37 protein-coding genes and 1 pseudogene (1 of these 38 cut by a window edge) are annotated in these 44,412 nt (G+C 67.1%); 11 read left to right on the top strand and 27 right to left on the bottom strand.

Annotated elements, in window-relative coordinates; genetic code table 11:
- The 8 genes and pseudogenes from eno to VD964_RS20120 all read right to left on the bottom strand — a co-directional run.
- A pseudogene (gene eno / locus VD964_RS20155) lies at positions 1–512 on the bottom strand (phosphopyruvate hydratase); the annotation flags it as partial.
- 207 nt (positions 513–719) lie between these two features.
- Positions 720–1,601 carry a formate/nitrite transporter family protein gene (locus tag VD964_RS20150; protein ID WP_324870291.1) on the bottom strand — a complete coding sequence of 294 codons (882 nt, stop codon included), beginning with the start codon at positions 1,599–1,601 and terminating at the stop codon, positions 720–722.
- Positions 1,602–1,875: 274 nt separating this feature from the next.
- The gene (locus VD964_RS20145; protein WP_324870290.1) at positions 1,876–3,270 is read right to left on the bottom strand and encodes a diguanylate cyclase domain-containing protein; all 1,395 of its coding nucleotides are present in this window, start codon (positions 3,268–3,270) and stop codon (positions 1,876–1,878) included.
- A 464-nt stretch (positions 3,271–3,734) separates the two neighbouring features.
- Positions 3,735–5,036, bottom strand: a complete 1,302-nt coding sequence (locus tag VD964_RS20140) for a four-carbon acid sugar kinase family protein (RefSeq protein ID WP_324870289.1) — start codon at positions 5,034–5,036, stop codon at positions 3,735–3,737.
- 5 nt (positions 5,037–5,041) lie between these two features.
- Positions 5,042–6,322 (bottom strand): ribulose-bisphosphate carboxylase large subunit family protein, encoded by a 1,281-nt coding sequence (locus tag VD964_RS20135; RefSeq protein WP_324870288.1) that lies wholly within the window; start codon positions 6,320–6,322, stop codon positions 5,042–5,044.
- A gap of 172 nt (positions 6,323–6,494) precedes the next feature.
- A complete protein-coding gene (locus tag VD964_RS20130; protein ID WP_324870287.1) occupies positions 6,495–7,034 on the bottom strand; it encodes a VOC family protein in 540 nt (179 codons plus the stop codon).
- Between the two features lie 45 nt (positions 7,035–7,079).
- Positions 7,080–8,978, bottom strand: a complete 1,899-nt coding sequence (locus VD964_RS20125) for a TRAP transporter large permease subunit (RefSeq protein ID WP_324870286.1) — start codon at positions 8,976–8,978, stop codon at positions 7,080–7,082.
- Positions 8,979–9,029: 51 nt separating this feature from the next.
- Positions 9,030–10,070 carry a TRAP transporter substrate-binding protein gene (locus VD964_RS20120; RefSeq protein ID WP_324870285.1) on the bottom strand — a complete coding sequence of 347 codons (1,041 nt, stop codon included), beginning with the start codon at positions 10,068–10,070 and terminating at the stop codon, positions 9,030–9,032.
- 155 nt (positions 10,071–10,225) lie between these two features.
- On the opposite strand from VD964_RS20120, the gene VD964_RS20115 reads away from it, so the two are divergent.
- The 3 genes from VD964_RS20115 (at position 10,226) to VD964_RS20105 (ending at position 13,148) form a co-directional block, all read left to right on the top strand.
- The gene (locus VD964_RS20115; RefSeq protein ID WP_324870284.1) at positions 10,226–11,302 is read left to right on the top strand and encodes a LacI family DNA-binding transcriptional regulator; all 1,077 of its coding nucleotides are present in this window, start codon (positions 10,226–10,228) and stop codon (positions 11,300–11,302) included.
- A gap of 161 nt (positions 11,303–11,463) precedes the next feature.
- Positions 11,464–12,390 (top strand): ABC transporter ATP-binding protein, encoded by a 927-nt coding sequence (locus tag VD964_RS20110; RefSeq protein WP_324870283.1) that lies wholly within the window; start codon positions 11,464–11,466, stop codon positions 12,388–12,390.
- Complete coding sequence (locus VD964_RS20105; protein WP_149224227.1) at positions 12,387–13,148, top strand: ABC transporter permease; 762 nt, start codon at positions 12,387–12,389, stop codon at positions 13,146–13,148. The genes VD964_RS20110 and VD964_RS20105 overlap by 4 nt, the downstream gene beginning before the upstream one ends.
- Before the next feature lie 48 nt (positions 13,149–13,196).
- Here VD964_RS20105 and VD964_RS20100 read toward each other — a convergent pair whose 3' ends face one another.
- The 9 genes from VD964_RS20100 to VD964_RS20060 form a co-directional block, all read right to left on the bottom strand.
- Complete coding sequence (locus VD964_RS20100) at positions 13,197–13,781, bottom strand: gamma carbonic anhydrase family protein (protein WP_324870282.1); 585 nt, start codon at positions 13,779–13,781, stop codon at positions 13,197–13,199.
- 23 nt (positions 13,782–13,804) lie between these two features.
- Positions 13,805–15,043, bottom strand: coding sequence for a CaiB/BaiF CoA-transferase family protein (locus VD964_RS20095; RefSeq protein ID WP_324870281.1), 1,239 nt, complete (start codon positions 15,041–15,043; stop codon positions 13,805–13,807).
- On the bottom strand, positions 15,036–15,968 hold the full coding sequence (locus VD964_RS20090) for a hydroxymethylglutaryl-CoA lyase (RefSeq protein ID WP_324870280.1): 933 nt from the start codon (positions 15,966–15,968) through the stop codon (positions 15,036–15,038). Before VD964_RS20090 ends, VD964_RS20095 begins: the two co-directional genes overlap by 8 nt.
- Positions 15,969–16,077: 109 nt before the next feature.
- Positions 16,078–17,361 (bottom strand): TRAP transporter large permease subunit, encoded by a 1,284-nt coding sequence (locus VD964_RS20085; RefSeq protein WP_324870279.1) that lies wholly within the window; start codon positions 17,359–17,361, stop codon positions 16,078–16,080.
- Complete coding sequence (locus tag VD964_RS20080) at positions 17,361–17,936, bottom strand: TRAP transporter small permease (RefSeq protein WP_324870278.1); 576 nt, start codon at positions 17,934–17,936, stop codon at positions 17,361–17,363. Before VD964_RS20080 ends, VD964_RS20085 begins: the two co-directional genes overlap by 1 nt.
- Before the next feature lie 14 nt (positions 17,937–17,950).
- A complete protein-coding gene (dctP, locus tag VD964_RS20075; RefSeq protein WP_324870277.1) occupies positions 17,951–18,988 on the bottom strand; it encodes a TRAP transporter substrate-binding protein DctP in 1,038 nt (345 codons plus the stop codon).
- A 159-nt stretch (positions 18,989–19,147) separates the two neighbouring features.
- The gene (locus tag VD964_RS20070; protein WP_324870276.1) at positions 19,148–20,101 is read right to left on the bottom strand and encodes a LysR family transcriptional regulator; all 954 of its coding nucleotides are present in this window, start codon (positions 20,099–20,101) and stop codon (positions 19,148–19,150) included.
- 48 nt (positions 20,102–20,149) lie between these two features.
- Positions 20,150–20,554, bottom strand: coding sequence for a response regulator (locus tag VD964_RS20065; protein ID WP_324870275.1), 405 nt, complete (start codon positions 20,552–20,554; stop codon positions 20,150–20,152).
- 4 nt (positions 20,555–20,558) lie between these two features.
- Complete coding sequence (locus VD964_RS20060; RefSeq protein ID WP_414637219.1) at positions 20,559–22,664, bottom strand: ATP-binding protein; 2,106 nt, start codon at positions 22,662–22,664, stop codon at positions 20,559–20,561.
- 1,076 nt (positions 22,665–23,740) lie between these two features.
- Here VD964_RS20060 and VD964_RS20055 point away from each other — a divergent pair.
- Entirely contained in the window at positions 23,741–24,286 is a 546-nt protein-coding gene (locus VD964_RS20055) for a hypothetical protein (RefSeq protein WP_324870273.1), read from the top strand.
- Between the two features lie 123 nt (positions 24,287–24,409).
- Positions 24,410–25,930 (top strand): AMP-binding protein, encoded by a 1,521-nt coding sequence (locus tag VD964_RS20050; RefSeq protein WP_324870272.1) that lies wholly within the window; start codon positions 24,410–24,412, stop codon positions 25,928–25,930.
- A gap of 18 nt (positions 25,931–25,948) precedes the next feature.
- On the opposite strand, the gene VD964_RS20045 is transcribed toward VD964_RS20050, so the two are convergent.
- Together VD964_RS20045 and VD964_RS20040 are read right to left on the bottom strand one after the other, a co-directional pair.
- Positions 25,949–26,377 (bottom strand): PAS domain S-box protein, encoded by a 429-nt coding sequence (locus VD964_RS20045; protein WP_324870271.1) that lies wholly within the window; start codon positions 26,375–26,377, stop codon positions 25,949–25,951.
- Positions 26,378–26,410: 33 nt separating this feature from the next.
- A complete protein-coding gene (locus VD964_RS20040) occupies positions 26,411–27,406 on the bottom strand; it encodes a PDR/VanB family oxidoreductase (RefSeq protein ID WP_324870270.1) in 996 nt (331 codons plus the stop codon).
- A 198-nt stretch (positions 27,407–27,604) separates the two neighbouring features.
- Here VD964_RS20040 and VD964_RS20035 point away from each other — a divergent pair, with 198 nt between their 5' ends.
- A complete protein-coding gene (locus VD964_RS20035) occupies positions 27,605–28,240 on the top strand; it encodes an SH3 domain-containing protein (RefSeq protein WP_324870269.1) in 636 nt (211 codons plus the stop codon).
- Between the two features lie 128 nt (positions 28,241–28,368).
- On the opposite strand, the gene VD964_RS20030 is transcribed toward VD964_RS20035, so the two are convergent.
- From VD964_RS20030 to VD964_RS20010, 5 genes are all read right to left on the bottom strand, one after another.
- Positions 28,369–29,088, bottom strand: a complete 720-nt coding sequence (locus tag VD964_RS20030; protein WP_324870268.1) for a metallophosphoesterase family protein — start codon at positions 29,086–29,088, stop codon at positions 28,369–28,371.
- Positions 29,081–29,866 (bottom strand): nucleotidyltransferase, encoded by a 786-nt coding sequence (locus VD964_RS20025; RefSeq protein ID WP_310115866.1) that lies wholly within the window; start codon positions 29,864–29,866, stop codon positions 29,081–29,083. The genes VD964_RS20030 and VD964_RS20025 overlap by 8 nt, the downstream gene beginning before the upstream one ends.
- Before the next feature lie 92 nt (positions 29,867–29,958).
- Positions 29,959–32,457 (bottom strand): PAS domain-containing protein, encoded by a 2,499-nt coding sequence (locus VD964_RS20020; RefSeq protein WP_324870267.1) that lies wholly within the window; start codon positions 32,455–32,457, stop codon positions 29,959–29,961.
- Positions 32,458–32,792: 335 nt separating this feature from the next.
- Positions 32,793–34,007 (bottom strand): alpha-hydroxy acid oxidase, encoded by a 1,215-nt coding sequence (locus VD964_RS20015; RefSeq protein WP_324870266.1) that lies wholly within the window; start codon positions 34,005–34,007, stop codon positions 32,793–32,795.
- A gap of 114 nt (positions 34,008–34,121) precedes the next feature.
- Positions 34,122–34,295, bottom strand: coding sequence for a hypothetical protein (locus tag VD964_RS20010; protein ID WP_324870265.1), 174 nt, complete (start codon positions 34,293–34,295; stop codon positions 34,122–34,124).
- A 259-nt stretch (positions 34,296–34,554) separates the two neighbouring features.
- Here VD964_RS20010 and VD964_RS20005 point away from each other — a divergent pair, with 259 nt between their 5' ends.
- Complete coding sequence (locus tag VD964_RS20005; RefSeq protein ID WP_324870264.1) at positions 34,555–35,883, top strand: nitrate- and nitrite sensing domain-containing protein; 1,329 nt, start codon at positions 34,555–34,557, stop codon at positions 35,881–35,883.
- 13 nt (positions 35,884–35,896) lie between these two features.
- Here VD964_RS20005 and VD964_RS20000 read toward each other — a convergent pair whose 3' ends face one another.
- From VD964_RS20000 to galE, 3 genes are read right to left on the bottom strand one after another with little or no spacing between them, the layout of a single operon-like run.
- Entirely contained in the window at positions 35,897–37,114 is a 1,218-nt protein-coding gene (locus tag VD964_RS20000; protein WP_324870263.1) for a DUF2336 domain-containing protein, read from the bottom strand.
- Positions 37,115–37,149: 35 nt separating this feature from the next.
- Positions 37,150–37,719: a winged helix DNA-binding protein gene (locus VD964_RS19995; RefSeq protein WP_324870262.1), complete on the bottom strand. Its 570-nt coding sequence runs from the start codon at positions 37,717–37,719 to the stop codon at positions 37,150–37,152.
- Positions 37,720–37,761: 42 nt separating this feature from the next.
- Positions 37,762–38,775: a UDP-glucose 4-epimerase GalE gene (galE, locus tag VD964_RS19990; RefSeq protein WP_324870261.1), complete on the bottom strand. Its 1,014-nt coding sequence runs from the start codon at positions 38,773–38,775 to the stop codon at positions 37,762–37,764.
- 550 nt (positions 38,776–39,325) lie between these two features.
- Here galE and VD964_RS19985 point away from each other — a divergent pair.
- From VD964_RS19985 to VD964_RS19970, 4 genes are all read left to right on the top strand, one after another.
- Entirely contained in the window at positions 39,326–41,050 is a 1,725-nt protein-coding gene (locus VD964_RS19985; protein ID WP_324870260.1) for a type I secretion system permease/ATPase, read from the top strand.
- The gene (locus VD964_RS19980) at positions 41,047–42,402 is read left to right on the top strand and encodes an HlyD family type I secretion periplasmic adaptor subunit (RefSeq protein ID WP_324870259.1); all 1,356 of its coding nucleotides are present in this window, start codon (positions 41,047–41,049) and stop codon (positions 42,400–42,402) included. The genes VD964_RS19985 and VD964_RS19980 overlap by 4 nt, the downstream gene beginning before the upstream one ends.
- A 642-nt stretch (positions 42,403–43,044) precedes the next feature.
- Positions 43,045–43,866: a calcium-binding protein gene (locus VD964_RS19975; RefSeq protein WP_324870258.1), complete on the top strand. Its 822-nt coding sequence runs from the start codon at positions 43,045–43,047 to the stop codon at positions 43,864–43,866.
- Positions 43,867–44,020: 154 nt separating this feature from the next.
- Positions 44,021–44,412, top strand: partial view of a glycosyltransferase gene (locus VD964_RS19970; protein WP_324870257.1) — the 5' portion only. 1,900 nt of this gene lie beyond the right edge of the window; only the first 392 of its 2,292 coding nucleotides appear in the window; its start codon is at positions 44,021–44,023; its stop codon lies beyond the right edge, outside the window.

Here is a 44,412-nt window from a genome sequence, read left to right as displayed (position 1 = left end):
CCCACCGGCATGATCATGAATTCCTGGATGTCGATCGGGTTGTCGGCATGGGCGCCGCCGTTGATGATGTTCATCATCGGCACCGGCAGCAGCGAGGCGAAGGCGCCGCCGACATAGCGGTAGAGCGGCAGGCCGGCATCCTCGGCGGCGGCGCGGGCGACCGCCAGCGACACGCCCAGCAGGGCGTTGGCGCCCAGGCGGCCCTTGTTCTCGGTGCCGTCGATCTCGATCATGGTCATGTCGAGCACGCGCTGGTCGGCGGCATCCATGCCGATCAGGGCCTTGGCGAGTTCGCCGTTGACCGACTGCACGGCCTTCAGCACGCCCTTGCCGCCGAAGCGGTTCTTCTCGCCGTCGCGCAGTTCGACCGCTTCATGGGCGCCGGTGGAGGCGCCCGACGGCACCGCGGCGCGGCCGAAGGCACCGGTCTCGAGGGTGACGTCGACCTCGACGGTGGGGTTGCCGCGGCTGTCCAGGATTTCGCGGGCGCGGATTTCGGTGATGGCGCTCATGGGAAGGGATGTCCCGTATCTTGAAGGGTTGTTCGATCAGGCCGATGGCCGCTTTGGGATGGCCGCTTTGATTTGGACCGTCATTCCCGCGGAAGGCGGGACTCCAGGGCATGCGGAGGGAAGCCGGCGAGGCGGCCTGGATCCCCGCTTTCGCGGGGATGACGGATGGGAGAAAGGCGTGGGTTGGGAGAGGACGTACGCCGCCGCTCAGCGCAGCTTGGGGCGGCGGTAGATGAACCAGTAGACCGCACCCACCATGACCGCACCGCCGATCCAGTTGCCGATGGTGACCGCGGCGAGGTTGACCAGATAATGGCCGACCGGGATGGAGGGGGCGGAGCGGCCGAGGTCGGCCCAGAAGCTGTCCGGCGCACCCCATTCGATCAGAAGGCCGAGCGGGACGAAGTACATGTTGGCGACGCAGTGCTCGAAGCCGGCGGCGACGAAGGCGGCGACCGGGAAGGTGATCGCCAGGATCTTGTCGCCGACGCTGCGCGCGCCCAAGGCCAGCCAGACGGCGAGGCAGACCAGCACGTTGCAGAGGATGCCGAGGAAGAAGGCCTGGCTTGTCGGCAGCGAGCTTTTGGCCACCGCGAAATACAGCGCCGATGCGCCGACCGCGCCGTGCCCGAAGGTATATTGCCCCGACAGGAAGACCAGCAGCGCCGTGCCGGCGGCGCCGACGAAGTTGCCGATCCACACCGTGGTCCACACCCGCAGCATCTCGCGGGCATGCAACCGGCCGCTGGCCCAGGCCATCACCATCAGCGCGTCGCCGGTGAACAGCTGCGCGCCGCCGACGATCACCAGGATCAGGCCCATGGAGAAGACCAGCCCGCCCAGCAGCCGCGTCACGCCGTAGGGCATCATGCCTTCCGCCCCCGACATGGTGACGGTGGCGAACAGGCCGCCCAGCGCGATGAAGGCGCCGGCCAGCACCGCCAGGGCGAACAGGGTGGGGGTATCGTAATGTGCCTTCTTGACGCCGAGATTCTCGGCGGCGAGAGCGATGGCGTCGGGCATCAGTGCGTCGAGAGTCTGCGGAGTCGGCTGGCTCCAGCCCCCCACGTCCTTGCTGTCCATGTTCATCGGTCGATGTCCTTGCTGCCGCGCATCGGTGCAGGCCCGTCGGTGGGAAACAGTTCCAGCCCCTGCCGGTTTCCGCCCCCGCCTTGTAGCTTTACTACATACTCCTGTCGGGGCAGCCCGTGCAAGCACGCCCCCTGGGTAATTCCGTCGCAGGGGGCGCACAGGCGGGAGATTGGAAAACAAGGGTTTTCCAGGGAAAATGGTCGATGCGTGCTTCGGTTGCGGTTCTGTAGTGTTGCTACATCATGCCTGGAGGACGGCCGGCGCACGCGGTTCAGAGCCGCGGATCGCAGACGGCATAGCGGCCCCGGCCGGCATGCTTGGCACGGTAGAGCGCGTCGTCCGCCGCCTTCACGAGGGACCGGGCGTCGTCGGCATCCCGCGGGTACAGCGCGATGCCGATGCTGGCACCGACCGACACGCGCTCGCTGCCGAGCGTGATCTCCGCAGACAGGGCGCGGATCAGCTTGCCGGCGATCCGCTCCGCATCGGCAGGCGAGCCGATTCCCTCCAGCAGGACGGTGAACTCATCACCGCCGATGCGTGCGACGAGATCGGAACCGCGCAGGCATCCCGACAGCCGCTCCGCCGTCACGCGCAGCACCTGGTCGCCCGCGCCGTGGCCTAGACGGTCGTTCACCGGCTTGAAGCCGTCGAGATCGATGAACAGCAAGGCCAGCGGCTGGCCGATGCGGCACGACCGTTCGAGTTCCGCGTCAGTGCGGGCGAAGAACAGCCGGCGGTTCGGCAGGCCGGTCAGCGGATCGTGGTTGGCGAGATGGTCCTTTTCCGCTTCGCTGCGCCGAAGCATTTCCTCCATGGCGCGCCGATCGGTGACGTCGCGGGAAATGCCGACGACGCCAAGAACGGTCCCTTCGCGGTCGCGACAGACGGTCTTGACTGTTTCCATCAACCGCTGCCGGCCGTCGGGGTAGACGAACCATTCCTCGTTGCGCGCCATCCCCAGTTCCATCGCGCGCAGATCCCCCCGCCGACGGCGCTCCGCCGTTTCGGCGTCGACCAGATCGGCATCGCGCAGCCGATCGTCGGGATGCGGCCGCCAGCCGACATAGTCCAGGGCCGCAAGATTGTAGTTGAGGTAGACGCCGTCCCGGTCCTTGAAGAAGACGATGTCCGGCATCGAATCGATCAGGCTTTGCAGAACCGCGCGCTCGTGGTGCAGAGCCTCCAGCGTGGCGCGATGATCGGTCACATCCTCCATCAGCCAGACCTCGCCGCCCCGGGTCAGATAGGCGAAGAAGCGGATCCAGCGGCGGTTGCCGTTTTTGCAGGTGATCTCAAGGTCAGTCAGGACCGAGGCTTCAGCCAGCCGTGCCGCGTCGTACCGGCTGCGGATCTCGCGGTCATGGCCGGGGTAAGCGGTGGAGAACCATGCGTCCATGCCGGGCAGGTCTTCCTGCCGGTAGCCGGTCAGCCGTTCCGCCGCCTTGTTGATGAAGATCCGCTCGTCCTCGACATAGGCCGCCGCCATCGGCAGATGTTCCACCATCCGCGACAGGTGCAGCGCGGAGGACGGCGCCGATTCGGCCGGATGCGGCCTGCCATGGACGAGCATCGCCGTCCGACCGTCCGCCAGACGGATGCCGGAGCAGTGGCAGGACAGGGAGGCCGGGCCGCATGCAGCCGCAACGATCCAGCGCTCGCTCACGCTGGCGCCGTCCGAAAGCAGCAGGGCGTATTCGGGAAGCCGCTGCCGGACCGTTGCCGGCAGGATGCAATCGGCGTCCGAGGGGAGTTCATTCGGCGACTGCAATCCCCAGAGGGCGCAAGCCGCGCCGTTCGCCCAAAGGGCGTGGCCCGTCCGCAGATCGGCGACCCAGACCGGATCGGCGATCAGGGTAAGTGCTGCAAAATCATTCGTTGACCAATGTTGGCCGGACGTATGGTTGATGCAGGCTGCCGCGCCCATGTCGGAGTACGTCCAAGATGATAATTGTGAGCATTTTATCAGACAGAAACGTTAATTTCATACGAACGCAACACGGCGGACTCTCCGAATTGCGCGGAGAGGTTGGGCGCTTCATTTGGACGCTTAAGTATTTTTATGCTGCGTTTCAGGAAACGGGAGATTGCCTGGAGTACGGTTTTAATGCTCATACAACTGGGCATTGGTCAGCCAAGCAGCCGTTCGAACAGGTCGTCGCCGCCCATCTGGCCGCCCTTCAGCATCAGCTCCAACCCGTCCGCCGCGGGATCGTCGGCATGGGTGCGGCTTACGGTGACGCCGGGCGCCATGGTGCAGCGGTAGGACAGTCCCCAGCAGCCGAGCGCCCGTACTGCGAGACTCGACGTGTCGCCGCCGGCGATGCCGACCCGGCGCAGGGGCACGGCGCGCAGCACCGCTGCGACGAATGCCGCCGTGGCCGCCGCGACCCGACCGGCGCGGGTGGTGTCGGCGGTCCCCGGCTCGGCCGGGGCGGTCCAGACCAGCGTGTGGCGTCCGGCGCGCAAGGAGGCGGCAACCTCCGCCAGCAGGCGTTCGCCATAGGCAGGGTCGTCGCACAGGGCGGCGGCATCGGCCTGGATACGGCAATAGGAGTGTGCCGCCTCGATCTGCCGGCGGGTTACCGGCGACAGGCTGCCGGCCATCAGGAAGACCGGTGCTGACGCGGTGGCGAGCGGCGTCTCCTCGATGAGCGCGGTCAGGGATTGAGCGTCCCAATGGGCGGTCAGGGCCTGGGCGACGCTGCTCGGCCCCACCGCCAGCAGCGGCTGGCGTAGTGCATGGTTCCAGATCAGCCGACCGACGGCGGCGAGATCGGCGCTGCGGGATACGTCCAGCAGGACGGCGGGGGGATGCTGCGCCAGCAGGCGTTCCAGCCGGATGTCGAGCGCTGCGTCGTCAAGGCAATAATCGGGGTAGTGCAGAGCCGCCATCCCGTCCAGCCCCTGCGCGGCGAGGTGGCGGCGCAGGTCGGCCTCCGCCATCGGGGTGACGGGGTGGACGCTCATGGTCGGATGGCGGTCGATGCGGTGGACCGCGCCGCCGGTACCGGCTGCGGCGAACAGGGTACTGAACAGGCAATAGCGGCCGATGTTCGGCTGACCGCCCACCACCGGGCGGAATCGATTGGGGAAATGGGGCGCAATGCTGCGCACCGCCTCTCCGATGCTGCCGACCGTGGGGGCGCTGTCGAAGGTCGAGCAGCATTTGTAATGCATCACCGGCACGCCCAGCGCGGCGAAGAAGCGGCCAACCGGCTCCAGCTCCGCCCGCATGGCGTCGGGCGGCATGCTGCGCGCGGCGCCGGCGATGCCGACCGCGTCGAGAGGGCCGGCGGTTCCCAGCCGGGCGACATCCGGCACGTCGAGGAACAGCAGCGCCCGCCGCCCGGCCTTCGCCAGCGCGGCCAGCGTGTCGGTCGCCCCGGTGAAGTCGTCGCCGTACCAGCCGAGCTTCGGGATCGCCGGCATGGTGATCAGCCCTTCTTTCCGAAGAAGTCCAGCGACCGGCGCAGTTCCGGCAGGCCCACCGCCGCGTCGTCGAGGGTGCGCCCGGCGCGGACGGCGTCCCAGGCCTGCCGGATGCTCAGCACGCCGGCTGCCGGCCCGTCGGGGTGGGCCATGATGCCGCCGCCGGACATGAACAGCAGGTCGGCCGTGCCCACCGCCTCCCAGGTGACGGGAACCGTGCCGGCCCATTGGCCGGAGGAGAAGGCGGGCATGACGGCGTCGGCGGCATTGGGTGCGTCAGCCGCAAGCGGCGCAAGGCACGCCCGTGCGCCGTCGATCACCTCGGCATCGGGCTGGGCGAACTTGCCGTTCAGCCCGTGCACATGCATGTGGTCCACACCGGCCAGCCGCCACAGCGCCTGATAGGCGTCGAAGCCGATGCCCAGTAGCGGATGGCGCGACAAGGCGCCGAAGCCGTTGCGGTGGCCGTGCAACACAAGACCGCTGTGCCGGCGCAGGGTCTGGACCGCCGAATAGCCGCACCAGTTCAGGCTGACCATGACGCAGGACCCGCCTTCGCGCTCCACCAGATCGGCGTGGCGGCGCATGGCGTCGGTCTCGTCGGTGATGTTGAAGGCGACCATCACATGCTTGCCGGTACGGTCCTGGTGGCGGCGCACCCTGTCCATCACCGCGGGAATGCGCCGGGCCAGCGGCGCATGGGCCGGGTCGGCGCAGATCTCGTCGTCCTTGATGAAGTCCAGCCCGGCGGCGCATAGGGTGCCGACCAGCTCGCCGGTTTCCTCGGCCGACATCCCGACATTCGGCTTGATGATGGAGCCGACCAGCGGCCCGTCCGCCACGCCGGTCAGCCTGCGCGTGCCGGCGACGCCGTGGCGGGGCAGGTCGAACTGCGCGCGATAGGCCTGCGGAATACGGAGGGACTCCAGGCGGAGGCCGGTCACCTCGCCGAGGTCGTAGAGGTTGCCGGCCACCGTGGCGGCCAGTGTGGGCAGGTTGGCGCCGATGTTGGCGGTGGGGAAGGAGATGGTGATGCGGGCTCGCTGCCAGGGCCCTTGTGTGCGCTGCCGCTCTGCCCAAGTGTTGGGGAGGGCAGGGGTGTCGGCGGTGTCGAGCTTCTCCACCGATTCGACGATGGCGCGGGCGCGGGCGCGCAGGTCGTCGGTCTCGCCATGGACACGGGTGAAGGTGCCGCAGGACTGCTCGCCCGCCATCACCTCCGCCACCTTGGCCGGGGAGAGGGGGGTTTCGATCAGGTATGTGGCTTCGATGCGGTCGGCGTGCATGGGGTGGCCTTGTGGTGGCGTGAGGTGCTGATACTGATTGCCCCCTCCCCATCCCTCCCCCGCTTCGCGGGAGAGGGGGTAGGACGCTTGGTGGCGTGACGTAAATGTCGAAGCGGCGGAGTTCCCTCTCCCTCGAAGAGGGGGAGGGTTAGGGAGGGGGCCAAACGCCCCCTTACAGCTTGCTCAAATCCGGAAACGACCGCACCGGATCGGACCCGTCCCAGCCCATCGACGCCTCGCGGATCAGGTCGAACATCCTGCCCTTCGGCCCGGCGACCTCCGACAACTCGATCACCGTGCCGGGGTGGTACTCGGTATCGAAATAGACGAAGCGGCCCTTCTCGCCGACCTCGCCGCTCATCACCGGCTTGAAGCCCTGGCCGAGCAGCCGCTCCAGATCCGCGTCGTAATCCTCGGTCCAATAGGCAACATGCTGCAGGCCCGTGTTTCCGGCCTGGAGGAAGTCGCGGTACATCGACGGCGCGTCGTTGCGGGTCTGGATCAGTTCCATCTGCAGCGGGCCGGAGTTCGCCAGCGCCACCGAATTGTGAACCTCGTAGGATTCGCCGCGGTAGGTGTAGTTCCGGATCGGAACCCGTTCGTTGTAGAACCAGGGGCCGATGCCGAGCGTGCGGCTCCAATAGTCCATGGCGGCCTCGATGTCGCGCACGACGTAGCCAGCCTGACGGATCTGGCCGAAGAATCGGCTCATTGAAAGCACTCCGGATAAGAGGGGATCTGAGGAAACCGGCGGCTCTCAGCGAGCCAGGAAACCGGTCGAAATCCAGGGGATGGCGGCGACGATCACCAGACCGACCAGCAGCGCGCCGACATAGCCCCAGATGTGCTTCAGGCCTTCGTCGGGATTCACCTTGCTGATGGCGCAGGCGCCGTAGTAGCCGACGCCGAAGGGCGGGGCGAACAGGCCGATGCCCATGGCGAAGATGACGACCATCGCGTAATGGACCTCGTGCACACCGGCGGCCCGGGCGATGGGGAACAGCAGCGGGCCGAACAGGACGATGGCGGGGATGCCCTCCAGAACGCTGCCCAGGATGATGAAGGCGACGATGGAGATGGCGAGGAAGCCATAGGCGCCGCCGGGGATGCCGGCCATGAAGCGGGCGAGATCGGACGAGAAGCCGGACTGGGTCAGGCCCCAGGCCATGGAGGTGGCACAGCCGACGATGAAGATGATGGCCCCGGTCAGCGATGCCGTTTCGATCAGCATCGGCTTCAGCCGGCCCCAGTCGAACTGGCGGTAGATCAGCAGCCCGACGATGGTGGAATAGGCGATGCCGATGGTCGACACCTCGGTCGCCGTCGCAATGCCCTCGACCACCGCGGCGCGGATGACGAAGGGCAGCAGGATGGCGGGCAGCGCCACCATGGCGAGCCGGGCGATCTCGCGGCCGGGGGTGCGCTCGACATGGCTCAGGTCCTCATGGCGGTAGCGCCGCCAGACGACGAAGCACAGGCAGGCGCCCAGAACCACGCCCGGCAGCATGCCGCCGGTGAAGAGGGCTGCGATCGACACGCCGGTGACCGACCCGATGGTGATCAGCACGATGCTGGGCGGAATGGTCTCGGTCTGCGCGCCGGTGGCGGACAGCAGCGCCACCAGATCGCCCGGAGGGGCGCCGCGCTTCTTCATTTCCGGGAACAGCACCGGCGCGATGGCCGCCATGTCGGCGATCTTCGAGCCGGAGATGCCCGACACCAGATACATCGCGCCGATCAGCACATAGGACAGGCCGCCGCGCACATGGCCGAGCAGGCTGGCCAGGAACTGGATCATGGCGCGGGCCATGCCGGTCATCTCGATCAGCAAGCCGAGGAAGACGAACAGCGGCACCGCCAGCAGGATCAAGTGGCTCATCCCCTCGTCCAGCCGGCCGACCATCACCAGCAGCGGCGTGGAGGTGGTCAGCGCCAGATAGGCGAAGGTGGCGAGCGCGAAGGAGAAGGCGATGGGCACGCCGGCGAAGACGTTGGCGGCGACCAGCCCGACGAAGAAGATGATGAGGTTCAACTGTCCCAGCGGCTTCAGCACCGGACCGGCGACCCAGAAGCCGGCGACGATGGCGCCCGTCACCAGCGCCGCCGCCAGCACGGTCAGCGGCCGGGCGACCCGCAGCAGGCGGAACAGCGCCGCCACCAGCATCAGCCCCAGCCCGACCGGCAGGGCCGAGGCGCGCCAGGCGTTGGACACCTCCATCGCCGGGGTGGTGATGAACTGCTCCTCGATCGCGTAATCGACCGCGTGGTAGAGCACCAGCGCCAGGAAGGCGATGGGGGCGGTGATGGCGATGCATTCCAGCAGGCTGCGCGCCTGCGGGCCGACGCGGCTGACCAGACCGGTCATCCGCATATGCTCGCCCCGGCGCAGCGCCACCACGGCCCCAAGCATCGACAGCCAGAGGAACAGGATCGAGGCCAGTTCGTCCGACCAGACCAGCGGGGTGTGGAACAGGTAGCGGGCGACGACGCCGGCCAGCAGGACGACGATCTCGACCAGCACCAGAAGTCCCGCCGCCATCTCCACCCCGACCGACAGGCCGTGGTCGATCTTGCGGACCAGCGAAGAGGCACCGCCGGTGCCGAGGCTGCCGGGTGCCTCCGCGAAGCCGTGGACCGGTTCGGACAGGTGGGACATGACGGGGGGTTCCTTCATGGGGGGAAGACCGGACGGGGCAGGGGTGGCGGATCAGGCGAGCTTGCCGACCGCTTCCTCCAGCAGGCCCCAGGCCTCGTCCCCGAAACGGCCCTTCCATTCGCCGTAGAAGCCGGATTCGCGCAGCTTTGCGCGGAAGCTGTCGGGCGACGGCTGGTTGAAGGCCAGTCCCTTCGATTCCAGATCCGTCTTCACCGACTGGTTCAGCGCCTTGATGTCGCCGCGCTGTGCCATGCCGGCGTCGTTGATGGCGTTGGCGACGATGGTCTGCATGTCCGCCGGCAGGCCCTTCCAGGCGCGGCCGTTGGCGATGAACCAGAAGCCGTCCCAGATGTGGTTCGACAGGGAGCAGTATTTCTGCACCTCGTACAGCTTGGCGACCTGGATGATCGGCAGCGGATTCTCCTGCGCGTCGACGATCCGGGTCTGCAGCGACGAATAGACCTCGCTGAACTGCAGGCTGGTGGGAGCGGCGCCCAGGCCCTTGAACATGGCGATGCTGAGCGGGCTGACCGGAACGCGGATCTTCAGGCCGCCCATGTCGGCGGCCGAGCCGATGGCCTTGTCGCCGCTGGTCATCTGGCGGAAGCCGTTGTCCCACATCTTATCGAAGGCGTAGAGGCCGACCTTGGAAATGGCGTTGCGGACATGGGCGCCCAGCTTGCCGTCCATCGCCTTCCACACCTGATCATAGTCGGAGAAGGCGAAGCCGACCGCGTTGATGGCGGCGACCGGAACCAGCGTGGCGATGACCAGGGCCGACGGCGTGAAGAAGGTCAGACCGCCGCTGCGCACCTGGCTCAGCATGTCGGTGTCGCCGCCCAGCTGGTTGTTGGGGAAAATCTTGACCTCGACCCGGCCGTTCGACTCCTTGGCGATCCGCTCCGCCGCCTCGTGGGCGCGGACGTTCAGCGGATGGGTCAGCGGCAGGTTGTTGCCGTACTTCAGCTCGAATTCCGCGGCGCGGGCAATGTGCGGCATGCCGATGACGGCACCGGCGGCCCCGATGGCGGGAAGGGCGGCGGGGGCGGTGGCGAAGGCCTTCAGCATGGTGCGGCGGGTCAGACTGGTCATGTTCGATCCTCCCATAAGGTTCCGGCCGACATTGCTGCTTCCGGCCTTGCGTTTCTGATGTGATCTGATGTCAATTGATGATTGTTGGGTGGACGGTAGGTCCAGGGTCGACAAGTGTCAAACGCGAATGATGATGGTTTTTGATGGTTTCCCCAATGGATGATGCGGACACCAAGGGACTCCAGCGCGGACTGCCGCGGGTGGTCGACATCGCGCAGGCCGCGGGCGTGTCGACCGCAACGGTCGACCGCGTGCTGAACCACCGGCCGGGCGTACGCGCCGCCACGGTGCAGCGGGTGCTGAAGGCCGCGGCGGAACTGGACTATCTGCCGGAATCCGAACTGCATGCGGCGGCGGCGCAGAAGCCGATGCGGCTGTCCTTCCTGCTGCCGGCCGGCAACAACCGGTTCCTGACCGGACTGGGCGAGATGATTCGCCGGGCCGACGTCATGCTGGCCCCGCATGGGGTGAAGGCGCAGGTCGAGTTCATCAAGAGCTTCAATCCGGAACTGCTGGCCCGCTGCCTGTTCCAGCATGGCCGCAAGGCCGACGGCGTCGCCTTCATGGCGCTGGAGCATCCGGCGGTGCGCGAGGCGGTGGATGCGCTGGCGGAGCGCAACGTGCCCGCGGTGACGCTGATCTCCGACATCCTGAACTGCCGCCGGGCCGGCTATGTCGGGCTGGACAACCGGGCGGCGGGGCGGACCGCCGGCTACCTGATCGCGCGGTTCCTGGGCAAGCGGCCGGCGAAGGTGGCGATGATCGCCGGCAGCCTCAGCTACCGCGCCCATGAGGACCGCGAGATGGGGTTCCTGCATGTCCTGAAGGAGATCGCTCCCGACATCGAGGTGGTCGGCCTGCGCGAGGGCCATGACGACGAGGGCAAGAGCTACCGCCAGACCCGGATGCTGCTGGGGCTGCACCCCGACCTTGCCGGCGTCTACAACATCGGCGGCGGGGCGGAGGGTGTGGCCCGCGCGCTGAAGGAGACGCGGCGGGAGCGGGAGATGGTCTGCATCGGCCACGGCCTGACCAACGAGACTCGCGGCCTGCTGATCGACGGCACGCTGGACGCGGTCATCACCCAGGACCCGCGCAACACGCTGTCGGCCTGCGTGGCGATCTTCACCAACCTGCGGGCCGGCCGCCCGCCGATGCAGGGGGTGGAGACGCCGCGGGGCGAGGTGATCTTCCGCGAGAACCTGCCGCAGGGCATGCTGCCGGACGAATGACGGCAGGACGAGTGATTGCCGGGTGGGTGATTGCCCGGCGGCTCGTTCCGCGCCCTTATCGCATACGGGGTGTTACCGGTAACGCGGATGCGGCATGGTCCGTCAGACGCTATGCTGGCGCCCGCTCTAATGGTGCCCGCACCCGCAAGCCGAGGGGAGATATGCAGCCAATCATTCAGATTCGTGGGTTGGAAAAGACCTACGCATCCGGCTTCCAGGCCCTGAAGGGCGTCGATCTCGACATTCGCCGCGGCGAGATCTTCGCGCTGCTGGGGCCGAACGGCGCCGGCAAGACGACGCTGATCAGCATCGTCTGCGGCATCGTCCGTGGGACGGCCGGCAGCGTGACGGTGGACGGCCACGACATCATGCGCGACTGGCGCGCCGCGCGGTCCCTGATCGGTCTCGTCCCGCAGGAACTGACGACCGAGTCGTTCGAAAGCGTCTGGGCGACCGTCAGCTTCAGCCGCGGCCTGTTCGGCAAGCCGCCCGATCCGGCGGTGATCGAGCGGATCCTGAAGGACCTGTCCCTGTGGGACAAGAAGGACACCAAGGTCATGGCGCTGTCCGGCGGCATGAAGCGGCGCGTGCTGATCGCCAAGGCGCTGTCGCACGAGCCGCGCGTCCTGTTCCTGGACGAGCCGACCGCCGGCGTGGATGTCGAGCTTCGACGCGGCATGTGGGAGATGATCGGGCGCCTGCGCGACAGCGGCGTCACCATCATCCTGACCACCCACTACATCGAAGAGGCCGAGGAGATGGCCGACAGCATCGGCGTGATCTCCGGCGGGCGGATCATCCTGGTTGAGGAGAAGGCCGCGCTGATGGAAAAGCTGGGCAAGCGTCTGCTGACCCTGCAGCTGCTGGCCCCGCTCGACGCCATCCCGCCCGAATTCGCCGGCTATCCGCTGACCCTGTCGGCCGATGGGCGGGAGCTGGTCTACAGCTTCGACACGCAGGGCGAACGCACCGGCATCGCCGGGCTGCTGCGCAAGCTGGGCGACCACGGCATCAACTACACGAACCTGCGCACCGAGGAGAGCTCCCTGGAGGAGATCTTCGTCAGCCTCGTGAAGGAGCGGGCATGAACCTGCATGCGATCAAGGCCATCTACATCTTCGAGCTGGCCCGCACCTGGCGCACGCTGTTCCAGAGCATCGCCGGGCCGGTGATCTCCACCTCGCTGTACTTCATCGTCTTCGGCGCGGCGATCGGCGGACGATTCGCGTCGGTGGAGGGCGTCAGCTATGGCGCGTTCCTCGTCCCCGGCCTCGTCATGATGTCGGTGCTGACGGAGAGCGTGTCGAACGCGTCCTTCGGCATCTACATGCCGCGCTATTCCGGCACGATCTACGAACTGCTGTCGGCCCCCGTCTCCGCCTTCGAGACGGTGATCGGCTATGTCGGGGCGGCGGCGACCAAGTCCGTCATCCTCGGTACGCTGATCCTGCTGACCGCGCGGCTGTTCGTGGATTTCTCCATCGCCCACCCGTTCTGGATGGTGGCCTTCCTGGTGATGACCTCGGTGACCTTCAGCCTGCTGGGCTTCATCCTGGGCATCTGGGCCGATGGTTGGGAAAAGCTGCAGATCGTGCCGATGCTGATCGTCACGCCGCTGGCCTTCCTGGGCGGCAGCTTCTATTCGATCAGCATGCTGCCGCCCTTCTGGCAGAAGGTCACCCTGTTCAACCCGGTCGTCTACCTGGTCAGCGGTTTCCGCTGGAGCTTCTACGGCGCCGCCGACGTGCCCGTCGCGCTGAGCCTCGTCATGGTCGCACTGATGATGGCGATCTGCCTCGCCGTCGTCTGGTGGATCTTCCGCACGGGCTACAAGCTGAAGAACTGAGGGCTCAGCTTCACGGGTGAGGCGCTTGCCGCTTCGGGTGCAAGTGCCTCATCCGCGACCTAAGGCGGTCCGCGCGAGCCCGGCATAGTGTCGGACGTCGAAGGCGATGAACTCGACCTCCGCGTCGGTGACGTCGCGCAGGTGCTTGGCCGGGCTGCCGGCCCAGAGCTGGCGGGCGGGGATGCGCTTGCGCGGCGTCAGGACGGCACCGGCGGCCAGCATGGCGCCGCTTTCGACAACGGCGCCGTCCAGCACGATGGAGCCGATGCCGATCAGGCAGCCATCTGCCAGCGTGCAGCCATGCATCCGCACGCCATGGCCGATCACCACGTCGGCGCCGATGACGGTGGGATACTCGTTCAGCATGACATGGATGATGGCGCCGTCCTGGATGTTGGTGCGCGGCCCTACGGTGATGCTGTGGTCGTCGCCGCGCAGGACGCAGCCGTACCAGACGCTGGCCTCGGCGCCGATGGTGACGTCGCCCACCACCACCGCGCCGGGGGCGATGTAGGCGTCGGCGGCGATGCGCGGCCACACCCCCTTGAAGGGCTGGATGATGGCGCCGGGATGGCGGGCCCGCAGGGCTTCGCCGGTCTCAAAAGCCGTTTCGGGTGCGCTCTCGGAGGTCATTGCTTCTTTCCTTTTTTCACCGGTCAGGAGGCGAGCCGTTCCTCCCCCGCCTGCGCCTTCGGTCCTTCGGCCGGATCGGCCACCACCCCGGCGACAAGCATCTGCTCGATCTCCGCCTGAGTATAGCCCAGTTCGGCCAGCAGCGCCGCGCTCTGCGCGCCCACCGGCGGCAGCGCCATGCGCGGGCCCAGCCGCCGCCCGTCCAGCGTCAGCGGCAGCAGCGGCACGCGCGTCTCGCCGCCGGTCTCGGTGGTGATGGAGGCGAGGCCGCCGCTCTGGTTCAGGTGGGGATCGTCGAACAGCTCCTCCGGCCGGTTGATCGGGGCATAGGGCAGGCCGTTGCGCTCGAACAGATCGGATATTTCGGCCTTGCTGTAGGCAGCGAGGCGGCGGCGGATCTCCGGCAGCATCCAGTCGCGGGCGAGGCAGCGCTTGGTGTTGCCGTCCAGCCTGGGATCCGCCAGCAGGTCGTCGAAGCCGAAGGCGGTGCAGAAGGTCCGCCACTGCACGTCGCTGACGGCGCCCAGGAAGATCTGCTCGCCGTCCTTCACCTCGAAGGTGTCGTAGATGCTGAAGGCGGCGATGCGCTCGGGGAAGGGGGGCGGGGCTTCGCCGGTCACGGCGAACTGCTGCATGTGCTGGGCCGACAGCAGGACGCAGGTCTCATACAGGCCGGACTGGATGTCCTGGCCCCGTCCGGTGGCCTCGCGGGTGCGCAGCGCCGCCAGGATGCCGATCACCCCGAACATGCCGCCCATGATGTCGTTGACCGAACTGCCGGCGCGCAGCGGCCGGCCGGTGGGACCGGTCATGTAGGCGAGCCCGGCCATCATCTGCACCACCTCGTCCAGCGCGGTGCGCTTTTCATAAGGGCCGGGCAGGAAGCCCTTCAGCGACAGGTTGATGATGCGCGGGTTGCGCGCCTTGAGGCTGGCGTAGTCGAGGCCGTAACGCGCCATCAGGCCGGGGCGGAAATTCTCCAGCACCACGTCGGCGGTGTCGACCAGCTTGTGGACGGCGGCCAGCCCGTCCGCGCTGTTCAGGTCGACGGCCAGCGACTTCTTGTTGCGGTTGAAGGTGCGGAAGAAGCCGGCGGCGGCCCCCGGCAGGGCGCGGGTCTTGTCGCCGGTCACCGGTTCCACCTTGATCACGTCGGCGCCGAGATCGCCCAGGATCATGCCGCAGGTCGGCCCCATCACCATGTGGGAGAATTCGACGACGCGGATGCCGGATAGCGGGAGGGTGGTATTGCTGTCAGGCATGGACGGGACTCCGGTGGATTTGCTTCGGCAGGCCGGCGGCGGCGATCTTGCCGTGCAGCGTCTGGCCGGGAAGAAGGGTGGCGAGCAGGCGTTGCGCCTCGATCAGGGCATCCAGGTCGATGCCGGTTTGAAAGCCCATCGCCTCCAGCATGAAGACCAGATCCTCGGTCGCGACGTTGCCGCTGGCGCCGGGGGCGTGCGGGCAGCCGCCGAGCCCGCCGAGCGAGGCGTCGAACTCGCGGATGCCGATGTCCAGCACGGCGAGGCAGTTGGCGAGGCCGAGCCCGCGGGTGTCGTGGAAATGGGCGCTCTGCAGCCGGTCGCCGGCGATGTCCTTGACCCGCCGGTAGAGGCGGCGGACCTGGGCCGGATTTGCGTATCCAACGGTATCGGCCAGCGCGACGCGGTCGGCACCTGCCTCCAGGCAGGCTTCGGCAAGGCGCACCACCTCGTCCTCCGGCACCTCGCCCTGGATGGTGCAGCCGAAGGCGGTGGAGATGCCGGCGTCGATGCGGGTTCCGTATCCGCCTTCATCGCGGGCGCGGCAGACGCGGGCCAACTCCTCCACCGACTCCTCGCGGGTCTTGCGGATGTTGGCGCGGCTGTGCGCCTCGCTGGCCGACAGGGGCAGGACGATGACGTCGGAGCCGGCGGCGAGCGCCGCCGTTGCGCCCTTCAGGTTGGGGGCCAGCGTGTGGACGATGACGCCGGGCAGCTTGCGGGCGCCGGCCACCACTTCGGCCGCGTCGGCCATCTGGGGCAGCAGCCTGGGCGGAACGAAGGAGGCGGCTTCGAAGCGGCGGACGCCGGCGCGGTGTTCGGCCTCCAGCCAGCGCAGCTTGTCGGCGGTGGGCACCACGCGGTCGAGAATCTGGAGCCCGTCGCGCAGGCCGACCTCGACGATGGTCACGGGGTCTTTCGTCATGGCAAGGGTCCTCCGTTCGGATGCGCCGCGAGGGGCGCATCCGGGGGAAAGAAGCGGAAGGAGAAAGCTCGGGACGGTTTAAGGGGCGGTCAGAGGCCGAATCCCGCAATCAGATTCCGAAGCCTGCGGCTTGCGGCAGCCAGAGCGACAGCGACGGGACCAGCCAGGTCACGAACAGACCCGCCATCATCAGCAGAACATAGGGCAGGGCGCCGCGCGTGACCTCGGCAAGGGACGACGTGGTGATGCCTTTGATGACGAACAGGTTCATTCCCACAGGCGGGGTGATCAGCGCCAGTTCCAGGTTGATCATCAGCATCACGCCGTACCAGATCGGGTCGATGCCCAGCGCGGTCATCACCGGCAGGATGATGGGGGTGGTGATCAGGATGATGGCGATGGTCTCCAGGAACATGCCCAGGATGAAGATCGCGAACATCACCGCCAGGATGAAGCCGCCCTGCGACAGGCCCAGCGCCGTCACCGTCTCCATGATCTGGGCCGGCAGGCGGATGATGGTGATGGCGTGGCCGAACATGCCGGCGGCGGCGATGATCATGAACAGCATCACGCTGGTCCGCATCGTCTGCACGCCGCAATCCAGAAGGTCGGCGAAGGACACGTTGCGGTAGACCAGCAGCGCCACCGCCAGCGCATAGACCGCACCGACCGCCGCGGCCTCGCCCGGCGTGAAGACGCCAAGATAGATGCCGCCCAGGATCAGCGGCGGCATCAGAACCGCCCAGATCGACCTGCGGAAGGCGGAGGCGACGGCGCCGAAGCCGGGCCAGGGCTGCGACTGCACGCTGTCCTGCCGCTTGGCCTGCAGCCAGCTGTAGCCGGCGAACAGAACCGCCATCATCAGGCCCGGAATGATCCCGGCCAGGAACAGGGCGCCGATGGACGCGTCGGTGACGATGGCGTAGAGGATCATCGGCCCCGACGGCGGGATCAGGATGCCCAGCGTGCCGCCGGCGGCGATCAGCCCGTAGGTGTCGCGCTGGCGGTAGCCGAAGCGCTTCATCTGCGGGATGGAGATCGAGCCGATGGTCAGCGCGGTCGCCACCGATGACCCGGAGATGGTCGAGAAGATGGTGCAGGACAGGATGGTGGCGAAGCTGAGCCCGCCCTTGATGTGCCCGACCAGCGTATTCGACATCTCGTAGAGGTCGTCGACCACCTTGGCCTTGATCATGATGTGCGCCATCAGGGCGAACATCGGGATGGTGGCCAGCAGCGGGTTGTTCAGGCTGGAGAACACCGCATCGGCCATGCTGTCGATGCTGCCCTCGAACAGGACCAGCACGCCGAGCGAGGTGAGGGAGAGAGCCGCGAAGATCGGCATGCCGCTGAACAGCAGGAGCAGCAGCAGGCCCAGGATCAGGAACGTCATCAGTGGCCTCCCCTCGTCTCATCCGTCCCGTCGCCCGCCAGGACGGAGAGCAGCTTGGCGAAGGCGACGATCCCCAGCAGGGCGGCGCCGATGGGAAGCGTGGCCTGCGGGATCCACATCGGCAGCTCCAGCTGGCCCGGCGAGAAGGCGTCGAAGTCGTAGGAGAACATGGCGGTGTGCCAGCCGGTGCGGGCCAGCAGCACGGCGAAGACCAGCACCGCCAGATTGGCCCAGGCATCCAGCCAGCGCCGGCCGCGCGGACCGACAAAGCCCATGATCAGATCGATGCGGATATGGTGGCCGGTGCGCAGCGCCTCGGCCGCGCCGGCCATCACCATGGCGACGACCATGAAGCCGCAGGCCTCGTCCACGCCCTCCAGCGGCTGACCCACGACATAGCGGGCGAGCACGCCGGCGGTGGTCAGGGCCAGCACGACGACGATCAGCAGGATGCTGAGTGCGCCGCAGATGCGCGACAGGACCGACGCTGTGCCGGTCAGCAGGCGCAGGGCGCCATGGGAGGCTCCCTTTCCGCTGACGGGGGTAACGGTGTCGGGAGTGGACATGCTGCTCATGGCCGGTCCCCTCTTCACTGGAGCTTGTTGACGAGTTCCAGAAGCTTGCGGCCGTCGGCGCCGGTTTCGTCGGCGAAGCCCTCGGCGAAGGCGGGAGCCATGGCGGCCTTGAAGGCGGCATTCTCCTCCGGCGTCGCGACGTGCACCTTGACGCCCTTCGATGCCAAATCCGCAGGCGCGCTGGCCGCGGCCTCCTGCGAGGCCTCGATCGCCCAGCCGGAGGCAAGCTCGCCTGCCTTCTTCAGGGCGGCCTTGTCCTTGTCGGTCAGCTTGTTGTACCAGCCGGGATTGACGTAGCCGTGGAGATAGGCAGCCAGCGCCGGCACCACGGTCATGTGGTCCTGCACCTCGTAGTATTTGCGCGACCAGGCGGCGGCGACGTCGGTGATGGCGGAGTCGATGACGCCGGTCGCCAGCGCCTGATAGACCTCGCTGCCGGGAATCGCCACCGGGGTGGCGCCCATCGCCTTCAGCCCGCGGTCGAAGGCAGGGCCGATGCCGCGCATCTTCTGTCCCTGGAAATCCGCCGGCTTCAGCAGCGGCTTGCCTTTGGAAGTGAAGACGCTGGTGTTGGTCTGGAACATCCAGACGACGTTCTTCACGCCCTTCTTCAGCAGCCGCTCCTCAAGGAAGGCGGCGGCTTCGGAGTCCGGCCATTTCTTCCACGCCTCGATGGAGGACATGGTGTAGGGGCCGACCGTGACGTTCATCAGCGGCAGGGTCTTGCCCCACTGGAAATTCAGCGAGAACGCGCATTCGATGTCGCCCTTGGCGACGGCCAGGATGTTCTCGTTGGCCTTGATCAGGCTGTCGGAGCCGAACACCTGGACGTCCAGATTGCCGTCGGACAGTGTCTTCACCTCCGCCGCCCAGCGGTCGACGACCTTCGCGATGTGATGGGACGGCGGCAGCTGATGGCTGCAACGCATCCGCGTCGCAGCCTCCGCATCCGTCGGCAACGCCATCAGCGCCGTGGCCGAAGCGGCGGCGAGCAGCGCCAGCATCGGCTTCGCGCGGGTAAGACCATGGGCGGACGTCTTGGTGGTCGTCATGTCCTGCACCTCCCTTCGGTGGTTCATTGCGGCGTTTCGGCGGCGGAGAAGCCAGGGCCGGAAGCCGGGCCCGTTCAACTGCGGGCCTTCGGATTGTTTGCCGTCGAAACAGATCACCACGGGATTGCAGGGTCGTAAAATATAAAGAAAAGAAGCGAGCTATCTGGTTTCGAGATGGATATCGCGCAGCCGGCCGGGCCAGCGGCCGCTCGCCTGCGCCTCGTGCACCACGTCGATCATCAGCCGCCGGGCCTCCAACACCGCGCGGGATGCGGTCTTGATGCGCGAGGACACCAGATACAGAGTGCGTCCCATCGTCGGGTTCACCACCGGCCGCGCCACCAGCTCGCCGCGGGCGATCTCGTCACCGGCCAGCGCCGCCGACTGGATGGTCACGCCCAGCCCGGCGCTGACCGCCCGCTTCAGCGGGATGGCCGATTCGATCTCCATATAGACCTTCGCGGCGATGGCGTTGCGCACTTCGGCGTCGCTGGCCAGCGCCTGCAGCACGGCGGTGCGGCCGGGCATGATCAGCGGCAGGCGGAGCGCATCGGCCAGATCGATGGGTCCCCCGTCGCCGAGCATCGCGCGGGTGCCGAGGCAGACCAGTTCCTCGTCCAGCAGCGGCACGCCTTCCAGGCGGTCGTCGTTGGGAGGCACCAGGGTCAGGGCGAGGTCGGCCTGCCCGGACAGCATCCACTGGTGCATGATTTCGCTGTGCGCCTCGATGACGCGGAGCTTCACCTCGGTCAGGGTGGAGGCGACCCGGCGGATGAAGGGCAGGCCGATGGCCTCCATCGCGGTGTAGTTGAAGCCGACCATCACGGGCCCCACCACCGCCCGCGCCAGCGACAGCACGTCCAGTTCCGCCTGCTCCAGCGCGTGCAGCACGCCTCTCGCATGGGCGTGGAGCCGTTCCCCAGCCTCGGTCCGGCTGACGCCGCGGGGCTGCCGCACCAGAAGCTGGACGCCCAAATCCTCCTCCAGCGTCGCCACATGCTGGCTGATCGCCGATTGGGCGACGTTCAGGAACTCGCTGGCCTTGGAAAAGCTGCCCAGTTCGCAGACGGCGACGAAATAGCGGAGGCGGCGGAAGTCCAGTTTGGTCGACATTTGGGCTTGTCCCAGGGCTGCCCGGCGAGGTTGCGCCGGTTTGAGAGATCAGATCCGATGTCGATCCCGGTCGGCGAGGACCTTGCCGATCTCCCCCGCCAGCGCTTCCGGCGCATAGGGCTTGCGCAGGAGCGGCCCCGGCGCATTCGGCGAGGGCCTGCTTTCCACCTCAGCGTAACCGGTGGCGTAGATCACCTTGATGGCCGGGCGAAGGGCACAGACACGCTCGGCCAGTTGGAAACCGTCGATACCCGGCATGCGGATATCGGTGAACAGCAGGTCGATGCCGGGGTCGTTCCGGACCACCTCCAGCGCCTCCTGCGCGGACGCCGCCGGGATCGCATGGTGTCCCATGTCTTCGAGGAGGTTCACGGTCATGATGCGGAGGAGATCCTCGTCTTCAACGACGAGAATGACCGCCGATCCGTCGGGCTGATGTGCTGTCGTCTGCATGGGCCTAATCCGCCACTGGCAAGTACAAGGTGACCGTCGTTCCGTCGCCGGTCCTGCTGTCGATGGCGACACGGCCCCCCGACTGGCTGGCAAAGCCGTAGACTTGGCTGAGCCCCAGTCCAGTCCCTTTCCCCACCGGCTTGGTGGTGAAAAATGGCTCGAACGCCCGCTTGGCGACGTCCGGCGGCATTCCGCTGCCGCTGTCCACCACCCGCATGCAGACGAACCGCCCACCACCATGCGGGGCTGCACCGGCCTCGGCCAGCTTGGTCTCAAACCGCAGCAGACCACCGTCGGGCATCGCATCGCGGGCATTCACGGCGAGGTTCAGGAGCGCCGCATCCAGTTCCGAGCGGTCGAGCAGGACAGCCGGCACGTCATCCAGCTTCAGCTCGACCCGGATATTCTCCGGGAAGGCGCGGTCGAGAACCGGCGCCAGTTCTTCCAGCAATCCATTGAGGTCGACGGGCTGCGGGTCCAGACGCTGGCGCCGGGAGAAGGACAGCAGCTGCCGGGTCATCAGCGCTCCGCGCTCGATCGCCTCCGTCGCATGGCCCAGGACGCTGCGCAGGGCGGGATCGTCGGTGCGGCGGCCGATCAGATGAACGGCCCCGCGCAGAACCATCAGGAGATTGTTGAAATCATGGGCGACGCCGGAGGTCAGCTGGCCCAGCGCCCGCATCCTTTCCGCATCATGGTGGGCGCTCGCCACCTCCCGCCGCAGCCGTGCCATGGTCAGGTTGGATTTCACGCGGGCGACGAGTTCACGCGCCGAGAAGGGCTTCACCAGATAGTCGTCGGCGCCGACATCCAGCCCCTCGACGCTCGCCTCCTCGCCGGCACGGGCGGAGAGCAGCACCACCGGCACGTCCCGCAGCACCGGATCGCGCCGCAAGGCCGCCAGCAACCCGAAGCCGTCGAGCCGCGGCATCATCACGTCGCTGAGCACCAGATCGGGTTTGGCCTGCCGCATGATGCTCAGCGCCTCCTCCCCATCGGCCGCGGTGACGACCGTGAATTCGGCACCCAGAAGCCGGACGAGGTAGTCGCGCATGTCCACATTGTCGTCCACGACAAGGACCCGGCCGCGCATGCCGTCACCCGCCGTCTCCGCCGGGCCGGCGTCGCTTGCGCCCGGGCCGACCCATCGTCCGGCCTCGGCGAGGAAGGCATGGGCCCTGACCGGCGTGGGCTCCAGATCCGTGCCGTCGAGATCAGCGCCTTCCAGATCAGCGCCGTCGGGCTCATCCGCGGACATTGCCGCTCCCGGCCCCCACGGCAGCGAGACCGTGAAGGTCGAGCCCCTGCCCGGAACGCTGGCGACCTGCGCGTCGCCGCCGTGCAGCCGGGCGAGTTCGCGGACCAGGGCCAAGCCGATGCCGGTCCCCTCATGCGTTCTTCCCTGTGCCGTGGCGATGCGGTGGAAGCGGTCGAAGATCCGCTCATGCTCCGCCTCGGGGATGCCGATTCCGGTATCGCTCACAGATAGCCGGATTCCCTCCGGCCCGCAGGACAGACCGAGGCCGATAGAGCCCGACATCGTGTATTTCAGGGCATTGGACAGCAGATTGAGAACGATCTTCTCCCACATGTCGCGGTCGACCCCGACCGGCTGCGGCAGGGGATCGCAGGCCACCGTGAAGCGCAAGCCGGCGGTCTCGATGGCGGAGCGGAAGCTGCCGGCGATATCGGCGGTGAAGGCCGCAAGATCGGTTTTCTCGGTCCTGACCTGCGCCCGTCCCGCTTCGATCCGGGCAAAGTCGAGCAGTGAGTTCACCAGTTTGAGCAACCGCAACCCGTTGCGATGAACCGTGTGGATCAGTTCGCGGTCGGGTGGAGCCCATGTCTCGGCCCGCGCCAGCAGCTCCTCCAACGGGCCGAGCAGCAGGGTCAGCGGCGTGCGGAACTCGTGGCTGACATTGGAAAAGAAGAGGGTTTTGGCACGATCCAGTTCGGCAAGCGCATCGGCCCGCTGCCGCTCGGCCTCATAGGCCAGTGCGTTGCCCAGGCCGATCGCGACCTGTCCGGCCAACAGGTGCAGAAAGGACCGGTAGCCGTCATCCAGCCCCCGGTTCGGGCTCGTTCCGGTGACGAGCACGCCGATCGGCATCCCCTGTCCGGTGGCGCCGATGGGCTGGCTGACCGCCGTGCGCACCGGATCCCCCCATGGTCCCGCGGCTTTCGACAGGCAACGATCGACACCGTCGGTAACCACCGTCTCGCCGGCCACGGCACGGCGCAATCCCCAAAAATCGGGCTCGTCACCACCGACCCGGATGGCGGCTGGTATCAACGGGGCATCGGCGGGAAGCCCGACGGCGGCCTGGAGGGTGAGCGCAGTCCCCTCCGCATTGGTGAGGTAAAGCAGCAGGAACGGCACGTCCTGCGGGTGCTCCTCGACGACCGCCGCCGCTTCGCGGCAGGCCGCCTCCACCGTACGCGTCTCTGCCGTCCGCGCGGCGAGTTCCCGAAGCAGCACCATGCGCCGTTCCCCGACAACCTGGGGCGTCACCTCGCTGCACACCGCCAGCATGCCGACGATCCGGCCGTCGTCATCCTCCGCCGGGGCGTGGGACACGCTGAAATAGGCCTCCTCCCGGTAGCCCGCCCTTTCCAGCAGAAGCAGCAGTGCCGGAGTCCAGTTGGCGACGCCGGTGCGCATGACCGCGTCGATCATCGGCCCCAACGTGTCCCAGGCCTCGGCGAGCGTGATCCTGATGTCGATGCCGAGCGCGCCCGGATGCTTGTCGCCGATCAGCTGCGCGTAGGCATCGTTGTAGAACTGGGTGAACTCCGGTCCCCAGGTCAGGATCATCGGATAGCGGGAGGTCAGCAGCGTGCGGATGGTCGCCTTGAGGCTCTGCGGCCAGCCATCGACCGGACCGACGGGGGTGCGCGACCAATCGAGATCCCGCATGAGTGCCGCGACGGTACCGGCCCGGTCGAACACCCCCCGCTTGCTCTGGCTACCCACGCTCATTCCGGCCCACATCTGCAGTTAAGCTGCAATCATATATAGAGCCGATGCGCGGCCTGCCAGCAATCGTGGCGCCTGCGCCGTCTCGAAGGAGGGTCCCGGCCAAGCGCCTTTCACCGGCTGTTCAGAGCCGAAGCGCCGCATTTCGGTTGACGCGGCTTGCAACGGCCCACCACTGTGACCTGTCCGCACAGACGGAGAGTGCTTCGATGGTGATGCTGACCGAACAGTTCCTGATCGACTATCTCCTGATCACAGCCGGTCTGCTCACCGTTGCCAGCTGCGTGCTGGGAGGCCTGTTTCTCGGCACGGTCTACCGGCAGCCGAACATGTGGATGCGCTTGCCGCTCTGGGGGCTGCCGGCCACGTTGCTCACCACCGCACCATGGTCGCTTCTCCTGCCGATGCAGATGGCTCTGCTGATCGGTGCGGCCACCGCAGCCGCGATGATCGGCGGGCTGCTTCTGATGCCCTGCCGTGCAGGCCTGCCGGGCCGCGGTTGGACCGGATTGGTCTCCGATGGTCTGTCCGGCATCGGCCGGACGATGCTGATGCTGGCGCCGGCGGTCGTGATCGGGAACGCCCCGGACTGGGTGCTGTGGCTTTCGCTGAGCGCCCTCGTTCCATCCCTCTATCGTGCGATCGTCCATTTCCGTCAGGTCGGCGGCGGCTTGCCGGCCGATGACAGCATCGTCTGGGGCGGAACCCAAGGCGCCGTGCTGGCCGGCGTTCCGGCCCTCCTGATGGTGCTGTGACGCTGCGGCCATCGTCTGGGTGGAACATTCCGCCTACGCCGTTGATGAACCTCCCGATTTGCGTCTATTGGTCTACAATCCGCAAAGCCAGCGGATTGGCCGCAAAAGGAAGGAACGGCACCGGTGAATCTGTTCTCCCTTCTCGATCAAGCGGCGGCCCGATTCCCTGACCGGGGAGCGGTGTTCCGCGGCACAGAAGAGGTCCACAGCTTCGCATCGCTTCGCTCGCGGGCTTTGCGCATCGCCGCTGGATTGCGCGCGAGCGGGCAGCCGGGCGACCGCATCGCCATCGCGACCGAGAACGTGCCGGACTATGTCGAGCTGTTCTTCGCCATCTGGGCCGCCGGCATGGCGGCGACGCCGGTGAACGCCAAGCTGCATCCACGCGAGTTGGTGCAGATCCTGGAGGATTCCATGGCGACCACCGTCTTCGTTTCGCCCAAGCTGGCCGGCGGTCTGGAACAGGCGCTGACCGGGTCGCCGGCGGCGTCCTGCCGCCGCATCGTCATCGGCGGGGCGGATCATGCGGCGCTGGCGGCAGGGGAGGAATGGGCCGGACCGGTGAACCCAGACCCGGAGGCGCTGGGCTGGCTGTTCTACACCAGCGGCACCACCGGAAGGTCCAAGGGGGCGATGCTGTCGCACCGCAACCTGCTGGCCATGACCATCGCCCATCTCGCCGATGTCGAGACGGTGGACGAGGAATGCAGCCTGCTGCATGCAGCGCCGATGTCGCACGGCTCCGGCCTGTACATGGCGGCCTATGTCGCCCGCGGCGCCCGGCAGGTGGTTCCGGCCTCGTCATCCTTCGAGCCGGCGGAATTCCTCGACCTCTGCGACCATCATCCCGGCTGCGGCGTCTTCCTGGCCCCGACCATGGTGCAGCGGCTGCGGCTGGAGGCGGAGCGCAGCGGTCGCCGGCCGGCGAATCTGCGCTCCATCGTCTATGGCGGCGGTCCGATGTATGTGGAGGAACTGCGCCGGTCGCTCGCGACCTTCGGTCCGGTCTTCGTACAGATCTACGGCCAGGGCGAGGCGCCGATGACCATCACGTCCCTGCGACGCCGCGACCATGCCGCCGACGATGACGCCGTGCTGGGATCCGTCGGCGTCGCCCGCAGCGGCGTCGAGGTGGCGGTGGTGGATGCCGAAGGCCGGCCGCTGCCCCCCGGCGAGGTGGGCGAAATCGTCTGCCGCGGCGATGTGGTGATGGGCGGGTACTGGAACAACGCCAAGGCGACGGCCGAGGCGTTGCGCGACGGCTGGCTCTACACCGGCGACATGGGCTCCTTCGACCGGCGCGGCTACCTGACGCTGCGCGACCGGTCGAAGGACGTCATCATCAGCGGCGGCACCAACATCTATCCGCGCGAGGTGGAGGAGGTGCTGCTGCGCCATGCCGACGTCGCCGAGGTCTGCGTCACCGGCCAGCCCGATCCGGAATGGGGCGAGATCGTCGTCGCCTTCGTCGTCGCCGAACCCGGCCGCGAGATTTCCCCCGACAGTCTCGACGCCCACTGCAATGCCAGCATCGCCCGCTTCAAGCGGCCCAAGCGCTACCTGTTCGTCGAGGGGCTGCCGAAGAACAACTACGGCAAGGTGGTCAAGCGCGAGTTGCGGGCGCGCCTGACCGGCGGGGCGTAGGGCAAGGGAGGGCCATCATCAGCGCCCGGCCGCCTGCCGCCGCAGGGTCTTCAACTCTTCGAAGCGTGCCGATACGTCGCGCATGACCGATGCCATTCCCATCATCGCCCCGTCCGCGTCCTTCAAGGGAACGATGGTGAACTCGACGGAAATGCGGCTGCCATCCTTGCGTAGCGCCGGCACCGACAGCAGATCGCCGCTGCCATAGCGGCTCACGCCCGTCCGCATCACCTCGTCATAGCCCTCCCAATGGCGTTGGCGCTGGCGTTCGGGGATGATGATGTCCAGCGATTGGCCGAGCGCATCCTCGGCGGTGAAGCCGAACACACGTTCCGCCCCCGCGTTCCAGAACCGGATCAAGCCTTCCCGGTCGGAATAGACGATGGCCTCCGCCGGGCTGTTCAACAGCGCCAGTCCGAGCCGCTGCAGGTCTTCCTCGGTCATCATTCCTCCCAATGTCTTGTTGTGACGCATCGAATATCAGACATCCAACACCAATCTTGCGCTTCGGGCACGCGACACGCACAGCATCATCGTCTTGCCTGCGGCCCGTTCGGCGTCGGACAGCACGCTGTCGCGGTGGTCGGGTTCACCCTCCAGCACTGCCGTCTCGCAGGTGCCGCAGATGCCCTGCTCGCAGGACGAGTCGACCGCGACACCGGCGCCATCGAGCGCCTCCAGAATGCTGGTCCCCGCCGCCACGGTGACGGTCACGCCGGATCGGGCGCAGACCACCTCGAAGCTGTCGTCCGACGCATCCTCCCGCACCGGCTCCGTGCGCGGCGCGAACCACTCGAAGCGCACGTCCTGCGTCGGCCGGGCGGCGGCGGCGACGGTCTCCATCAGCCGCTGCGGACCACAGCAATAGACCAGGACATCGTCGGGCGTCTCCGCGAGCAGCGCGTCCACCGTCAGTTTCCTGCCTTCGTCGGCAGCATGGACCTCGACCCGGCCGTTGGCGCCCTTGCTGCCGGCCAATGCGCGGAGTTCCGGGAGGAACGGCGCCGCGGCTGCGCTGCGCACGCAATAGTGAAGAGCCCAGGCGGCCTTCCGGTGGGCCGCCTCGCGGATCATCGGCAACAGCGGGGTGATGCCGATGCCCCCGGCGATGAACAGGTAGCGTGGCGCCTCGTCGAAGCGGAAATTGTTGCGGGGCAGGGCGACGGTGATGTCGGTGCCCGGCTCCAGATCCCCATGGATGAAGCGCGATCCCCGTCCGCCCTGCACGTTCAGAACGGCGATGCTGTAGGCGTGCCGGTCCGCCGGATCGCCGCACAGCGAATAGGACCGCACCGCCCCGTCCGGCAGATGGACGTCGATGTGGGCACCCGGTTCCGCTGGCGGCAGCAATTCGCTTTCGGGATCGCGCAGTTCGACCAGCAGGACTTGCGGTGTCACCTTTTCCAGACGGTGCACGCGCAACGTCCGTGTTGTCGGGGGCGAGCGCCGCGGCGTTTCCAGCTGAACACTGCTCATCGTCTTACCTGCCTCAGAGGTTTATCGGCCAAGATTGGCTGCCTGTCTGGTATGCCAGATCCCAGACAGGCAGCCTAAAACCTCAAGTTAACTTCAGGTCAAGCGGAAATACCGGAGGACCGTTCATGGATCATCCACCCATTGCCGAGTGTTGTTCGAAAAACGGTGCGCACCGGCACCCCAGCGGGAGGAGCGGTCATGTCACGGAAAGCGATGTTGGTCCTGGTTGCGACACTCGGCTTGGCAGGAACGCCGGTGGTTCCGGCGTTGGCCGCATCTGGCGATGTTCATGCGGTGGTGGGGGAGAAGGTGAACCTGCGTGCCGGCCCCTCGGACGACGCGGCGGTTCGCTCCACCATCGCGCGCGGGGACGAGGTCGTGGAGTTGCGGCGGGACGGCAGTTGGCTTGGTGTCCGGGTGCTGCGCACCGGAGAGGAGGGGTGGCTGTTCGCCGATCTCGTCAAGCGGAACTCTGCCAGCACGCTGGGCGGCGGTGATACGGCTCCGGCGCAGGCCGGCTTCGGGCGGCTTTCACCCGGCTTCGATGGACTGGTGGCAAACATCAGCGACAAGCTTGGCTACCGTTTCGCCGAAAAGGTGGAGCAGTCCGGCAACGGCACCCTGCGCGTCGTGCCGACCCAGGAATGGCAGTACAACACCAGCCGCGACGGCAAGATGTTCGCGGCTCTGGCCCTGTACCAGATGTGGAAGAACTACAACAATGGCCGCCCGGTGACGATGACGTTGGGCTCACAAGGCCCGACCGCCATCACCATCGCGGATGCCGCGAACGGCCCCGAACTGACCGGCCCGATGTTGAACTCGGCCCGTTGACGGGGAAGGTCAGCGCTCGGCTGGGCTCGGCAAAATCGATCTGCGAGCAATATTCACCCATCAGCGCTGACCACCCGTAAACCACCGTGGTTACAAGAAAGTTGTACTTCAGAATAGAACCTGCCCGTTCAAATCTCGATCAGCGCATAAGGCCGGCCGGTTTCCTTCGGGATGGTCTGCGCCACATTGTAGACCGGCGTGCCGCGAAGCGTCTTCCCCGAATAAGTCCCGTGATGGGCATGGCCGTGGGCGATGGCGCGGACATTGTCGAAGCGGTCGATGGTCTCTGCCAGACGCGACGACCCCAGGAACGGGAAGATCTCCGTCGGCTCCCCCTCCACCGTCGCGGCGATGGGGGCGTAATGCAGAACCACGAACACCCGCTCCGTGTCCAACTGGCGCAGCGCGCTTTCCAGCCGCATCGCCTCGTTCACCGCCTCATGGACGAACTGCTTGATCGCCGGTTCGCCGAAGCTGTCCAGCATCCGGTTGCCGAACCCGCCGCCGAAGCCCTTGACCCCGGCGAACCCCACCCCGCCGATCTCCTGCGGGGCGCCGTCCAGGAAACGCACACCGGCCTGGGTCAGGATGTGCTGGACCTCTTCCAGATGGCCGCATTCGTAATCATGGTTGCCGAAGACGGCGACGATCGGGATGCCGATGGCGCGCAGGGCGTCGGCCAGGATTTCCGCCTCGCGCGGCTTGCCGTGGTTGGTCAGGTCGCCGCACAGCGCCAGCACGTCGGCCTTGGCGGCGATCTCCTGGAACAGCTCGCGATAGGGATACTGCGTGGTCTCTCCGACATGGATGTCGCCGATGGCGGCGACGGTCAGCCTGCGCTCATCCATTCTTCTTCTCCCTCGGGATCTCCTTCGTGCCCTCCTCCCCGACGACGTCGGCGAAGCCCCATTGGGTGACGTCGATCAGGTAATCCTCGCGCGAGAACAGCCGGCCGCGGCAGATGCGGGTCTGGGCGACCGGCAGCTTGGCGCGTTCCTGCATCCGTTCCAGCAGTTCGGCCACCAGCCAGTCGGGCACGCAATCGCGTTCGGTCGGGTAGATGAACCGGAAGTTCAGGAGGTGGATCAGGAGCACCTCCCAATATTGCTCCATATGGGCGAGCAGCCTTTTCCAGTCGACCTTGTCGTGCTGCTTCAGGATCAGGTGCGCCACGTCCGGGCCATCGTATTTGTGGCGCATCTGGACGAAGGACTTGGAGAAGATCATCTCCGTCGGCGCCACCAGCCGCACGTCGGCTCCGCAGATCACCGCGCGATGTTCTTCCTTGAACCAGCGGTCGTTGACCGGGTTGATGGCGACGGCCGAATTGAAGATGACGTCGAAGAACAGGTCGCCATGCTTGACCTTGCCGATCCAGCGTTCGTCTTCGATCTCCGTCCCGAAGCCATGGTCCTGGAAGTGACCCAGGATGCGCGGGAAGTCGCCACCGCAGCAGAAGACGTCGATGTCCTTGGTCGGCCGGTTGATCCCGGTATAGGCGCTGACCGCATAGGTCCCGCCCAAAAGGAACGGGATTCCCGACTGGGTCAGCAGCTTCAGGCTTTCGGTATAGAAGGCTTCGGCCTCCGCGGAGACGGTGGCGCTGCCCTCACGGAGTTCGCTCATGAACCACTCCCCATTGCGCGCCGACATGGCACGTTGCCCCGATACAACAGGGCAGAGGGGCAAGCGTTGCAGGGGGCAGTGCGGTGGTCCCGTCAGCCCGCTTTCAGAAGGGTGGCGAGCTGCTCGGCGAGAGCCTGCGGCCTGAACGGCTTGTGCAGAACCGCGCAGTGCTCGATGCCGTCCGGCTTGTCGGCATATCCGGTGATGAGAAGAACCGGCAACTCCGGCGTCAGGCGCCGCGTCTCCTGGATCAGGGCGACGCCGCTCATTCCGGGCATGGCGTAGTCGGTGATCAGGACGTCGACCGCCTCCGCGTCCTGCAGAACCTGCAGCGCCTCCACTCCGCTCGCGGCGGCGAGCACGTTGTAGCCGAGCATCTCCAGAACGGCAGAGGCGCCGGTTCGCACCAGATGGTCGTCGTCGGCCAGCAGCACGACCTTGCGGCTTGCCGGCATCGTTTCCGGTGCCGGCGCCGGTGCCGTGGTCTCGACATCCACGGCGCGGGGAATGTAGATGGTCACGGATGTGCCCTTGCCGGCCTCGCTGGCCATCGTCACCCCGCCGCCGGACTGGGCAACCATGCCATAGACCATCGACAGGCCGAGGCCCGAGCCCCTGCCAACCTCCTTGGTGGTGAAGAAGGGCTCGAAGGCCCTGGCCAGCGTCGGCTCGTCCATGCCGGTCCCGGTGTCGGCCAGGGTGATCGCCACATATTCGCCGGGCACCAGTTCCGCCGGGCGTCCAGCTTCGCCCTGCCGCCGGATGACGACGTTGTCGGTGTGCAGCGTCAGAACCCCGCCCTGGGGCATCGCATCCCTTGCATTGATCGCGAGATTGAGGATCGCCGATTCCAGCTGTGCCGGATCGACCATCACCGGTGCCGTGTCGGCGGGCACATCGATGTCGAAGTGGATCAGGCCGCCCAGCGTGCGTTCAAGCAACGGCTGCATGCTCTCGACGAGGGAAAGCAGCCGCGTCGGCTTCGGCGTCAGCATCTGGCGCCGGGCGAAGGCGAGCATCGAATGCGTCAGTTGGGCGCCGCGCGTGATGGCCTCCTCCGCGGCGGTGAAAAGCCGGCGCGGCGAACCGTCCGGAACAAACCTGTCCAGCACGGCGAGGCAACCGCCGATTCCCTGAAGCAGGTTGTTGAAATCGTGTGCCATGCCGCCGCTGAGCTGCCCGACGATCTCCATCTTCTGCGCCTGCACCAGCTGGATGGTCCGCTCTTGGACCAGCCGCTCCAGTTCCTCGCGCGAGCGTTCCAGAACGGCCTCGGCCTCGCGCTGCTCGGTCACGTCGGTATGGACGCCGACCCACTCGCGGATGGCCCCGCCGGCATCGACCAACGGGATGGCCCGGATGCTGAAACGGCGCCAGACGCCGTCATGGCGCCGCACCCGATGCTCGAAGACATAGGTCCGCCCTTCCGCCACCGCAGCTTTCCAGGCGTCGACGGTCGCCTGGGCGTCGTCGGGGTGAACGGCCCGGGCCCAGCCATAGCCGCGATACTCGTCGAAGGATTGCCCGGTGAGCGCGGACCAGCCGGGCTGCTCGCCCTGCATCTCGCCATGCGCGGTGTTGGTCCACAGAATGCCGTTGACGGCATGAACGGCGGCCCGGAAGCGCTCCTCGCTGTCGCGCAGCGCGGTTTCCGCAGCCCTGCGGCTTTCCACATCGATGAGGACGCCCGGAAAGTTCAGCGGCGTGCCGTCGGGCGCGTGTTCGACCCGGCCGTTCGCTTCGATCCAGTGGTAACGCCCGTCGTGGCGGCACACCCGATATTGATGGGCGTAGGCCCCGCCGCGCCCGATCACCTCGGCGATTGCGGCCATCAGACCCGGCTTGTCGTCCGGATGGACCGTCGCGACGACCTGTTCGATGCCGAGGCCCGTGCTGCAGACCTCCGAAGACAGTCCGAACGAACGGGCGAACTGTTCGTCCGCCGTGAAATGGTCGGTCGGCAGATGCCAGAACCAGGTGCCGATGATGGCGCCCGCATCGAGGGCAAGCTGCACGCGCTGGGCATCGGCGCGGGCGCGGGCCTCGCTTTCCATCAGCCGGCGCTGCACCATCACCGGTTCGGTGATTTCGGTACAGGCACAGAACAGGCCGGCGACCGAACCGACATCGATCCTGAGAGGAGAGTAGAAGAAAGAGAAATGAGTTTCTTCCCGGTAGCCGCGGCGCTCCATGAACAGTGTGATGTCGTCCATCTGCACCGGTTCGCCGCGATAGGCCTGGGCCACGATGCCCTCGAGATCGCCGCGTATCTCGTTCCAGACATCGAGAAAATCCTGTCCCATCGCCAGCGGATGCTTGTTGGCGAGGATTTCGGCATAGGGCGCGTTGTAGATCAGCGTGCGCTCCGCCCCCCAGACGACGAACATCGGCTGGTTCGAGCCGAGCATGACGCCGACGATCGTCTTGAGGGGCTGTGGCCAAAGCTCCGGCGGCCCCAGGGATGTGTTCGCCCAGTCCTGCGCCAGGATGAATTCGCCGAAGGCGCCGCCGCCGGTCAGGAAAGCCAGGGTGGCCCGATCATGCCCGGAGGCCCGGCTTTCGCCGTCCGCAGGGTCGAGTGAAGATGTCAACTGCGGTCTCGCCGGTCAGTGCCAATGGAGAATCACTATGCCATGAGATTGAGGAAGCGGCTTGCACTATCCACTATCCCATGTGGGTGCATCTTTCTCGTCAAAGCTTCTTTCAGGCCTTGAGCATGGCAATATTGTTCTTGACGAGCTGAAGCGTGACTGACGAACCGGCCACTATTATTTCAGGAGTGAAACATTTTGGGGCTTCTCTTCCACCAGCACCCATGCAGGCAAGCCCTGGACCCGGCCGGGCAGACGGTGAGGAACAGCGCCGGAAACCCGTTCCACGCTGTTCCATCCCGCCAAAGCTGCCGTTCTGGCCATCAGCGAACCGGTTAGACCCCGAAATCGGGTTTCCCGGCCAGGATGTTGGAGGTGACGTGCTTGATGTCGCGCAGGCCGCACATCGCCATGGTGACGTCCATCTCCTTGCGGATGATCTCCAGGCACTGGGCCACGCCGGCCTCGCCGCCGGCCCCCAGGCCGTAGAGGAAGGCGCGGCCGATGAAGGTGCCCTTGGCGCCCAGCGCCAGCGCCTTCACCACGTCCTGGCCGGAGCGGATGCCGCCGTCCATCAGCACCTCGATCCGGTCGCCCACCGCCTCGACGATGGCCGGCAGCGCCGCGATGGACGAGATGGCGCCGTCCAGCTGCCGCCCGCCATGGTTGGAGACGATGAGCGCGTCGGCCCCGGTGTCGGCGGCCATCACCGCGTCTTCCGCGTCGAGGATGCCCTTCAGGATCAGCTTGCCGCCCCAGCGGTCGCGGATGCGGCGCACGTCGTCCCAGTTCAGCGTCGGGTCGAACTGCTCCGCCGTCCAGGAGGACAGCGACGACAGGTTGCTGACGCCGGTGGCGTGGCCGACGATGTTGCGGAAGGTGCGGCGGTGGGTCCGCAGCATGTTGATGGACCAGCGCGGCTTGGTCGCCATGTCCAGGACGTTGCCGACGGTCAGTTTCGGCGGGGTGGACAAGCCGTTCTTGATGTCCTTGTGGCGCTGGCCGAGGATCTGCAGGTCCAGCGTCAGCACCAGCGCCGAACAGCCGGCCGCCTTGGCGCGGTCGATCAGCTTGTCGATGAAGTCGCGGTCGCGCATGACGTACAGCTGGAACCAGAAGGGCTTGTCGGTATTCTCCGCCACATCCTCGATCGAGCAGATGCTCATGGTCGACAGCGTGAAGGGAACGCCGGCCTTGGCCGCGGCGCGAGCGGCCAGGATCTCGCCGTCGGCATGCTGCATGCCGGTCAGGCCGGTCGGGGCCAGCGCCACCGGCATCGCCACCGGCTGGCCGACCATGGTGCTGGCCAGCGTCCGGTTGGTCATGTCCACCGCCACGCGCTGGCGCAGCTTGATCCGGCCGAAGTCCGATTCGTTGGCGCGGTAGGTCGACTCCGTGTAGGAGCCGGAATCCGCGTAATCGTAGAACATCCGCGGCACGCGCCATTCCGCCAGTTGCCGCAGATCCTCGATGCAGGTGACGGGCCGGTCGGTGAACAGGTTCGCCCAGCGCGACGGAGGCCGCGACGAGGGCATGCGAACGGAGGTCATGGGGCGTGTCTCAACGGTTGCGCGTGAAACGAAGGGGGTAGGATTTGGCCATCCCCTCCGCGCACCGTCAAGCACGCCCTCGTCAGATCCCCGCTGAATCCGTTCGCCCGCCGGTCAGCGCGCCGGTTTGGCCTTGCGCTTCGGCTTGGCGGATTTCGGCGGAGTCATCATGGATTTCAACGCCGCCGACTGGTTGCGCTTGGCCGCCGACATGGCGGCGGTGGTCCACATCCCGGTGGCCCGGTTGGCCCAGGACAACCAGGCGCTCATGAAGGGATTCTTGGCCATGGCGGGTCGACTCCGGGACAGTTGGGGTGCCGACTCAACAGCGGCGAGCGGGCATTTGTTGCACCGCACCGGAAGCGGCCGAAATGTGCGTAAATTTTCGGCGAAGTCGCTGCATTCTTAGGCAACCGCATGAACGCAGAGCGGCCGGCTTGCATTGCGAAAGCCCCTCTCCCGCAAGGTGAGAGGGGCTTTGCATAGCGCTGGCATATGCATTGCTTCATCACCTGTGGGGCAGCGCGATCATGGGGGAACGGGCCGGATGGTGACGCAGCAGGAAACCAAGGACAGCGGAGCGGGCACCGCGGCCGCAAGGTTCCTGCGCGCCGCCAAGCTGTGCCGCATCCGCGACGTCGAACAGCTACTGGCCGTCAGCTCCCTGGTCCGCGACATGAGCGGGCTGATCCACGCGCTTCAGAAGGAACGCGGCGCGTCCTCCATCTATTTGGGCTCCAGCGGAAAGCGCTTCGCCGAGGATCGCGCCCGCTGGCAGGCCGACGCCAAGGCGCTGGAAGCGATCCTGCGCGACCGGCTCGACCATGTGGACCGGCAGCTCGACCGCCTCAGTTCGGGCGCGCAATTCTACAACCGCGTCGCCATCGCCCTGCATGCGCTGGACGGGCTGTCGGCGCTGCGGGAACAGGTGGCGTCGCTGGCACTGGTGCCGCAGGATGCCGTGAAGTCCTTCACCGACATCGTCGGCCATCTGTTGGCCGTGGTGTTCGAAGCGGCGGATATCGCCGCCGACCCAGCGATCTCCCGCGCGCTGGTGGCGCTGTTCAACATCGTGCAGGGCAAGGAATTCGCCGGGCAGGAGCGGGCGACGGCCAGCGCCGGCTTCTCGCGCGGGCGGTTCGACGGGGCGGAGCATGGCCGGCTCGCCCAGCTGATCGATGCGCAGAACCGCGCCTTCCGCATCGTCGCGGAATTCGCCGACCCCACCCACACTGCCGCTTTCCGCGCTGCGCTTTCCGATCCGGCGATGGCGGAGGTGGAGAGGATGCGGGCGGTGGCGCTCGGCGACGGCGCCCGCCATGGCGAGCTGTCGGGAATCACGCCGGAGTCCTGGTTCGAGCAGGCCACCCGCCGAATGGATCTGCTGAAGACGGTGGAAGACCGGCTGACCGAGGATCTGCGCCTGCTGTGCGAGGCGAAGTTGGCCCAGGCGCGCGCAGATCTGGAACAGGCCGACCTGCGCGGACATGATGCGGTGATGCCGGTGGCGATGGTGCTGGTCGACGCCGATCCCGCCCTGCCCGGACAGGACGGCACCGGGCTCTACGCCCCGGACGGGTTGCGGCCCAAGCTGATGCGCTCCGTGCTCGACGTCGTGCAAGCGCAGTCGCAGCGTCTGCGCGACGTCAGCCTGGAGTTGGAGACCGCCAAGGCGGCGCTGAACGAGCGCAAGGTGATCGACCGCGCCAAGGGTCTGCTGATGTCCACCCGCAACCTGTCGGAGGAGGAGGCCTACAAGCTGATCCGCAAGACGGCGATGAACCAGAACAAGCGCATCATCGAGGTCGCCGAGGCGATCCTCAGCATGTCCGACATCCTGCGCGGCGTGACGGCGGGAGGGGCCGGGGCCAGCTGACGACTGCCCCGCCTCACTGCATCGTGCGCACCGGCGAGAAGGGCAGGCCGGCCTGATCCAGCGCCCGGTCGATCACCTCCTCCGACTTCTGGTCGAACAGCTGCAGAAGCAGGTCGTCGACCATCCAGTCGTTGGTGGGGGTGCAGGCGGTGAACAGTTCGCTGATGACCTCCGACTGGAAGTCCTCGCGCCGGTTCTCCTCGCCTTCGTACTCCATTCGCTTGGCGACGCCGACCGCGACCTGGAAGGGATGGGTCAGGCCGGGGGCGACGGTCGCCTTCTTCATCAGCGCCGCCATGCCCAGCTCGCCGTCGTCCCAGGCCAAGCGGCGGGCGTTCTCCGCCGGAATGCCTGCGCGCAGCGCCATGCCGGCGACGAACAGCGACAGGTCGCCGGCGCACAGCGCCCGGAACAGCAGCACAGGCGTCAAACGGCGGTTGGCGTGCAGCCATTGGATCACCGAATCGATGTCCTCGGCGCCGCGCAGCACCGGGCGCAGGAGCCGCATGGTCGCCGCCTCCCGCCCGCGCTCCACCAGCCGTTCCACAAGTTCGCGCGACAGGCCGTGCGCCTGCATCAGGGTGGTGCGCATGCTGTCCGACACGAAGGCGACGACGCGCTCCACCATCGCCAGCGACAGGCCGGGACGGGTCGCCGCCGCCTCGCTGACCATGCGGACCCGGCCGAAGCGGTCGAGCGCGCGGTGCATCGCGCTGTCCGGCACCTCGGCCCCGTCGTTGCGCAGCAGGGCGGTGACGGCGACGACGTTGCCGCGCTCCGCGATGGCTCCCGACACGCGGGCCGAGACCTTCGACCGGCTGGCGACCGCCACATGCTTGCCGGAATCCGGATCGGACAGCACGTCCAGCAGCAGGTCGTCGGTCAGGCCCGCCGCGTCGCGCAGGATCGGGAAGGCGACCCGCCCGACGTCGCGGACCAGCCGTTCGGCCAAGTCCTCGGTCAGCAGCGGGCTGTTGCGCAGCTGCCAGGCCACCGCTTCGCGCACTGCCACTTGGGCGTCCCCGGCGAAGCAATGCACCACCTCGATTGCCAGCGACCGTTCCGCTGGGCTGAGCGCGCCGGCCTCCAGATCGTGGAACAGCTTGTTCATCGTCTCGATCCGCGTTTCCGCGGTGGGCGAGGTCAGCAGGCGTTCCACATCCCGCGACGACAGGGCGTTCGGGTTGGGTGCATCTGGCTGCGAGGTCTGCGGTTGGACGGCATGTGGCATAGGGGCACCCGGCTGCGGCATCGGACGAAAACCCATCAGTCGAAATCGAGGCAGGAATAGCGGACCATGTCGCCCCACAGCCGGTCCAGCCGGCGGAGCGTGCGGTAGCTGGCCTTCAGGTCGCGCGCCTCGGTCTCGTTGCGCACCAGCGCCTCGGCCTGGGCGTGTTCCATCCGCCGCAGCCCTTCCCAAAGCTCCCGTCCCTTGTCGGTCAGCTGGAGCCGCGCGGTGCGGCGGTCGCGCTGGTTGGCGGCGCGGTTGATGTAGCCGGCATCGACCAGGATCTTCAGGCTGTAGGACGCGTTGGAGCCCAGGTAATAGCCGCGCTCCATCAGGTCGCGGACAGACAGCTCGTCCTCGCCGATCAGCATCACCATCAGCGCCTGGACCGGGCCGATGTCCTCGATGCCCTGCTTGGACAGGCCGACGCGCACGACGTCCAGATACCGCCGGTGCATCCGCTCGATCAGGCGCGCCATGCCGTGGAAGTCGGCGAGGTCGAGGTCCTCGCCGGGCTTCCGGGCGGGGTCGCCGCCGGGCTTGTCGTCCGGTCCAGGCTCGGGCGCGTCGTCATCGTCCCAGTTCAGGTTGCTCATCGCGTCCATGATCCCGGCTCTGCCATTGCCGCCATCCTTCTCGCTTCTGCCTTATTCCGCCGCGGCGGCGAGGCCGCGGAAACCATGCGGGTGCGCGCTGCGCCAGGCCCAGGCGCCGGCGATGATGCTGTCCAGCTCCGGGAAGCGTGGCTGCCAGCCGAGATCGCGGCGGATCCGCTCCGACGAGGCGATCAGCACCGGCAGGTCGCCGGGCCGCCGCGGGCCGATCTTCACCGGCACCGTCCGCCCGGTGATGCGCTCGACCGACGAGATCACCTCACGCACGCTGTAGCCGGTGCCGTTGCCGAGGTTGTAGCGGACCGACCGCTCCTCCAGCGCGTCCAGCACCCGCAGATGGGCGTCGGCCAGATCGCAGACATGGATATAGTCGCGGATGCAGGTGCCGTCGCGCGTGTCGTAATCGTCGCCGAAGATCTCGATGTGCGGACGCTTGCCGGTGGCGGCATCCATCACCAGCGGGATCAGGTGCGTCTCCGGGCTATGATCCTCGCCCAGCTTTCCGTTGGGATGCGCCCCGGCGGCATTGAAGTAGCGCAGGCAGGCGGAGCGCAGCCCATGGCAGCGGTCGGCCCAATGCAGGGCGCGCTCGATCATGAACTTCGATTCGCCATAGGGGCTGCCGGGATCGATCGCTTCATCCTCGTCGATGGGAATGCGCTTGGGCGAGCCGAACAGGTTGGCGGTGGAGGAGAAGACCAGCTTCATCACCCCGGCCTTCACCGCGGCGCGGATCAGGTTCAGCGAGGTGACGGTGTTGCCGTGCAGGTAGGCGTGCGGGTCGCGCATCGATTCGCCGACCACCGACAAGGCGGCGAAATGGAACACCGCGTCGAAACGCCACTCAGCGAAGACGCGGGCCAGCGCCGCCTCGTCGGCGAGGTCGGCCTGGACGAAGGCGGCCTCGGGCGGAACCGCCGCGATGTGACCCTGACGCAGATTGTCGAACACCACGACACGATGGCCATGGTCGAGAAGCTCCGCCACGCAATGGCTGCCGACATAGCCGGCGCCGCCTGTGACGAGGATGGTCTTGGGGGTCGTCATGGATCGGGTTTCCTTGAACCGGTCTCCGGGGAACCGGATTTCGGGCCGCAACCGGAAACGGGCGGCCTGCATGGTGGAAGGAAAGGGGGGCGGGGCAGGGGCCGGATGGGGGAGGTCCGACGCCCTGCGCAATTCATCGCGACGCAGCATGCACGATAACCGAGCGCTCTGACCAGATGGCTGGAAACCCCACCCAAAACGGCCTAAGACCTTCGGTGAGGTGCCAGATTCCGCAGAAAAATCAACCATTTGCCGGCCAGTTTCCACCCCTTTTGCGGGAACTGAAAAGGGGTAGGACCCGAAACTTGTCACACGTCTCTAAAATGTCCCCGGTGTAAAGCTTGAGCGTGCCAAGTCCGCAGACGCTCCCCCCGCGTCCGGATCCGCCATGCATAGGCGACCGTTCCTTTATTGGACCGGCCGCACCCGGCGCCCCCCCAGCCGGCTTACTGTCCAGCGTCACGCCGCCGGCAGCTTTTTCCGTTTCATCCGCCCTCACGAGTTCCAGCGCCGTCTTGATCGGCCAATCCTCCATCGGGAAGGATCGAAGATGAGTTCCGTGGATCGGCCCCTGCTGACCCAAGCCTACCGGAAGATCGGGCATGGCCTGCTGCTGGCCGGCATCCTCAGCCTGTTCGTCAATGTCCTGATGCTGGTGGTTCCGCTCTTCACCATGCAGGTCTACGACCGGGTGATGAGCAGCCGCAGCCTGGAAACGCTGACGATGCTGGCGATCATCGCGGTGGGGGCGCTGGCGCTGTACGGCGTGCTGGACTTCATCCGCGCCCGCGCCTTCCTGGTGACGAGCGCCGTCATCGCCCACCGCTTCAACGTGCCGGCGCTGGAGGCGTCCATCGTCGATGCGCTGTCCGGCGGGCCGCGCAATGCGGCGCAGACCATGCGCGACCTGAACGACCTGCGCGCCTTCATGACCAGCAGCGCCGTGACCGCACCGCTGGAGCTGATCTGGGCGCCGATCTTCCTGGTGATCCTTTTCCTGCTACATCCGGTCTACGGCTTCCTCGCCATCGGCGCGGCGCTGGTCCTGCTGGTAATGGGCATTCTGACCGACGCGCTGACCCGGCGGCCGATGGCCGAGGCGAACGAGGCGTCGGCCCGCGTCTTCGCCGACATCGCCGGCACCGTCCGCCATGCCGAAGCCATCGAGGCGATGGGCATGCTGCCGGCGCTGGCGCGGCGCTGGCAGGCGGCGCAGAGCGGATCGGCCGGCATGATCGACCGCGGCGCCACCATGTCGCGCGGGCTGGCCGCAGCCTCCCGTTCGCTGCGGCTGATGCTGCAGGTCGGGGTGATCGCCGCCGGCGCCACGCTGGTGATCGACAATCTGGTGACCCCCGGCAGCATGATGGCGGCCGGCCTGATCACCGGGCGGCTGCTGCATCCCTTCGAACAGCTGGTCGACGGCTGGCGGCAGTGGGTCAAGGCGCTGGAGGCGCACCGCCGCATCCGCGACCTGCTGAACAACGGCGCCTCGGCCCGCTCCACCATGCCGCTGCCGGCGCCGCAGGGGACGCTGGCGGTCGACCGCGTCAGCCATGTGCCGGCCGGCCTGAACCGCCCGGTGCTGCGCAACGTCTCCTTCTCCGCCGAGGCGGGGGAGGTGCTCGGCATCATCGGCCCGTCGGGTGCCGGCAAATCGACGCTGGCCCGCCTGCTGGTCGGCGTCTGGCAGCCGACCGCCGGCGGCATCTATCTGGACGGCACCAGCACCTATCTGTGGGAGCGCGAGAGCTTCGGCAAATATGTCGGCTACGTGCCACAGTCGGTGGCGCTGCTCGACGGCACCATCGGCGAGAACATCGCCCGCATGGCCAGCGCCGATCCGGCGGAGATCGTCCGCGCCGCGCGGCTGGCCGGCGTGCACGAGATGATCGGGCGCCTGCCCTTCGGCTACGACACGCCGGTGGGCGAGAGCGCCTTTTCCCTGTCCGGCGGCCAGCGGCAGCGCATCGCGCTGGCCCGCGCCCTGTTCGGCCGGCCGCGGCTGCTGGTGCTGGACGAGCCCAATTCCAACCTCGACCATGAGGGCGAGCAGGCCCTGCTGAACGCCGTTCACAAGGTGAAGGCCGAGGGCACCACCGTGGTGATGATCGCCCACCGCCCCTCCATCGTCGCGGTGGCCGACAAGCTGGTGGTGATGAAGGAAGGCGTCGTCGAGCATTTCGGCGCCCGCGCCGATGTCCTGAAACTGGTGCAGCCGGGCGGGGTCCCCGCCGGCGTGACCCGCCTCGTCCGCAGCGGAGAGCAACGATGACCAGCGAAACGCCAGCATTGACGACCCCGGCGGTCTGGACGGCGACCATCGACGTGGATCCTGCCGAACCGTCGCTGCGCAACACCGCGCTGGCCGGGGCGCTGGCCGTGCTGGTCGGCTTCGGCGGCTTCCTGACCTGGGGCTTCACCGCCAGCCTGGACAGCGCGGCATTGGCCGCCGGCACGGTGATGGTGGAAAGCCACCGCAAGACCGTCTCCCATCTGGAAGGCGGCATCCTGCGCGACCTGCTGGTCAAGGACGGCGACCTCGTGCGGGCAGGCCAAGTGCTGCTGCGGATGGATTCGACGCAGAGCCAGGCGGTGGTGTCGCAGCTGCAGGGCCAATATTGGACGGCGCTGGCCCGGCTCGGCCGGCTGCGGGCCGAACAGTCCGATGGTCCGAAACCGCTGTTCAGCGACGATCTGGTGAAGGCGGCGCGCGACAATCCGGTGGCGGCCGAGGCGATGTCGGTCGAGGAGAGGTTGTTCCGCTCCAGGCTGGACAGCCACGAGGCGCAGATGGGCATCCAGCGCCGGCAGATCTCCCAGCTGCGGGACGAGATCGCGGCGCTGGAATCCCAGCGCGTCGCCACCGCCGACCGGCTGCGCTACACCCGGGACGAATTGCAGGTGGTGCAGGGGCTGCTGGCGAAGGGGTATGAGCGCAAGCCGCGCATGTTGGAGCTTCAGCGCAACGTCGCCGATTCCGAAGGGCGGCTGGGCGAGCTGATGGCGAACAAGTCCAAGGCCGAACAGGCCATCGCGGCGGCCGAACTGACCATGATCAACCTCGGCAACACCCGCCGGTCGGAGGTGGCGGTCGATCTGCAGACGGCCCAGGCCAGCGTCTCCGACCTGTCGGAACGCCTGCGCAGCGCCGACGACATCCTGTTGCGCCAAGCGATCACCGCCCCGCAGGCGGGGCGCGTGACGGGCCTGCGCTTCTTCACGTCCGGCGGCGTCATTCCGGCCGGCGCCGGCATCCTCGACATCGTGCCGCAGGACGACGCCATGATCGTGGAGGCCCGCGTCTCTCCCCACGACGTGCAGAATGTGGAGGTCGGCAGCAAGGCGATGGTGAAGCTGACCGGCTATCGCCAGCGTGCGGTGCCGCCGGTGGCAGGGCAGGTGGTGTCCCTGTCCGCCGACCAGCTGCAAGACGAGCGCACCGGCGCCTTCTATTTCGCCGCCCGGATCAGCATGGATGCGGCGGAACTGAAGGCACTGCCGGACGTCGATCTTCATCCCGGTATGCCGGCCGAAGTCATGATCCATGGCCATGCCCGCCGCGCCATCGATTATTTCCTGACACCGCTGACGGATGGGATGCAGCGGGCCTTCCGGGAGAAATAGACGGCACGCCCGTCCCCCCGGCCCTCCCCCGTTCGGGCCGGTGCGGGCTGGGACCGCCGGCAAATGGGTCCATCCCCCGCAAGCGGTCCCGTGAAAGGGCCGGCGTCCCCCACGCCGGCCCTTTTGCCGTTACGGGTCAGTTCCATGACGCTTTTACTGCGCCGAAATTCACCGTTACTTGCATACTTGAGTATTGCGCTGAGGACATCCTCGGATGGGAAAGGCATCTCCCGCGTCCGCCCAGCGTGATGACCGGCTATCGAATCCACCGGCTCACCGACCCTGTGGCATTAAGTGGGTGAACTGATTTTTAAAAACTATCTCTTAACCAAGAAAACTTTTCATGGTGATCCCGACGGTTCACGGCAATCCGGAGTTTGGAAGTGAGTCTGACCAACGTTTTTAAAATGGGAACTGCTTAGAAATTCGAAGCAATTCAGACTAACTCTCTTTTTGAAAATATAGACAATGCGTTGTTCTGTGAGATTCTTCTGTTCTGACTCAACTTTTTCTTCCCACAGCCCATCTTTTATCACACTATCCCCCGATAGATTTGGTTACACCGAAAGGCGAGCTCAGCCTTTCGAGCGAGGCCGAAAGACGGCCCAAAAATTCCAATCACATCGCAAGGAGATACCTACGATGGCTACGGTTCCTGGGGGCAGCTACGACGATGTGAAGGTCGGCGGCAATCACGCCGATCTTCTCGATGGCGGGCAGGGTAACGATCTGTTGCTGGGGGGCAACGGCGCGGACACCCTGCTCGGCGGCGCTGGACACGATGCTCTGTTCGGGGGGAACGGGCAGGACGTGATCCATGGCGGCACTTCGGCGGATATGCTGCTGGGGGGTAACGGCAACGACATCATCGACGGCGGTTCGGGCGACGACATCATCCTGGGGGGGAGTGGTGACGACGTTCTGATCGGCGGTGCCGGTCGCGACGTGCTGGACGGCGGCGCCGGCGACGACGTGCTGTCCGGGGGGGACGGCAACGACGTGCTGACGGGCGGCAAGGGTGACGACATCCTGTCCGGCGGCGGCCACGACGACATCCTCGACGGCGGCAAGGGCGACGACATCCTGCGCGGCGGCACCGGCAACGACGTGCTGAACGGCGGCGACGGCGACGACATGCTGTTCGGCGACGAAGGCAACGATCGCCTGGAAGGCGGCAAGGGCGACGATCTGCTGTCCGGCGGCGCCGGCCACGACGTCTTCATCTTCTCCGGCGGCGGCGGCCAGGACGTGGTCCTGGACTTCAAGGCCGGCGAGGACGTCCTGCAGATCTCCCGCAACATCAACGGTTTGAAGGTGAACGACGCCGCCGATCTGGCCGCCCGCGTCACCGACCAGCATGGCGATGCCGTGATCGACCTCGGCCATGGCGACAGCATCACGCTGAAGGGTGTCTCCGCTGCGGACATCCACAACCACCCGAACGACTTCTTCGTCATCCACTAACCGGGCACTGATCGTCCGCTGCGTCTTGAGCAGTGAATGAAAGGGACGGACCGGTGGTGTCAAAGCCGCCGCCGGTCCTCCTTTGCCCGAAATCAGCACTTCCGAAGTTCAAACCCCCGACTTTCAAACCATCGACGCTGCCGGAATCCAATCCATGACCGTCATCGCCGTCCTGCCGAATTCGGTGTCGATCGCCCCCGCGCAACGTCTGGCGCTGGGCCGCCGCTTCCTCCTCGTCTCTTGGACGATGGATGGGACGATGGATGGCGCGGCCGATGTCGTCGGCCCGATCACGCCGAGCGTCGACGGCGAACCGGTGCGTCCGCCCTTCACCACGCTGACCATCGACAGCGGCTGGGGCGCCCGCCGTGTCCTGTCGATCCTGCCGGCACCGCGCGATCCGCGGCTGCCCATCCATTTCATCGCCAACAACCGCGTGATCGCCGAGCTTCGCACCGAAGCCGGCACCGCCGATCTCGATCCCGCCGGGCTGCTGGGCAGCCTGGATGGTGCCGGCCGCTTGCGGGTTCTGCGTTTCCTGTTCGA

Origin of the sequence: Azospirillum sp., assembly GCF_035628975.1 — a bacterium.
GTDB lineage: Bacteria > Pseudomonadota > Alphaproteobacteria > Azospirillales > Azospirillaceae > Azospirillum.
Note: the sequence above shows the minus strand (reverse complement) of the source record. Positions and strands in the feature narration are given on the sequence as shown.

Excerpts from the sequence above, each read along its gene's own strand:
- VD964_RS20055 (WP_324870273.1), top strand. The coding sequence starts at position 23,741 with ATGGTGATGCTGACCGAACAGTTCCTGATCGACTATCTCCTGATCACA.
- VD964_RS20060 (WP_414637219.1), bottom strand. The coding sequence starts at position 22,664 with ATGCCGATCGGCGTGCTCGTCACCGGAACGAGCCCGAACCGGGGGCTG.
- VD964_RS20140 (WP_324870289.1), bottom strand. The coding sequence starts at position 5,036 with ATGCCGGCGATCCCGAAGCTCGGCTGGTACGGCGACGACTTCACCGGG.
- VD964_RS20130 (WP_324870287.1), bottom strand. The coding sequence starts at position 7,034 with ATGAGCCGATTCTTCGGCCAGATCCGTCAGGCTGGCTACGTCGTGCGC.
- VD964_RS19985 (WP_324870260.1), top strand. The coding sequence starts at position 39,326 with ATGAGTTCCGTGGATCGGCCCCTGCTGACCCAAGCCTACCGGAAGATC.
- VD964_RS20035 (WP_324870269.1), top strand. The coding sequence starts at position 27,605 with ATGTCACGGAAAGCGATGTTGGTCCTGGTTGCGACACTCGGCTTGGCA.
- VD964_RS20115 (WP_324870284.1), top strand. The coding sequence starts at position 10,226 with ATGGATGATGCGGACACCAAGGGACTCCAGCGCGGACTGCCGCGGGTG.
- VD964_RS20025 (WP_310115866.1), bottom strand. The coding sequence starts at position 29,866 with ATGAGCGAACTCCGTGAGGGCAGCGCCACCGTCTCCGCGGAGGCCGAA.
- VD964_RS20090 (WP_324870280.1), bottom strand. The coding sequence starts at position 15,968 with ATGACGAAAGACCCCGTGACCATCGTCGAGGTCGGCCTGCGCGACGGG.
- VD964_RS20005 (WP_324870264.1), top strand. The coding sequence starts at position 34,555 with ATGGTGACGCAGCAGGAAACCAAGGACAGCGGAGCGGGCACCGCGGCC.
- VD964_RS20095 (WP_324870281.1), bottom strand. The coding sequence starts at position 15,043 with ATGCCTGACAGCAATACCACCCTCCCGCTATCCGGCATCCGCGTCGTC.
- VD964_RS19995 (WP_324870262.1), bottom strand. The coding sequence starts at position 37,719 with ATGGACGCGATGAGCAACCTGAACTGGGACGATGACGACGCGCCCGAG.
- dctP (WP_324870277.1), bottom strand. The coding sequence starts at position 18,988 with ATGACGACCACCAAGACGTCCGCCCATGGTCTTACCCGCGCGAAGCCG.
- VD964_RS19980 (WP_324870259.1), top strand. The coding sequence starts at position 41,047 with ATGACCAGCGAAACGCCAGCATTGACGACCCCGGCGGTCTGGACGGCG.
- VD964_RS19975 (WP_324870258.1), top strand. The coding sequence starts at position 43,045 with ATGGCTACGGTTCCTGGGGGCAGCTACGACGATGTGAAGGTCGGCGGC.
- VD964_RS20015 (WP_324870266.1), bottom strand. The coding sequence starts at position 34,007 with ATGACCTCCGTTCGCATGCCCTCGTCGCGGCCTCCGTCGCGCTGGGCG.
- VD964_RS20010 (WP_324870265.1), bottom strand. The coding sequence starts at position 34,295 with ATGGCCAAGAATCCCTTCATGAGCGCCTGGTTGTCCTGGGCCAACCGG.
- VD964_RS20150 (WP_324870291.1), bottom strand. The coding sequence starts at position 1,601 with ATGAACATGGACAGCAAGGACGTGGGGGGCTGGAGCCAGCCGACTCCG.
- VD964_RS20000 (WP_324870263.1), bottom strand. The coding sequence starts at position 37,114 with ATGCCACATGCCGTCCAACCGCAGACCTCGCAGCCAGATGCACCCAAC.
- VD964_RS20110 (WP_324870283.1), top strand. The coding sequence starts at position 11,464 with ATGCAGCCAATCATTCAGATTCGTGGGTTGGAAAAGACCTACGCATCC.
- VD964_RS20045 (WP_324870271.1), bottom strand. The coding sequence starts at position 26,377 with ATGATGACCGAGGAAGACCTGCAGCGGCTCGGACTGGCGCTGTTGAAC.
- VD964_RS20040 (WP_324870270.1), bottom strand. The coding sequence starts at position 27,406 with ATGAGCAGTGTTCAGCTGGAAACGCCGCGGCGCTCGCCCCCGACAACA.
- VD964_RS20105 (WP_149224227.1), top strand. The coding sequence starts at position 12,387 with ATGAACCTGCATGCGATCAAGGCCATCTACATCTTCGAGCTGGCCCGC.
- VD964_RS20100 (WP_324870282.1), bottom strand. The coding sequence starts at position 13,781 with ATGACCTCCGAGAGCGCACCCGAAACGGCTTTTGAGACCGGCGAAGCC.
- VD964_RS20070 (WP_324870276.1), bottom strand. The coding sequence starts at position 20,101 with ATGTCGACCAAACTGGACTTCCGCCGCCTCCGCTATTTCGTCGCCGTC.
- VD964_RS20065 (WP_324870275.1), bottom strand. The coding sequence starts at position 20,554 with ATGCAGACGACAGCACATCAGCCCGACGGATCGGCGGTCATTCTCGTC.
- VD964_RS20030 (WP_324870268.1), bottom strand. The coding sequence starts at position 29,088 with ATGGATGAGCGCAGGCTGACCGTCGCCGCCATCGGCGACATCCATGTC.
- VD964_RS20125 (WP_324870286.1), bottom strand. The coding sequence starts at position 8,978 with ATGTCCCACCTGTCCGAACCGGTCCACGGCTTCGCGGAGGCACCCGGC.
- VD964_RS20080 (WP_324870278.1), bottom strand. The coding sequence starts at position 17,936 with ATGAGCAGCATGTCCACTCCCGACACCGTTACCCCCGTCAGCGGAAAG.
- VD964_RS20085 (WP_324870279.1), bottom strand. The coding sequence starts at position 17,361 with ATGACGTTCCTGATCCTGGGCCTGCTGCTGCTCCTGCTGTTCAGCGGC.
- galE (WP_324870261.1), bottom strand. The coding sequence starts at position 38,775 with ATGACGACCCCCAAGACCATCCTCGTCACAGGCGGCGCCGGCTATGTC.
- VD964_RS20120 (WP_324870285.1), bottom strand. The coding sequence starts at position 10,070 with ATGACCAGTCTGACCCGCCGCACCATGCTGAAGGCCTTCGCCACCGCC.
- VD964_RS20135 (WP_324870288.1), bottom strand. The coding sequence starts at position 6,322 with ATGCACGCCGACCGCATCGAAGCCACATACCTGATCGAAACCCCCCTC.